Origin of the sequence: Tenuifilum sp. (assembly GCF_037481895.1) — a bacterium.
Classification (GTDB): Bacteria; Bacteroidota; Bacteroidia; order Bacteroidales; family Tenuifilaceae; genus Tenuifilum; species Tenuifilum osseticum.
Map to the genome: position 1 here is coordinate 1 of NZ_JBBFKU010000002.1, position 57,671 is coordinate 57,671.

The 57,671-nt window shown below is 40.7% G+C and carries 55 protein-coding genes and 1 tRNA gene (1 of these 56 running past the window's edge); 27 read left to right on the forward strand and 29 right to left on the reverse strand.

Annotated elements, in window-relative coordinates; translation table 11 throughout:
- The 9 genes from WHS63_RS00650 to WHS63_RS00690 form a co-directional block, all read right to left on the reverse strand.
- Positions 1-188, reverse strand: a 188-nt coding sequence (locus tag WHS63_RS00650; protein ID WP_445203437.1) for a DUF4372 domain-containing protein, incomplete at its 3' end; no start/stop codon positions are given.
- Between the two features lie 73 nt (positions 189-261).
- Positions 262-1,722, reverse strand: coding sequence for a tetratricopeptide repeat protein (locus tag WHS63_RS00655; protein WP_445203438.1), 1,461 nt, complete (start codon positions 1,720-1,722; stop codon positions 262-264).
- 294 nt (positions 1,723-2,016) lie between these two features.
- Positions 2,017-2,205, reverse strand: a complete 189-nt coding sequence (locus tag WHS63_RS00660; protein ID WP_445203439.1) for a hypothetical protein — start codon at positions 2,203-2,205, stop codon at positions 2,017-2,019.
- Between the two features lie 127 nt (positions 2,206-2,332).
- Positions 2,333-2,587, reverse strand: a complete 255-nt coding sequence (locus tag WHS63_RS00665; RefSeq protein WP_445203440.1) for a hypothetical protein — start codon at positions 2,585-2,587, stop codon at positions 2,333-2,335.
- Between the two features lie 398 nt (positions 2,588-2,985).
- The gene (locus tag WHS63_RS00670; RefSeq protein WP_445203441.1) at positions 2,986-5,232 is read right to left on the reverse strand and encodes an endonuclease; all 2,247 of its coding nucleotides are present in this window, start codon (positions 5,230-5,232) and stop codon (positions 2,986-2,988) included.
- Positions 5,233-5,244: 12 nt separating this feature from the next.
- On the reverse strand, positions 5,245-5,790 hold the full coding sequence (locus tag WHS63_RS00675; RefSeq protein ID WP_445203442.1) for a 5-formyltetrahydrofolate cyclo-ligase: 546 nt from the start codon (positions 5,788-5,790) through the stop codon (positions 5,245-5,247).
- Positions 5,791-6,014: 224 nt separating this feature from the next.
- Positions 6,015-8,855: a hypothetical protein gene (locus WHS63_RS00680; protein WP_445203443.1), complete on the reverse strand. Its 2,841-nt coding sequence runs from the start codon at positions 8,853-8,855 to the stop codon at positions 6,015-6,017.
- A gap of 15 nt (positions 8,856-8,870) precedes the next feature.
- Entirely contained in the window at positions 8,871-10,055 is a 1,185-nt protein-coding gene (locus tag WHS63_RS00685; protein WP_445203444.1) for a T9SS type A sorting domain-containing protein, read from the reverse strand.
- A gap of 79 nt (positions 10,056-10,134) precedes the next feature.
- Positions 10,135-10,473 (reverse strand): translation initiation factor, encoded by a 339-nt coding sequence (locus tag WHS63_RS00690; RefSeq protein ID WP_369490627.1) that lies wholly within the window; start codon positions 10,471-10,473, stop codon positions 10,135-10,137.
- Between the two features lie 256 nt (positions 10,474-10,729).
- On the opposite strand from WHS63_RS00690, the gene WHS63_RS00695 reads away from it, so the two are divergent.
- From WHS63_RS00695 to WHS63_RS00710, 4 genes are all read left to right on the forward strand, one after another.
- Positions 10,730-13,777 (forward strand): glycosyltransferase family 117 protein, encoded by a 3,048-nt coding sequence (locus WHS63_RS00695; protein ID WP_445203445.1) that lies wholly within the window; start codon positions 10,730-10,732, stop codon positions 13,775-13,777.
- Between the two features lie 70 nt (positions 13,778-13,847).
- On the forward strand, positions 13,848-15,359 hold the full coding sequence (gene atpD, locus WHS63_RS00700) for a F0F1 ATP synthase subunit beta (RefSeq protein WP_445203446.1): 1,512 nt from the start codon (positions 13,848-13,850) through the stop codon (positions 15,357-15,359).
- Positions 15,360-15,362: 3 nt separating this feature from the next.
- Entirely contained in the window at positions 15,363-15,620 is a 258-nt protein-coding gene (locus WHS63_RS00705) for a F0F1 ATP synthase subunit epsilon (protein WP_445199338.1), read from the forward strand.
- A gap of 3 nt (positions 15,621-15,623) precedes the next feature.
- Positions 15,624-16,358 carry an alpha/beta hydrolase gene (locus WHS63_RS00710; RefSeq protein WP_445203447.1) on the forward strand — a complete coding sequence of 245 codons (735 nt, stop codon included), beginning with the start codon at positions 15,624-15,626 and terminating at the stop codon, positions 16,356-16,358.
- Here the strand turns inward: WHS63_RS00710 and WHS63_RS00715 are convergent, their stop codons facing one another.
- Positions 16,359-17,456 (reverse strand): TetR/AcrR family transcriptional regulator, encoded by a 1,098-nt coding sequence (locus tag WHS63_RS00715; RefSeq protein WP_445203448.1) that lies wholly within the window; start codon positions 17,454-17,456, stop codon positions 16,359-16,361.
- Between the two features lie 1,444 nt (positions 17,457-18,900).
- On the opposite strand from WHS63_RS00715, the gene WHS63_RS00720 reads away from it, so the two are divergent.
- The 3 genes from WHS63_RS00720 to WHS63_RS00730 are packed head-to-tail and all read left to right on the forward strand — an operon-like array spanning position 18,901 to position 23,408.
- Positions 18,901-19,698, forward strand: coding sequence for a glycyl-radical enzyme activating protein (locus WHS63_RS00720; protein ID WP_445203449.1), 798 nt, complete (start codon positions 18,901-18,903; stop codon positions 19,696-19,698).
- 19 nt (positions 19,699-19,717) lie between these two features.
- Entirely contained in the window at positions 19,718-22,075 is a 2,358-nt protein-coding gene (hypD, locus tag WHS63_RS00725; protein WP_445203450.1) for a trans-4-hydroxy-L-proline dehydratase, read from the forward strand.
- 34 nt (positions 22,076-22,109) lie between these two features.
- Positions 22,110-23,408, forward strand: coding sequence for a S28 family serine protease (locus WHS63_RS00730; protein WP_445203451.1), 1,299 nt, complete (start codon positions 22,110-22,112; stop codon positions 23,406-23,408).
- 43 nt (positions 23,409-23,451) lie between these two features.
- Here WHS63_RS00730 and WHS63_RS00735 read toward each other — a convergent pair whose 3' ends face one another.
- The 3 genes from WHS63_RS00735 to WHS63_RS00745 all read right to left on the reverse strand — a co-directional run bounded on the left by WHS63_RS00735 (position 23,452) and on the right by WHS63_RS00745 (position 26,769).
- Positions 23,452-24,153 carry a superoxide dismutase gene (locus WHS63_RS00735; RefSeq protein WP_445203452.1) on the reverse strand — a complete coding sequence of 234 codons (702 nt, stop codon included), beginning with the start codon at positions 24,151-24,153 and terminating at the stop codon, positions 23,452-23,454.
- A 185-nt stretch (positions 24,154-24,338) separates the two neighbouring features.
- Entirely contained in the window at positions 24,339-25,919 is a 1,581-nt protein-coding gene (gene nadB, locus WHS63_RS00740; RefSeq protein ID WP_445203453.1) for an L-aspartate oxidase, read from the reverse strand.
- Between the two features lie 76 nt (positions 25,920-25,995).
- Positions 25,996-26,769, reverse strand: coding sequence for a histidinol-phosphatase HisJ family protein (locus tag WHS63_RS00745; RefSeq protein WP_445203454.1), 774 nt, complete (start codon positions 26,767-26,769; stop codon positions 25,996-25,998).
- 95 nt (positions 26,770-26,864) lie between these two features.
- Between WHS63_RS00745 and WHS63_RS00750 the strand changes: the two genes are divergently transcribed.
- The 6 genes from WHS63_RS00750 to WHS63_RS00775 all read left to right on the forward strand — a co-directional run bounded on the left by WHS63_RS00750 (position 26,865) and on the right by WHS63_RS00775 (position 30,584).
- The gene (locus WHS63_RS00750; RefSeq protein ID WP_445203455.1) at positions 26,865-27,137 is read left to right on the forward strand and encodes a LysO family transporter; all 273 of its coding nucleotides are present in this window, start codon (positions 26,865-26,867) and stop codon (positions 27,135-27,137) included.
- Between the two features lie 2 nt (positions 27,138-27,139).
- Positions 27,140-27,742 (forward strand): lysine exporter LysO family protein, encoded by a 603-nt coding sequence (locus tag WHS63_RS00755; RefSeq protein ID WP_445203456.1) that lies wholly within the window; start codon positions 27,140-27,142, stop codon positions 27,740-27,742.
- An 11-nt stretch (positions 27,743-27,753) separates the two neighbouring features.
- Entirely contained in the window at positions 27,754-28,545 is a 792-nt protein-coding gene (locus tag WHS63_RS00760) for a 5'-nucleotidase, lipoprotein e(P4) family (protein WP_445203457.1), read from the forward strand.
- A 169-nt stretch (positions 28,546-28,714) separates the two neighbouring features.
- A complete protein-coding gene (locus tag WHS63_RS00765; RefSeq protein WP_445203458.1) occupies positions 28,715-29,815 on the forward strand; it encodes a DUF362 domain-containing protein in 1,101 nt (366 codons plus the stop codon).
- Positions 29,816-29,885: 70 nt separating this feature from the next.
- Positions 29,886-29,957 (forward strand) — tRNA-Arg (locus tag WHS63_RS00770).
- Positions 29,958-30,098: 141 nt separating this feature from the next.
- Positions 30,099-30,584, forward strand: a complete 486-nt coding sequence (locus tag WHS63_RS00775) for an Lrp/AsnC ligand binding domain-containing protein (protein WP_445203459.1) — start codon at positions 30,099-30,101, stop codon at positions 30,582-30,584.
- A gap of 64 nt (positions 30,585-30,648) precedes the next feature.
- On the opposite strand, the gene WHS63_RS00780 is transcribed toward WHS63_RS00775, so the two are convergent.
- The gene (locus tag WHS63_RS00780; RefSeq protein ID WP_445203460.1) at positions 30,649-30,873 is read right to left on the reverse strand and encodes a hypothetical protein; all 225 of its coding nucleotides are present in this window, start codon (positions 30,871-30,873) and stop codon (positions 30,649-30,651) included.
- Positions 30,874-31,129: 256 nt separating this feature from the next.
- Here WHS63_RS00780 and WHS63_RS00785 point away from each other — a divergent pair, with 256 nt between their 5' ends.
- Positions 31,130-32,080, forward strand: coding sequence for an AEC family transporter (locus tag WHS63_RS00785; RefSeq protein WP_445203461.1), 951 nt, complete (start codon positions 31,130-31,132; stop codon positions 32,078-32,080).
- A 3-nt stretch (positions 32,081-32,083) separates the two neighbouring features.
- Here the strand turns inward: WHS63_RS00785 and WHS63_RS00790 are convergent, their stop codons facing one another.
- Positions 32,084-32,644 (reverse strand): YceI family protein, encoded by a 561-nt coding sequence (locus WHS63_RS00790; RefSeq protein ID WP_445203462.1) that lies wholly within the window; start codon positions 32,642-32,644, stop codon positions 32,084-32,086.
- A gap of 90 nt (positions 32,645-32,734) precedes the next feature.
- Here WHS63_RS00790 and dtd point away from each other — a divergent pair, with 90 nt between their 5' ends.
- The 3 genes from dtd to deoC are packed head-to-tail and all read left to right on the forward strand — an operon-like array spanning position 32,735 to position 34,459.
- Entirely contained in the window at positions 32,735-33,190 is a 456-nt protein-coding gene (gene dtd, locus WHS63_RS00795; protein ID WP_445203463.1) for a D-aminoacyl-tRNA deacylase, read from the forward strand.
- A complete protein-coding gene (locus WHS63_RS00800; RefSeq protein WP_445203464.1) occupies positions 33,187-33,522 on the forward strand; it encodes a nucleotide pyrophosphohydrolase in 336 nt (111 codons plus the stop codon). Before dtd ends, WHS63_RS00800 begins: the two co-directional genes overlap by 4 nt.
- 37 nt (positions 33,523-33,559) lie before the next feature.
- The gene (gene deoC / locus WHS63_RS00805; protein ID WP_445203465.1) at positions 33,560-34,459 is read left to right on the forward strand and encodes a deoxyribose-phosphate aldolase; all 900 of its coding nucleotides are present in this window, start codon (positions 33,560-33,562) and stop codon (positions 34,457-34,459) included.
- A gap of 72 nt (positions 34,460-34,531) precedes the next feature.
- Here deoC and WHS63_RS00810 read toward each other — a convergent pair whose 3' ends face one another.
- Together WHS63_RS00810 and WHS63_RS00815 are read right to left on the reverse strand one after the other, a co-directional pair.
- Complete coding sequence (locus WHS63_RS00810; protein ID WP_445203466.1) at positions 34,532-36,130, reverse strand: sodium/sugar symporter; 1,599 nt, start codon at positions 36,128-36,130, stop codon at positions 34,532-34,534.
- A gap of 99 nt (positions 36,131-36,229) precedes the next feature.
- Positions 36,230-37,138, reverse strand: a complete 909-nt coding sequence (locus tag WHS63_RS00815; RefSeq protein WP_445203467.1) for a nucleotidyltransferase family protein — start codon at positions 37,136-37,138, stop codon at positions 36,230-36,232.
- A gap of 173 nt (positions 37,139-37,311) precedes the next feature.
- On the opposite strand from WHS63_RS00815, the gene WHS63_RS00820 reads away from it, so the two are divergent.
- The 8 genes from WHS63_RS00820 to mnmH all read left to right on the forward strand — a co-directional run bounded on the left by WHS63_RS00820 (position 37,312) and on the right by mnmH (position 44,971).
- Entirely contained in the window at positions 37,312-38,184 is an 873-nt protein-coding gene (locus tag WHS63_RS00820; protein ID WP_445203468.1) for a peptidoglycan DD-metalloendopeptidase family protein, read from the forward strand.
- 98 nt (positions 38,185-38,282) lie between these two features.
- Complete coding sequence (locus WHS63_RS00825; RefSeq protein WP_445203469.1) at positions 38,283-39,533, forward strand: peptidase U32 family protein; 1,251 nt, start codon at positions 38,283-38,285, stop codon at positions 39,531-39,533.
- 44 nt (positions 39,534-39,577) lie between these two features.
- Positions 39,578-40,195 (forward strand): DUF4254 domain-containing protein, encoded by a 618-nt coding sequence (locus WHS63_RS00830; RefSeq protein ID WP_445203470.1) that lies wholly within the window; start codon positions 39,578-39,580, stop codon positions 40,193-40,195.
- On the forward strand, positions 40,170-41,246 hold the full coding sequence (locus tag WHS63_RS00835) for a glycosyltransferase family 9 protein (RefSeq protein WP_445203471.1): 1,077 nt from the start codon (positions 40,170-40,172) through the stop codon (positions 41,244-41,246). The genes WHS63_RS00830 and WHS63_RS00835 overlap by 26 nt, the downstream gene beginning before the upstream one ends.
- 13 nt (positions 41,247-41,259) lie before the next feature.
- Entirely contained in the window at positions 41,260-42,171 is a 912-nt protein-coding gene (locus WHS63_RS00840; protein ID WP_445203472.1) for a YitT family protein, read from the forward strand.
- A 10-nt stretch (positions 42,172-42,181) separates the two neighbouring features.
- The gene (gene rsgA, locus WHS63_RS00845; RefSeq protein ID WP_445203473.1) at positions 42,182-43,117 is read left to right on the forward strand and encodes a ribosome small subunit-dependent GTPase A; all 936 of its coding nucleotides are present in this window, start codon (positions 42,182-42,184) and stop codon (positions 43,115-43,117) included.
- Positions 43,118-43,160: 43 nt separating this feature from the next.
- On the forward strand, positions 43,161-43,928 hold the full coding sequence (locus WHS63_RS00850; RefSeq protein WP_445203474.1) for a TIGR00266 family protein: 768 nt from the start codon (positions 43,161-43,163) through the stop codon (positions 43,926-43,928).
- Between the two features lie 2 nt (positions 43,929-43,930).
- Positions 43,931-44,971: a tRNA 2-selenouridine(34) synthase MnmH gene (gene mnmH / locus WHS63_RS00855; protein WP_445203475.1), complete on the forward strand. Its 1,041-nt coding sequence runs from the start codon at positions 43,931-43,933 to the stop codon at positions 44,969-44,971.
- On the opposite strand, the gene WHS63_RS00860 is transcribed toward mnmH, so the two are convergent.
- The 3 genes from WHS63_RS00860 to WHS63_RS00870 form a co-directional block, all read right to left on the reverse strand.
- Positions 44,946-45,785 (reverse strand): universal stress protein, encoded by an 840-nt coding sequence (locus WHS63_RS00860; RefSeq protein WP_445203476.1) that lies wholly within the window; start codon positions 45,783-45,785, stop codon positions 44,946-44,948. The genes mnmH and WHS63_RS00860 overlap by 26 nt on opposite strands.
- Before the next feature lie 79 nt (positions 45,786-45,864).
- On the reverse strand, positions 45,865-46,839 hold the full coding sequence (locus WHS63_RS00865) for a polyprenyl synthetase family protein (RefSeq protein WP_445203477.1): 975 nt from the start codon (positions 46,837-46,839) through the stop codon (positions 45,865-45,867).
- Between the two features lie 12 nt (positions 46,840-46,851).
- Positions 46,852-49,203 (reverse strand): efflux RND transporter permease subunit, encoded by a 2,352-nt coding sequence (locus WHS63_RS00870; protein WP_445203478.1) that lies wholly within the window; start codon positions 49,201-49,203, stop codon positions 46,852-46,854.
- 178 nt (positions 49,204-49,381) lie between these two features.
- On the opposite strand from WHS63_RS00870, the gene WHS63_RS00875 reads away from it, so the two are divergent.
- On the forward strand, positions 49,382-51,112 hold the full coding sequence (locus tag WHS63_RS00875) for a Na/Pi cotransporter family protein (protein WP_445203479.1): 1,731 nt from the start codon (positions 49,382-49,384) through the stop codon (positions 51,110-51,112).
- Positions 51,113-51,154: 42 nt separating this feature from the next.
- Here WHS63_RS00875 and atpG read toward each other — a convergent pair whose 3' ends face one another.
- The 6 genes from atpG to atpB are packed head-to-tail and all read right to left on the reverse strand — an operon-like array spanning position 51,155 to position 56,057.
- Entirely contained in the window at positions 51,155-52,033 is an 879-nt protein-coding gene (gene atpG, locus WHS63_RS00880) for an ATP synthase F1 subunit gamma (RefSeq protein WP_445203480.1), read from the reverse strand.
- Positions 52,034-52,042: 9 nt separating this feature from the next.
- On the reverse strand, positions 52,043-53,629 hold the full coding sequence (gene atpA / locus WHS63_RS00885) for a F0F1 ATP synthase subunit alpha (protein WP_445203481.1): 1,587 nt from the start codon (positions 53,627-53,629) through the stop codon (positions 52,043-52,045).
- 3 nt (positions 53,630-53,632) lie between these two features.
- On the reverse strand, positions 53,633-54,187 hold the full coding sequence (gene atpH, locus WHS63_RS00890) for an ATP synthase F1 subunit delta (RefSeq protein WP_445203482.1): 555 nt from the start codon (positions 54,185-54,187) through the stop codon (positions 53,633-53,635).
- Positions 54,188-54,189: 2 nt separating this feature from the next.
- Entirely contained in the window at positions 54,190-54,684 is a 495-nt protein-coding gene (gene atpF, locus WHS63_RS00895; protein ID WP_369490669.1) for a F0F1 ATP synthase subunit B, read from the reverse strand.
- 11 nt (positions 54,685-54,695) lie between these two features.
- Positions 54,696-54,953 (reverse strand): ATP synthase F0 subunit C, encoded by a 258-nt coding sequence (gene atpE / locus WHS63_RS00900; RefSeq protein WP_445203483.1) that lies wholly within the window; start codon positions 54,951-54,953, stop codon positions 54,696-54,698.
- Positions 54,954-54,971: 18 nt separating this feature from the next.
- Complete coding sequence (gene atpB / locus WHS63_RS00905; RefSeq protein ID WP_445203484.1) at positions 54,972-56,057, reverse strand: F0F1 ATP synthase subunit A; 1,086 nt, start codon at positions 56,055-56,057, stop codon at positions 54,972-54,974.
- Between the two features lie 155 nt (positions 56,058-56,212).
- Between atpB and WHS63_RS00910 the strand changes: the two genes are divergently transcribed.
- On the forward strand, positions 56,213-56,341 hold the full coding sequence (locus WHS63_RS00910) for a hypothetical protein (RefSeq protein ID WP_445203485.1): 129 nt from the start codon (positions 56,213-56,215) through the stop codon (positions 56,339-56,341).
- A gap of 76 nt (positions 56,342-56,417) precedes the next feature.
- On the opposite strand, the gene WHS63_RS00915 is transcribed toward WHS63_RS00910, so the two are convergent.
- The 3 genes in view from WHS63_RS00915 to WHS63_RS00925 are tightly spaced (at most 45 nt apart) and all read right to left on the reverse strand, a layout consistent with a single transcriptional unit that may run on beyond the window.
- The gene (locus WHS63_RS00915; RefSeq protein ID WP_445203486.1) at positions 56,418-56,798 is read right to left on the reverse strand and encodes a bactofilin family protein; all 381 of its coding nucleotides are present in this window, start codon (positions 56,796-56,798) and stop codon (positions 56,418-56,420) included.
- A gap of 45 nt (positions 56,799-56,843) precedes the next feature.
- Positions 56,844-57,524: a rhomboid family intramembrane serine protease gene (locus WHS63_RS00920; RefSeq protein WP_445203487.1), complete on the reverse strand. Its 681-nt coding sequence runs from the start codon at positions 57,522-57,524 to the stop codon at positions 56,844-56,846.
- Positions 57,517-57,671: the end of a hypothetical protein gene (locus WHS63_RS00925; protein ID WP_445203488.1), read on the reverse strand. It continues 829 nt past the right edge of the window; the window shows 155 of its 984 coding nt (coding positions 830-984); its start codon lies off the right edge, out of view — the gene reads right to left on this strand; the stop codon is at positions 57,517-57,519. Before WHS63_RS00925 ends, WHS63_RS00920 begins: the two co-directional genes overlap by 8 nt.

Below are 57,671 nucleotides of genomic sequence, written 5' to 3' on the forward strand. Positions count from 1 at the left end.
ATCGAATCGCATCGGCTGATGATACCGAAGAGCATGGTAACTAATTGCGTTTTTGCTTTAAATGCTTTATAATAATAATCGGCATTGTGCTTGTTTATTATACTTTTGATGCTTATTGCATCAATAAGTCCTATTACTTGTTTAAATATCGGCTGTCCGACAAATTTTATTTCTGTACTTTTGTCCATGTTGTTACGTTTGCTTCGCAAAAACAAACTTACAACTTGGGGTGAATCCTTCGGGAAATAGCCCCTATTTTTTTTAGTCGTTCAGTAGTGAATTTTTATATGAAAAATAAAAAAAGTTTGGTTTTTCATCTACTTTTTTGATTTTAGCCTCCCACCAAGCAGAAAAATATCCTTCAACCTCGTAGCTGTTTTTCACCATCTGCAGGTTACAAAGGTTTTGGGAGATATTTTGGAATAAATGGTTTCGGAGCAACTCCAGATTTACTAAAGCCCTTTTCTTTTTTCTATTTTCAATTACCACCAACAGGAATAGGCTTATAAACACAACACTAAACCCAAATGCTATAAAAAGGTTTAAACGTTGAGCTTTCAGCTTGGAGTTCATAGCGTTAATTTCCTGCTCCTTTTTATCCCTTTCGTATTGGGCTTGCAGCTCTTCAATTTTTTGAAGGGTTTCAGAGTTTAAAATGGAATCCTTAATGGTGATATGGTCAAGCAGGTAGCTATATGCTTTTTGAAAGTTATTTGTTTTAACATAACACTCGGAGAGGAACTTATTGCAATCACTTTCAACATCCTTTAAACCAATCTGCTTAGCCTTATTCAACGATTCCTGAAACATATTTATTGCTCGTTCAACTTTTCCTTGTGCAAGCAAAACCTGCCCCATATTTTTTTGGGTATAGCATACCCTGGTTACGCTTTTAAGCGATTGAAATATTTCAAGTGCATTCTGGTGGTAAAGCAAAGCGTTATCCAAAAGGTTTTGCTTAAAGTAAAGTGAACCGATATTATCCTGAATTATTGCTACACCTATTGATATCCCTAATGAATCATAAATATGAAGCGATTTAAGAAAGTACTCCAAGGCATCATCGTACTTTCCAAGTTCCATGTACGCACTAGCAATATTATTCGATGCCCCAGCTACTGCTCTGGAATTGCCCTTTGCCTCGTTAATTTCCAAGTATTCATTGAAAAATTCTATGGCCTTAGGATAGTTTTCCCTGTAAAAATGAATTTGCCCTATACTATTCGAAGCAATTCCAATTCCCTCAATATCTCCTATTTTCCTATATAAATCCAATGCATTCAAGTAGTGCTCAAGGGCTTTATCATATTTACCCCAATTACGGTAAATAAGGCCCATGTCGTTTTGTATCCCGGCATATGACTTAGTGCTGTCAAGGTACTTATATATAGTTCCTGCGTTTTCCAAATTTTCAAGCGACAACCGAAACTCACCCATTTTCATGTAGCTAAAGCCAATTTGATGGTACGCATTGGCTACAAGCTCCCTTTTTCCCAACTTGTTCGCTAGGCTTAAAGCACTTTTCCAGTAATTTAAACTTTTCTCGTAGTTGCTATCGGAATAGGCTATGGCTAACTCGGTTAGCGTTTTGTACCTATTCAAATCCGATTCTTGCTTTTGTAATGCTTTGTTAAGACTATCAATAGAATTATTCTGTGCCAAACCACTATTGAATAGCATGGCAAAGGTCAGTATTGCCGATATGATGCTAATCCTTAACACTAAAGTCAATTTATAGCAATATACGGAAAAAATGAAAACAAGTAAACAGTTGTATTAAAAATGATTTAATAAACGTTGATGTTCTAGGGAACTAAAGAATAGCAAAAAGCAGTAAGTGTTACCTAATAGCTTAACTAGGCAGAAAAAAGTTACCAATGTTGTTTAGTTAAGGTTATTTGTCATGTTGCGCACTAGCGAAACATTATGCTGTCGTTCTGAGTCCCGATTTATCGGGATATACTTAGCTGAAGCATCTCATTATACTTTCATTCACTATTTAATCAGATTCCTCGACTAGCTCTGAATAACAACACCATTGGCTCCTTCGCTCACTTTGTCATGCTGAGCTAGTCGAAGCATCTCTATCTCCCTTAATCCCTTTTGATTGGTTTTATGACAATCGCTCTTTGCCATGCTTTTCTGTTGCGATGCAATGCTTTCCCCTTGCTCTTTGGAAAATGTATTGCGTGCATCGCTATACATGTGGAAATAGTCATGGTGTTACAAATATTACGCCCCTTCGGGGCTGGAAACGTTGTTCGTTGGTAGGGGAAATCACCTCACCCCCTCCCCTCTCCTGATAGGAGAGGGGCGAAGCATTTAGGAGACCTTATTGCAGGGCTAAAGTCTCCCCTCTCAGGGGAGATTTGGAGGGGGCATCTAGGTTGAATATGGAAAACGACCTACCCCAGCCTTTTCCCTTAGAGGGAATAGAGCGGAAAATGCAGGCAGAGGCATAAAAGCCTGACCCGGAAATGGGTCGAGGGTGGAACGTTGCGGTGGGTCTAGTAAGCGATACCATATGAGCCACGCTGCAGACGTGGCGAATAGTATCGCGTGGCAGTTCCACCCGCGGGGTACCCATCGGGTCGGGCTTTTCAGCCTTGATTTTCTTTGGTTCTTTCTTGTATCAAGACAAGAAAGAACATGTAAAAGGCTCTTTGCAGTGCATTACTTTTGCGATGCAATGTTACACCCTTGCTCTTTGGAATGTCATTGCTTGCATCGCAATACATGTGGTTGTAGGCTGGCGTTACAAATGTTTCGCCCCTACGGGGCTGGAAGCGCTGTTAGTTGTTCGTGAAGCTATTGTCATGTTGAACTAAGCGAAACATCTCATGGGGTTAATTATAGATCCTTCGCTGCGCTCAGGATGACAGGCATGTATATTTTTGTTAACTTAACGACATTGAAATAGTTACTCAAATTTTAATGGGTTACTAAAAACTGCAGTTCGGTTGCTAGTATAAAGCCATTAAATGCTTATCGTTTAATCATTTTTTGAGTTACTATGCCATAATCACTTTTGATGGTTAGAACATAGATTCCGCTTTGTAAATCACTACAATCTATTCGTAGGTTACCGGTTACTCTCGTTTTACTATAAACTACCTGTCCTATAAGATTTGTAAAAGTAACCGAGTAGCTATCAGTTGAAGGGTATTCAACTAGTATAAAAGCATTAAACGGATTGGGAAAAACCAAAAATTGCTTGCTGGTTTCAGTTCGTATTTCGGTAGCTGGATTAACAATGTAACTACTAATACTACTTAAAGTTTGTTGCCCCTCGGCATCGTATGCCTTAACCCTATAGTAAACGCTTGTTTGCGATGGATTTGCTGGAATAACCGAGGTATACACTCCGTTAGTGCCACTCATCTGTAGCTGATTGATCAAACTGCTTTCTGTTATACCCCAAAGTAGGAAAGTATTTCCTAATCGGCCCTCAGGGTCGCTTACGTTTGCGGTTACTGTAACCGCATCGGCTGAAGTTGGGTTTGTTGGGGTATGTGAAACGCTAGAAATGGTTGGTACTTGATTGAGACTTACTGTAAACGATCCGTTGTAGTAGGCGGTATCCTGTAAATTATCTATTGCCTCAAGCTGAAAATAGATTGTTCCCGGACTCGTTTGCGAAGCAATGGGTGCACTGTATACACCATTCTCAAACTGCATTTCGTAGGTATTACTCAAGTTGCCAGCAGTAACGCCCCAACCTAAGATAACCTTTGCAACACTGCCGTCGCTATCGGTTATGTTTGCGGAAATAGTTATGGCCTGTCGGGTTACAGGCGATGCTGGGGTAATGTTAACATTGGTTATTAAAGGCTTTGAGTTTCCGGAGGCACTTACATTTATTGTAAAACTTTGTGTAACCTGGTTGGTTCCATCGGTTGCAGCCAGAACTACCAGGCTGTTTCCAATATTACTATGATCGGGGGTGCCGCTTAGGGTTGCTGTACCATTTCCGGTTGAGGTTAATGTAAGCCATGCTGGCTTTTGTGTTGCCGTAATGGTTAATGATGCCCCATTTCCGCCAGTTGCTGTAGCATTATATGTGTAAAGCTGATTTTCAACTGCCGTGGTTATGGGCGTTGAGGTAAACTGAATAGGGGCAACAGGCAAACTTACTGTTATGGTAAATGTTTGTTGTGTCTCACTAACTCCATCGGTAGCTTTTAAGGTTATCTGATTGCCACCTACATTTTCCTGGCCTGGTGTACCGCTTAGGGTTGCTGTTCCATTACCTGTGGCTGTCAAAGTAAGCCATGTTGGCTTTTGCGTTGCCGAAATGGTTAGTGGTGTTCCATTTCCACCGTTTGCTGTAATACTGTATGTATAAGTCACCCCAACGGTGGCAGAAGTAATAGGCGTGCTTGTGAATGTAATTGGTGTTGAACTTCCCCAAATTAACTGAGCATACTCTGGATGATCGATGAATGGGTTACGATTATGCTGGTAGCTGGAATACACTACGTTATTCCGGTCAATCTCCTTTTGGCTTACCGGGTCTTGCTGATTCCATTTGAGCAGTAAAGTAATATACCACTGCTTGTATGCAGGGTAGGTGGTGCCATCGAGTATGGCTTTGGCTTCAGTATTGTAGCTTGCCCAAGTTGCAATTAAGTTTTCGTACCGGGTTGCCATGTAAAAGTATGTACGGGCAAAATCGCCCTTATACTCGTCAATGGGTTCAAATACTGTTAATGTTGCTCCGGAAGCAGAAGAGGTTCCTAACTTGCTTCCATTAAGCGATGTCCAGGTAACAGATGTAACCTCACCAAAAATAAAATTGCTGCGCCTATTGTTTACATAACCATCGGTAGGATAAAGGTGAAACAAATCAGAATACATGGGAGATGCATCGTTAAACCAGCTCTTGGGAAACGAATGCTCTCGGTTATAGCAATCGCCCTCGGAATTATAATTTCCACACTGGTCAGTAACAAAAATATACTCGTAAGGTGGTGTTTGGCCGGGTTTATCGGAGTACATGTCCCATACCTTTCCATTGCTTTTCTTATCGGTGTACAGAAAGGCTGTCCATAACCCATCGTACGATATTACCGTATGGTTCTTTATGATATTGTACAAAGCAGTTTTTAACTCAGCACCTGTTTTCCCTTCGGCCGTGGCGTAGTAACCATTAGGAATTTGTGCTAAAATCTTTACCGATAGGGTTAAAATAAGTAACCCGAGTGTAAGTGCCCTCCTAAATCCTCCAATCATAAAAATCAGCTTTTAATTGCTAACCACAAGGTCAACAGGAATGTCGTGTTCCGAAACCGGAACTGAATCGATTATTTGAAACTCATAGGCTATGCCTACTTTAACTGCATTGCGGAGTAAAGGGAGGGTTCTATCGTAGTAACCTTTCCCCCTACCAAGCCTATTCCCATTTCGGTCGAATGCAACACCAGGAATTATGGCAAAATCAATCTCATCGGGGTTAACTAGACTGCCGGTTTTGGGCTCCATTATACCAAAACCACCACTCTTCTCCATGTTTTCAACTCCGTTGAATAGCCTCAACTCCAATTCTTCACCAACCACTACGGGCAAAACCATTCGCTTGATGGCTGCCCATTTTATAACAAAGTCATGTGTATTTATCTCATCCGGTAACGACCAAAATGCTAGAACAGTCGTTGCTTTCTGGAACTGCTCCATGCTTTCAATTTCTGCAAATACATAACTCGCCCTTTCCCTTGCCAAGAAAGGATCCAGTAATAGCCTATGCGACTTAATAGCCTTCCGGATTTGATTTTTTAGCTCGTTCTTGCTCATAAATTTTATTACGGAATTAAACCATAAAGGTTTAATCCAACACTACTCAAATTGGGGAAACATTCTAATTATCTACCTAACAACCAATGTGGTTTAGATATCAAGACAGACACTCCCATTACCATCCTGAGTAAATCAGAAGTAATCTATTTTTCTAGGTTTTGAGATGTTTCGCTTCGCTTAACATGACAAAAATCCTTAACCAAAAAACATTGAAAAACGAACTACATTTTTGGTCTGGCAAAGGTAGAATATAAATTGATAGTTAAAACAATATTTGAGTAAGGATTAAAATCGGAACCATTGAATGCCTGAGTAAACCTAATCCTGAAAGGATACCATGTTCTGAATAAATGAAAATCAACAATGGCATCAAAACCTATGGACTGTAAATTTTCGGTTAAAGTAACTAATTCAAATAATTGGTAGGTTTTATAGCTGTTTTTTGCAAATTCGGCGAAAAGGTTAAGCGATATACGCTTTACATAAACAAGTGAGCTTATGGGTAAATCAGGATAAGCAATGGGCATTAAGTAATTAAAATACATCCCTGTGAATCGTGTTGAAGGTCTTGAAGTGTAAAAAGCAGGAAAATTAACCTTGTTATTTAGGTATATATACTTAATGTTCTGTTTTTGTGCTAATAGTGTAATTCCAAATCCTTGATTGCTGTGCAATCCGGGCAAGAAAATCTTGGCTTGACTATACCACAAATTGGGAAGATTGCCGTAATCCCAAGGAGTTGTCAGTAGTCCTGTATTAAAAATTAAGCCCGTTTTAGGCTGTAAATCCCTATGAGCCATTCGTCGTAACGAGTAAAAAGCAAACCCAAACTCATTGGTAATTAAGCCTGAGCGATATGCATCAATACTCTCGCGGTATAGATAACTGTTGCTAAATATAGTTTTGTTATATAGTTGTAATGATGTGCTATAAACGCTTTCACCTAAAGTAAATGGTAAAATAGAAGTAAACTCTGCCTTTTTATAGTAATCCCTATTTTCAGGGTAAAACTGTGTTACTCGGTAAAGGCTTGCAGTTGCATCGGTTTTCTCAATATTTAATCTAAAAACAGGCCAAAGTCCATTGTAGGTTAACTCTGCAAATAACAGGTGAGTTTTGCCATACCCATAACCAGCATTAAAAAGGGTTGATCCTGTTAAGTTTTGTGAAAGTAGCGTTATTCCGGGATAAATGTTGGTTTCATCCTCAATATTGGCAGGGTCGTTTAGCGGCTTTGTGTAAAATGGAAACCAGCTATGTATGTTTACCAATGTTTTTAATCCATTATATTCGGTTGATTCTGTTTGAATTATACCATAATTATCGTGAATTGTTGTTGGGTTTACTTTAACTATTTCATTATATGATGATATATTATCTACTATTTTTCTGTTACTTGTAATATCATCTAAAAAAGCAATTCGGTAGCCATTTGCTGTATAGTGAGCATAATATAGCTGATGATTTTTATAGGTTGGATACGATGAGTTAAATGGTATGTTAATTATTTTATATACTATATTATTCTGTATATCATATCTATATATACTTTCAGTGTAACCGTCAGTAAAAGTAAAAAATAGGTTTGAGCCATCGCAAGCAAGTGTTCTGATATCGCGATAAGCTGCATTGTAAACAATATCGAAAATTAATGCAGAATCTACTTTAAATATTTTTTTGCCGGTTTCGTTTACCGCAATGCCATAAATATTTTTCCCCTTAGTATCTAAACAAATTTGCTGTACTTCATATCCTCCTTCAAAATTCAACAAAGTACTTTTCTCTCCTAGAAAATTTATACCAACCAACTTGTATTGTCCATTTGAGCTATATTCAATGCAGATAATCCTATCCTTGTCAATAATGGGGGAATGGTATCGGCCAGCCGGTATTGTGTTCAACCGTTTTGTTTTAATATTAAAAACCTTGATGGCGCTACTGCTCATCCATTCCCAGCGCGCGTGGGGGTGGTATTCCGTCCAAACAATAAGGCTGTCGTTGTACGATGGTTGGCCAATTAGTATGCCAGTACTCACTATCTTTTTAATTCCCCCTCTTTTATCCAAAACAGCAAAATGGGGTGTATCGCTAAGCGATGTTACATATACAATTGTGGTTGTATCAGTTAGCGGATAGGGGTATATTAAATTTTTAAAATCCTCCTTAACAGTTTTAGGCATCTCGTTACCGTAATGTTCAGCATAATCGACAAGCCAAAGCGAATCGTTGTAAGAAAACGCTTTTTGGTAGATACTCTTCCTTGACTGACCTGTAAACTTTTTCAGACTTAGATAGGTAGGAAATAACGTGAATGGATAGCGACCAACGTACCCGTACGTTTTGGGAATAGTAGTTGATCCCCACTTTTGGTTAATGAAACTTACAAGCTGATAGCCAAACTGGTAATGGTTTGGAATAAAATCTTTGTAAGAGCCCAAAAGCCATTTATCGTAAGTATAAGGTTTTTGCTTTGATACTGAATGGGCGTAGTAATGGTTAAAAAATGTTGCTGAGCGTCCCCTTCCGCTAAATGTATAATTTGTTTCAGCCCAAACGGCATCGCCTTCAAAAATCCATGGGTGTACAAACGATGAAGCAAAACCAACGGCCTGCTGGCCAAACAACCACGATAACACTTTGGTAGACCCGCTATTCAGCGCATACATTTGTTTCACATGACGCATCTCATGTATGGATAGGGCTTTGTGCCAAAGCAATGCATCTCCGTCAGCATCGGGTTGGGTTACAAGTTCCATCCTGCGCGGGGCCCAGGCAACAAATCCGTTGGATAAAACAGTGTTTGGGTGAAGCACAACATCTATTTTCCTTGTCCCTTGATTGTAATCTATATCGTTAAGGCTATCGGATTTAGCTAAAGCGGAAAGGTAATGATTGGCTAAGCTATCGGCTTCGGCAGGATATATCAACCTGATATTTTTATATACTCTCTTTTTCCAATCGGTTTTAAATGGCTCTACTCCTGTTTGATAGTACTGTGCTTTTGAATCATTTATTAAAATTAGCAGTATTAAAGTAACAAAGTAGATTTTTTTATTAAACATATTGATTATCATCATTTATTGCTTTAGCACTTTTATAGTTTTTTTCCTACCGTCATTTAACCTTACCTCAACTAGTAAAACGCCAGTAGGAGCACCTGAAAGGTCAACGTCAACTTTTTGAGGATTGCTTTCAGGAATTAAATTAAGAATGCAATTACCCAACAGGTTGTAAACATTTATTGCCTTGATTGATGTGTTTTCAAGGATTTGGACGTTAAGGGTATTGTAAACCGGATTATTATACAGAATACTTACCTGATTTTTCTCAATATTTACATGAGTGGGAGCCGATGAATAAGTGACCTTCATCACAACGGGTAGGTGGTCGGACATCCCGTATAGTGCATTTGCCACATCCGTTGGAATGCTTGTATTAGCGGGCGTTGTAATGGAACTGTTGTAGCGATTCCCATCCTGGCCAAGGGTTTTATAGCTATAAAATTTAATACCGCTGGTACCAGCAAGAATATCGCTTGAGGAAAGAATAAAGTCGAAACGGTCATCCAGCCCTCCGGTTGAAAAGCAGCCCTCGCTAGCAACTGTTCGGGTCGACTGTGTATGAACATAGCGATAGCTATAGTTCGAGTGCCAGTTGCCCACTGCATTTAGGGGGTCGTAAAAGCGGAAATTGTTTGAACCAACCGGAGTAGTAAAAGCCACAAATGCGCCCTCAGAGGCGCTGTATAGGTTCATGTCGCCCGAGAGTATTACGTTCCCCTTAATGTTTTTGGTTGATATGTAACTCATTATAGAATTGGCCGCCACGGCGCGCTGCTGTGCATCGGATTCGTAACTTCCAGCTTTGAGATGGGTAACAAAGTGGTAAAGAAAAATTGTGTCGCCATTTACCAAACCCGATGTTTTAAGGTAAAACTTATAAACGTTTGTTTCGCGTGGCGATGTGGCTATTGCATCCTGCGACTTCAGCTCCAGTTTTTCAGAATTATAGTAAATCATATTAACCAGAAAGCTGCCGCTAAAATTAGCTCGTTTGTAGCGGGTTTCACCACCATAATTAAGGGTATTTGTCTTTATTCGCTCAACGCTAGCAATGGCATCGTTTACCTCGTTTACGGAAAGGATATCGGGTTTTACATGGTTTAGAATAGTGCGTAGATAGCCATCCTTAGCATCAACATTGTTATTTGTAGCATTACAGTCGCTGTATTCCTTGTCGTAATACATTAAGTTATACTGCATAACGGTAAGTGTATCAGCCAGTGAAAGCCGATATGCAAAAAACAAAAATCCTATGATAATAATTTTAGTACGCATAAACCTACCCTGAAATGGTAACCCTATAACCCAGTTCCTGCAAAATTGAGGCCACTTTTTGTTTTATTTCGCCTTGAATAATGATTTCGCCATCCTTTACGGTTCCGCCAACTCCACACCGTGTTTTTAGTGTTTTGCCTAACTTTTCGATTTCATCGTCGGAACCAACAAACCCTTTTACAATGGTAACACACTTCCCTCCCCTATTCTTGCGTTCAATTCCTACAATTAGCCGTTGTTTCGATGGAGGGACAACTTCCCGGGTCGTATTATCATCTTCATCGTTGGGCTTATAGTCAGGGTTGGTTGAGTAGGCAAAATTTAGTTTATCCTTCCAATCCATACTTCTTAAATTTACAATATACAAACATAGTCCATTTTACGATTATTTTAAAGTAGAGGTTGCCTAACAGATTTTACAGCTCATCCAGTATTTTATTGAATTAGGATAAAAACCAACAAGAAAGGCAGATATAAAAAAGGGTAATTTTAGCGTAAGGCTTAAAAACTGCAAATTGGTAATCAGGGTAAAACAAAATATTCTACATTTGCTTTCTTGTAAGCTGCAATAAACAATTGTCAAAATAAAAAAATAAATCATGAGCAATTTCCGTAGAGCCAACAATATTGTCGGATGGATTGTGTTCGCAATATCGGCAATAGTTTACCTGTTAACCATAGAACCCACAGCAAGTTTTTGGGATTGCGGTGAGTTTATTGCCACGGCGTTCAAACTCGAAGTTGGTCACCCCCCGGGAGCACCTCTTTTTATGATGATTGCCCGCCTTTTTGCTCTCTTTGCGCCAGATGTAACAAAGGTTGCAGCGCTTATTAATTCCATGTCGGCTTTAGCAAGCGCATTTACCATACTTTTTCTTTTCTGGACTATAACCCACCTTGCCCGCAAGCTAATTGTTGGTAATAGCTACGCAACTTCCACTGGTCAGCTAATTGCCATTCTGGGTAGTGGAGCAGTTGGCGCCCTTGCCTACACTTTTTCCGATACCTTTTGGTTTTCTGCCGTTGAGGCAGAGGTTTACGCCATGTCGTCGTTATTTACAGCTTTTGTTTTCTGGGCAATCCTTAAGTGGGAGGAGCAGGCCGACGAGGCGCACTCAACCCGATGGATAATTTTTATAGCTTACGTCATGGGTTTATCAATTGGCGTTCACCTGCTAAATCTACTTACAATCCCGGCCATAGCATTTATATACTACTTCAGAAAGTTCAAAACTACCCGAAACGGGATTCTGACAACCCTTGCAGTATCAGCAATTATTTTAGGTAGTATTCTATACATAATTATTCCCGGAACCTTTAAGTTTGGCTCATGGTTCGACCTTCTTTTTGTTAACTCATTTGGTTTACCCTATAACTCAGGTTTGTTTTTTTACTTTGTTTTACTTTTTGGAGCCCTTGCCTATGGTATTTACTATAGCCATAAAAAAGGTAGGGTAATTCTTAATACCGTTCTGGTAGGTGTAACCGTAATACTAATTGGCTACTCATCGTACATGATGATACTAATAAGGGCCTATTCCAATACACCCATTAATGAGAATAATCCATCGAACGCCTTTTCGCTTATTAGCTACCTGAACCGCGAACAGTATGGCGATAGACCATTGTTCTACGGACAGTACTACAATGCCCCTGTTACTGACAGTAAGGACTTAGAAACATGGATACCTGAAGACGGTAAGTACGTAAGGGGGTACCTGAAAACAAAGTACGAGTTTGACGATAGGTTCAAGACTCTTTTCCCACGTATGTATAGCAACCAACCCGACCATGTGGCAGAATACAAGAAGTGGGCTAATATACAGGGAAAACCCGTTCAGGTGAACACCCGTGACGGTGGAACCGAAACCCGATATGTGCCAACCTTTGGCGAAAATCTTTTATTCTTCTTCCGCTATCAGATTGGCCACATGTACATTCGTTACTTCATGTGGAACTTTGTGGGCCGTCAGGATGACGTTCAGAGCCATGGAGGTGTTGAAAACGGAAACTGGATTAGCGGTATCAAACCTATCGATGCCATTTTCCTTGGTAGCCAGGACAACCTGACCGACGATATGAAAAGCCACCCATCGCGTAATACTTACTACTTCCTCCCCCTAATACTGGGTTTGCTGGGTATATACTTCCAGCTTCAGGTCAAAAAGGATAAAAAGAATTTCTGGGTTGTATTCATGTTGTTCTTCCTTACGGGAATAGCCATTGTTATGTACCTGAACCAATACCCGCTTCAGCCACGTGAGCGCGATTATGCCTATGCTGGTTCATTCTACGCATTTACCATTTGGATTGGTCTTGGTGTTCTTGCTGTTTATGAGTGGTTCCGTAAAAAACTTTCCGAAACACCATCGGCAATTGCTGCTACAACCCTTTGCCTGGTTGTGCCGGTGATCATGGGAACCGAAAACTGGGACGACCACGACCGTTCCGGTCGATACATTGCACGCGACTTTGCTTACAACTACCTAAACTCCTGCGAGCCCAATGCAATCCTGTTCACCAATGGCGATAACGATACTTTCCCGCTTTGGTATGCACAGGAGGTGGAAGGTATCCGTACCGATGTTAGAATTGTTAACCTTAGCCTGCTGGGTACCGACTGGTATATTGACCAGATGAAAATGAAGTGCTACCAATCAGCACCCGTGCCAATTTCCATGAAACACGACCAGTATGTAATGGGAACCCGCGATGTGGTTTACATTATAAACCGGCTAAACGAACCGATTGAGCTTAAACAGCTCATGGATTTCGTTTTAAGCGATGACCCTGCAAAAAAATATAGAATCCCTGGCGAAGAGCCCCTCGATTACTTACCTACTAACAAGATAAAGCTTACTGTTGATAAGTCTAAAGTGCTGTCGAGCGGAACCGTAAAAGAAAAGGACGCCAGCTTGATTGTCGATACCATGGAATGGACGCTCAAGGGGCAGTATATTACTAAAAGCGCCTTGGCCATTCTTGATATTATTGCAAACAATAATTGGGAGCGCCCCATTTACTTTGTTTCACCTTTTGGTGATGGTGATATTGGCATTGCCGATTACCTTCAGCACGAAGGCTTTGCCTACAGGTTGGTTCCAATAAAATCGAACTCATCGGACTACCTTAATATTTCAAGGATTGATAGCGATATTCTTTATGATAGGTTAATGAACCGATTCCGTTGGGGCAGAATAAATGAGCCCGATGTGTTTATTGACCATAACGTGCAACGTACTGCTATGGTTTTAAAACTTCGTAACAGCTTTTCGCGCCTGGCTAAAAAACTAATTGAGGAGGGTAAAAAGGATTCTGCTCTTAAAGTACTTGACAGGGCAGTGGAACTTCTTCCTCATCCTAAATTCCCTTACGATTTCTTTATGTTTGGCATTATTGAGGGTTACTACAAGCTGAACGAGGTTCAAAAAGCCAATAAGTTGACCCTGGATTATGCAAAGGTTAGCGAACAAAAACTTCGCTACTACGTATCACTCGATGATAGGATGAAGCAATACTACCAGGACGACATTGGCCTAACGGCTCAAACCCTACAGGAACTGGCATCAATTGCAGAAACCTATGGACAAAACGAGGTGTCTGTTGACATAAACAAAATGATACAAGCAGCCTTAACTTTAAAGTAAATTTATAGTTGATTTTGTTAGAATTTGCAAAGGGAATTTCATAAATTTGAAGTAAGCAAAAAGCAAAAGTATGTCAGACAATTTTGGTGAAGTTGTTCAGATTATCGGTCCAGTTGTTGACGTGGCCTTTCCCAGTAAGGAAAAGTTACCTTCAATTTACGAGGCTCTTGAGTTGACCCGGCCCGATAATACCATACTGGTTCTGGAGTGCCAGCAACATATTGGTGAAAGTACTATTAGGGCCATTGCTATGGACTCAACCGATGGCCTTTCGCGCGGTATGAAAGTACGAGCAACTGGCAAGTCGATAACCATGCCAGTGGGCAACAAAATAAAAGGCCGTTTACTAAATGTGATTGGCGAAACCATTGATGGTCTTCCACTGGTTGACCGCCAAAGTAACTATCAGGTTCACAGTAAACCACCAAAATTTGACCAGCTAAGCACCCAAAAGGAAATCCTATATACGGGAATTAAAGTTATTGACCTGCTTGAACCCTACTCAAAAGGAGGTAAAATTGGATTATTTGGTGGTGCAGGAGTAGGTAAAACGGTTATCATCATGGAGCTCATCAACAATATCGCCAAGGGGTATAGCGGTATGTCAGTTTTTGCAGGGGTTGGTGAGCGCACCCGTGAAGGGAACGACCTACTCAGGGAAATGATTGAATCCGATGTAATAAAATACGGAAAAGAATTTAAGGAATCAATGCTAAAAGGGGGGTGGGACTTGAGTTTAGTTGATACCGAAGAACTTGAAAAGTCCCAAGCCACTCTGATATTTGGTCAGATGAATGAGCCTCCCGGGGCACGTGCCACGGTTGCCCTTTCCGGATTAACGGTTGCAGAATCGTTCCGCGATGGTGGGGAGGATGGCCAGGGGCGCGATATACTTTTCTTTATCGATAATATTTTCCGCTTTACCCAAGCAGGCTCTGAGGTATCGGCACTGCTTGGCCGTATGCCTTCGGCTGTAGGCTACCAACCCACGCTGGCTACCGAAATGGGTTTAATGCAGGAACGTATCACCTCAACCAAAAAAGGTTCTATTACATCCGTACAGGCCATCTACGTTCCCGCCGACGACCTTACCGACCCCGCGCCTGCAACTACATTCAGCCACCTTGATGCAACCACTGTACTTGACCGTAAAATAGCGGAGTTGGGGATTTATCCCGCGGTTAACCCACTCGATTCCACATCGCGTATCTTGACCCCCGAAGTGGTGGGCGAAGAACACTACAACACGGCTCAAAGGGTTAAAAACCTGCTTCAACGCTACAAGGAGTTGCAGGATATCATTGCAATTCTGGGTATGGACGAACTATCGGAAGACGACAAGCTGGTGGTTCACCGTGCTCGCCGTGTTCAGCGATTCCTTTCGCAACCTTTCCACGTGGCCGAGGCCTATACTGGTATGAAAGGGGTGATGGTCAGCATTAAGGATACCATCAAAGGATTTAATATGATTATGGACGGCGAGGTTGACCAATACCCCGAAGCAGCGTTTAGCTTTGTTGGAACCATTGAGGAGGCAATAGAGAAAGGCGAACGAATGCTTGCCGAAGCAAAAAAACAGTAGGTTATGATTTGCGAGCTCTACTCCGTTGAAAAGTTTTTCCAAGTTGAGGATGTTTACTACGTTCAAGTACCCGGCACAAAGGGTTCGTTTGGAATACTGAAAAAGCATGCCCCAATTATTTCGTCGCTTGAACCTGGAGTAGTAAAAATAGTCAGGAACGATGGCGCTGAACTATTCTTTGCCATACCCGCTGGAGGATTTGTGGGTGTTGAAAATGATGTGATTTCAATTGTCTCGGAGGAGATTAACCAAACCTTTTAGTCCATGAAAAAAAACGCTTGGTTAACTATACTCTTTGCGTTCATTCTGAATTTGAATGAAACTATGGCACAGCAAAAAATATCGTTTCCAGCAAAGGATGGCATAGAGGTTACTGCCGATTTGTATTTTTTAGCCTCTGATAAACCATACGTTATTCTTTTACATCAGGCCCGATATAGTAGGGGTGAATATATTGAAATTGCTCCAAAAATTGTTAACCTCGGTTATAACTGCATAGCTGTTGATTTGCGATCGGGCAATGAGGTTAACGGTGTTGTGAACGAAACGGCTAAAAGGGCAAAGGAAAAGGGCTTGCCCCAGAACTACACCGATGCCATACCCGACATTGAGGCGGCTATTGCATACGTTAAAAGGCAAACCGATTTACCCTTTGTGCTCTGGGGTAGTTCATACTCAGCATCGCTAGCTCTGATTCAAACCGCCAAGGATTTGCGCACCAAAGCCGTTGTTGCATTTTCTCCAGGTGAGTATTTTGATACACCTGAGTTTGTGTCGTCAAAAATTAAGGATATCTCTGTTCCTGTAATCGTGCTTTCATCTAAAGCAGAGTGCTCATCCGCAAAGGGGTTAATTGAAGCTATCAAACGACAAAACCTGGTAACCCAATTTTGTCCCACCGATAAAGGGAAACACGGTTCAAGTGCACTCTGGAAATCGAACCCATCCAGCAACGATTACTGGTTGGCTATTACCATGTTCTTCGGTAGGCTGAAATAGCTAGAGCGAGTTCAGATTATTCAAAAAGTTTGGAGAATCATAATCCGGATTGAAACTCGGATTTTTAAGGGTTTCACCAGTTACATAGTTAACATATCCCTTGATGTACTGGGTTGGAAGAGTGTACCTATATTCCTCAGCCTCATCGTCAAATTCCGGGGCAGTGTCGCACAATATATTTTCGATATAGGTATTAATACCCTTGCTACGAATTAGCTGTGCATACTTATCAAAAATATTTCTCGAAATCCCTATAACCACTATAAAATTCCCGTAGGGTTTATAAATGTTATGCTTATAAAGAAAGTCGAGCTTGTCATCAATAATTTGTTCTGCTGAATTATGGAACGATTCAATATACTTGAAACCAGTTTTAAGAATTGAATCAACTACCTGCTTTTCGCGGGTATAATGAATAAAGAAATAATAGTTTTCGCCAAGGTAAGTGCCATCGAAAATAAATTTTAGCACTACTTCCTCAAATGTTTGTGTGGTACGGGTTGGTATTTCAAATCGAATTAACTTATCGAGCTGGTTATCAATTAGCGAGTAGAATTCCTTAGGACTGTCGGGGTTGCTCCTGTTTAGGTAGAATAAAAGCATGCCCGGAATCTGGTACCGAAGAATTGTTATTGCCTTCTCAGCACTACTCGACGATATGAACTCATTATTAATCAGGTAGTTCCATTGTGGCTTACATAACCGCTCAAGAAGTGTAACAATTAGCTGCGAGGTGTCCCTTTTCTTTTCAATCTTATTGATTTTTTCAAGGAAAAAAACATCGAAAATGCTGGGGTACTCCAAAAAGTATCCCACATAGCTTTTTATTATGGCTTTAAGCTTCTCAGGCCCATCGGGCAGGTTTCGGGTTTTATCATCAACATACTCCTGACACTCTTCTGCAAAGTCATTTATACACTCGTTGATTACATCGGTAACATCCTTAAAGTAGTTATATAGGGTTGCATAGGAGTAGCCAGCCTGGTCGGCTATGTTACGAACGCTCATACTATCGATGCCCTCCCCCTTAAGGATTTCCTTAGCCGCTTCGATGAAGTAGCCACGCATCCGCTTCTCTTTAAGGAGTTTATTCCGCATCGATTTACCGAATTTTATACAAATATAATTAACGCTGTTAATTTATTTAACAATGTTAACTAAAAAAAGATCAATCAAATACTAATTTTTTCATAAAGGTAAAGTTTCGGCAGCTTTCTTTTTAATAAAATTTCAATGTCGTTTAGTTAAGGGTATTTGTCTTGTTGCACGCAAGCGAAACATCACACTGTCGTAGTGAGTCCCGATTTATGGGGATAGACATCGCCTTAGTATCTCATTGCTCTTTTCTCTTCAATCCTTTGAAGAGATCCCTCGCCTTTGCTCGGGATGACAAAAACCCTATCTTTCTTTCTGCTTCCTAGTCATGCTGAGCTAGTCGAAGCATCTCTTTACCTTGAATCCTTGTTGCTTTTTTGTAAACCGCTCTTTGCCATGCTCTTCAGTTGCGATGCAACGTTTCACTCTTGCGGCATATGTATGGCGTGCATCGCTATGCATGTGGGAGTAGACATGGGGTTAAAAATGTTTCGCCCCTACAGGGCTGGTCGCTGTATACTTGAAGAAGATTCCTCGACTAGCTCGGAATGACAACACCATTGGCTCCCTCACTCCCTTTGTCATGCTGAGCCAAGTCGAAGCATCTCTTTGTGCTTTCATCCCTATATATTAATGAGATTCCTCAGCCAACACAGAATGACATAAGCAGAGGCATAAAAGCCTGACCCGGCAATGGGTCGGGGGTGGAACGTTGCGGTGGGCTAAGTAAGCGATACCACATGAGCCACGCTTAAGGCGTGACGAATAGTATCGCGTGGCAGTTCCACCCGCGGGGTACCCATCGGGTCGGGCTTTTCAGCCTTGATTTTCTTTGGTTCTTTCTTGTATCAAGACAAGAAAGAACATAAAAACCGCTCTTTGCCACGCTTTTCTGATACGATGCAACACTTTTCCCTTGCTCTTTGGAAAAAGCATTGCGTGCATCGCTATACATGTTGGAATAATCATAGTGTTACAAATATTACGCCCCTACGGGGCTGGAAGCGTTGTACGTGAAACTATTGTCATGTTGAGCGTTAGCAAAACATCTTATGGGGTCGAATAGAGATCATTCGCTGCGCGCAGGATGAAAGTCATGTATATTTTTGTTAACTAAACGACATTGAATAAAGTTTTGAAGAAAAATACTTTATGTTGATTCTCCAAAAAGTTTAAATACTACAACGATAAAGTGTTCAGGGTTTAAGGGTAGATTATCTTTAAACTGACTTTTCTCATTGCATTTCGGTGTAAAAAAACTTATTTTTGTTTGGAAATGACTAAGTAGCACACATGAGCAGCAAACCGCTACATACGCTTTACCACAACAACGGCAAGGGTCTTTTTGCCTGCTGGATTTGCTGATTTTCCTTTTTCCAATATCTATTTTCAAAAGGATTAGAACGCTAATCCCTTTAGTTGACATTCAATCATTTAATTTTTTCTAATGGAAAAAGGGTTAATTTTTGATATTCGACATTTTTCGGTTCACGACGGTCCTGGAATTAGAACTACTGTTTTCCTTAAGGGTTGTCCACTGCGCTGTGTTTGGTGCCACAACCCCGAAAGTCAAAAACATGAACCGGAAAAGGTTCAACGAACAACCAAACTCGATGGTAAGGAGTACAACTTATCCGAAACTATTGGTAGTTACATGACTTCCGAAGAGGTTTTTGACCAAGTAAAAACCCACATCCCAATATTCGACGAATCGGGGGGAGGGGTAACCTTCTCGGGTGGCGAACCGCTAATGCAACCAAAGTTTTTACTAAATACCCTTAAGCTTTGCCGGGCAAACGGTATTCACACAGCAATTGACACCTGCGGTTTTGCATCAAATGAGGTTTTTAGCCTTATTTTTCCCTACACTAACCTTTTCCTGTTCGACTTGAAATTGGTTTCACCCCAAAAGCATGAATATTACACTGGTCAATCAAACCAGGTGATTTTAAAAAATCTTTCCTTAGTTGAGCAAAACAATACGCCAACTATTATCAGAATCCCGCTTATTCCTGGCATAACCGATGACCTATTCAATCTTGAGGCCATTAAATCAATGGTAAAACCGTTGCGATGCGTTAAGCGTATCGATTTACTTCCCTACCACCATATGGCTAAGGATAAGTATAGCAGAATGAATTTACCTTACGAGCTTGAAGATCTTAAGCCATACACGGCCTATCAGCTTGGCGAAATCAAATCACTTTTTAATGATTTAGATATTCCTGTAACAATTGGAGGATAAACAAAAAAACTTTTACAATATGATGACCGAACGAATACAACAATTACGCAAGCAAAGCCTCGATGCCATTAACACACTCTCGGCTGAGCGAGCCTTACTGGTTACCGAATTCTACAAAAATGCCGACAATACTTTGCCCATTCCCCTTCAGAGGGCAAGAGCCTTTGAGCATGTAATGCTTAACAAGAAGATTTGTATTAACCCAGGGGAACTTATAGTTGGCGAGCGTGGACCCGCACCCAAGGCTGCACCAACCTACCCTGAGGTTTGCCTGCATAGCCTCGACGATTTGGAGATTATTAATTCCCGTCCTAAGGTTTCGTTTAGGGTTGATGAAGAAACACGTGAAGCTTATCGCAATATAATTATACCCTACTGGACAGGTAAAACCTTACGTGAAAAAATTTTTGCTTCGCTAAGCAATGAATGGCATCAGGCCTATAGCGCAGGTGTGTTTACTGAGTTTCAGGAGCAACGGGCACCTGGACATACGGTATCGGGTAAAAAGGTATTCCAAAAGGGAATGCTCGACCTGATTAGCGACATCGATTCATCGCTTAAACGCATTAAACAAGAAGCAAATACAAAGGAAAAAGTTAATGAGTTGGAGGCCATGCGAATTGTAGCAAATGCCATAATTGGCTTTGCCAATCGTTATGCTGATACCCTACATCTACTGGCTGAAAAGGAAACCGATGAAAACCGGAAGGCCGAACTGCAAAAAATGGAAGTCATTTGCCGCAGGGTGCCTGCTCATGCACCCCAAAGCTTTCACGAGGCGCTTCAGCATTACTGGTTTATTCATATTGGTGTAATAACTGAACTTAATCCCTGGGATTCATTCAACCCGGGTAGGCTGGACCAGCACTTATACCCTTTTTACCGTCGGGATATCGAAAACGGGACCATTACCCAGGAGCAGGCCATTGAGCTTCTGCAGGCTTTCTGGGTTAAGTTTAACAATCACCCATCGCCTCCCAAAATGGGTGTTACTGCACAGGAAAGTAACACATATACCGATTTTGCGCTTATAAACCTTGGCGGAGTTAAAGAGGATGGTTCCGATGCAGTAAACGAACTTACATACATTATACTCGATGTGATTGAGGAGATGCGCTTACTTCAGCCCAGTAGCATGGTTCAGGTAAGTAAGAAAAACCCTGATAGGTTTGTAAAGAGAGCCGTAAAAATAACCAAGACAGGGTTTGGTCAACCCTCGTTTTTCAATACCGATGCCATTGTTCAGCAGCTACTCAGCCAAGGCAAATCGCTTACCGATGCGCGCAATGGTGGGGCAAGTGGTTGCGTTGAAACCGGAGCCTTTGGAACCGAGGCATACTTCCTAACCGGTTACTTCAACCTTAACAAGGTTCTTGAGATCACTCTACATAATGGGGTTGACCCTTTAACTGGCAAAAAAATTGGCTTGGAAACAGGAAATCCCGAAAACTTTAATTCATTTGAAGATCTCTACGAAGCCTTTGAACGCCAACTTAACTACTTTATCGACATTAAAATTGAAGGCAACCTAGTAGTTGAAAAACTTTGGGCAATGCATATGCCTGTTCCATTTCTTTCGCTACTTATTGACGATTGCATTGCCAACGCAACCGACTATAACGCTGGAGGAGCCCGCTATAACACAAGCTATATTCAGGGGGTTGGACTAGGAAGTATCACCGATAATCTGACCGCAATTAGAAAACACGTTTACGAAGACGGCAGCGTTGGAATGAAAGAGACGTTGTTCGCATTGTCATCAAACTTTGATGGTTACGATGATTTACGCTATAAACTGATTTATGAAACCCCAAAGTGGGGAAACAACGACGAGTATGCCGACAGGCATGCAGTAATGGTTTTTAATAGTTTTTACAAGGCTGTAAACGGACGCCCAACATACCGTGGTGGGGTATTTCGCATAAATATGTTACCCACCACCAGCCACGTTTACTTTGGGAGCAAAATTGGTGCTATGCCCGATGGCCGGAAGGCCTTTGAACCGCTGAGCGAAGGGATTAGCCCGGTTCAGGGTGCTGACCGCAAAGGGCCTACCGGAGTAATCCTATCGTGCTCCAAGATTGACCATATTAAAACAGGAGGAACGCTTCTTAACCAAAAATTCTCGCCCTCGTTTTTCAGCACCGATGAAAGCCTTGATAAGCTTGTGATGCTAATACGCAGCTACTTTAAGCTCGATGGACACCACATTCAATTCAACGTGGTGAGCGCCAATACCCTACGCGATGCGCAAAAACATCCAGAAAAATACCGCGACCTGATTGTTCGCGTTGCTGGCTACTCCGACTACTTTAACGATTTGGGCGAAGCCCTGCAAAACGAAATTATACGAAGAACTGAGCATGAATCATTGTAAAGTATTATTTTAGTTGAACCTTACACAAACAGTTATGAAGCGAATTTTCTCACCCCTCTTGCTTTTGATTACTATTTGCTTGTTCCTATTGGCTTTTCAGCGGCAAAACCCCGTTGCGGAGCAAGTTCTTAAATCAATACCTATTGTCGATAGTTTTAAGGTGATTGATAACGACCCCTTGTTTCAAACAACATACGAGGTATGGTTTAGCGTTCCGCTTGACCACAATAACCATAATAGCGAAAAATTTCCATTAAGGGCATACTATTCGCACCGAAGCTTTACGCGTCCCATGGTGGTAGTAATTGACGGGTATACTATGTACACCTCCCGCCCCAATGAACTTACCCGCATTCTGGAAGCAAATCAGCTAACCATTGAACATCGGTTCTTTTCAAAAAGCAGGCCAGCGGATTCCATACCATGGAGCTACCTCAACATACGCCAGGCGGCAGCCGATGCGCATACCGTAATATCGGCATTTAAACCCCACTACCAGGGGAAATGGATTTCGACTGGCATAAGCAAGAGCGGACAGGCCACCATTTTCCACCGCAGGTTTTACCCAAACGACGTTGATGTTAGCGTTCCTTACGTGGCTCCACTTAACTTTTCATGTGAAGATAAACGTGTTTACGAATTCCTTAGCAAGGTAGGCTCTGCCGAATGCCGAAAAAAAATTAGAGAATTTCAAATTGCTCTCTTTAGGAATAAGAACACCTTACTCCCAATGTTCGAGGGCCTTGCTCAAAAAAACAAGTGGCAATTTACCATGGGAATTAGTCGTTCTTACGACTTAAGCGTACTTGAATATGAGTTTGCCTTTTGGCAATGGGGGTATAGCTGCTCCGATATCCCTGCAGGCAACTCACAGCCTTCGGTTCTATTTGAGCATTGGTCTAAGGTAAATCCCTTTACCTTTTTCGAGGAAAAAGAGATAGAAAAGGTAAGGCCATTCTTCTATCAGGCAATGACCCAAATAGGAATGTATGGCTATAACATAGAGCCATTCAGGAACTACCTCCCCGATAAAAAAAATATCACCTTTGAGTTTACCCTTCCTAAGGGTCACACGGTGAGCTACGACTCTTCAGCCATGCTCGATGTTTACAGGTGGGTAAGGGATTCGGGCAACTACATGCTTTACATTTACGGACAGAACGACGCATGGAGTTCAACCGCAGTTGACCCCGGGACAAAAACCAATGCAGTTAAAATGGTTTGCCCGTCAGGTAGCCACTCAACCCGCATTAAGGATTTCCCAAAACCGTTGCGCGATAGTATCTATTTCACCCTTGAAAGATGGCTTGAAATGCCGGTTGGTAGAAAGTAAAAAATGCAACCTTTACCGGGTTGCATTTTTTTTGGGAGAAAAATTACTTTTTCTTAACCACTTCATTGTATAGCTCCGATACAACTTCCCAGTTTATAAGGCTCCAAAAGTTATTAACGTATTCAGCTCGCTTATTCTGGTACTTAAGGTAGTAAGCGTGTTCCCAAACATCTATCCCTATAAGGGGGATGCCTTTAAAATCGGACACATCCATTAGCGGATTATCCTGATTGGGGGTAGAGCCAATTTTGAGCTTTCCATTGCCATCGACCACAAGCCAGGCCCAACCGCTACCAAAACGTTTTAGTGCAGCATCGTTCATTTGAGCAATAAGGTTTTCAACTGAACCAAACTCATCGGCTATTGCTTTGTTTAGGGTTGGGCTCAAACCCTTTCGATTCCCAGGTTTTAGTATTTCCCAGTAAAGTACATGGTTATAGTATCCCCCTCCGTTATTCCTAATTCCAGCAGGGTACTCGGACACTTTTGCAAAAATTTCATTAAGCGATTTTTCGGTCAGCTTTAAATCACTAGCCTGCTTTAAAAAATTATCGAAGTAAGCCTTGTGGTGACGGCTGTAGTGAATTTCAACGGTTAGGGCATCAATTGCTGGCTCTAGAGCTGCGTATTGGTAAGGCAATTGGTAAAAATTGAGTTCCGTTACCCTTTGTGTTAAAAGAGTATTCTGTGCCATTGAAAGTACTGATATCGCTGTGGCTAATGATGTAATAATTATCCTAATCATGATTCCTGAATTTTTTTTATAAACAATACACAGGAGTGAAAAGTTCAAAAAAATAAGTGCTACTGCTTATTTAACAAGCACTTAAAAGACTCTTAAATAGTAATGAGAGTTTATTTTGGCCGTTGTTTACAGATAGATATGCAGTAAAATAATAGGTCTGGGTAAAATTAATTAACCCAGATATCCTAAAACTCCTGCCCTTTTTGCTTTGGATAATCAATTGAGTAGTGTAGCCCTCTACTCTCGTGCATTTCCTGAGCCGATTTTATTATGAGGTAACCAACGTTAATCATATTCCGGAGTTCGCATAGTTTTTGGGTAAGAATTGATTTCTTGTAGAGCTCCTCGGTTTCACGGTAAAGTATTTCCAGGCGAGTTAATGCTCGCTGTAAGCGGAGGTTTGAACGAACAATTCCCACGTAACTACTCATAATCTGCTGCATCTCACGGTAGCTCTGAGTGATAAGTACCATCTCCTCGTTATGAATTGTTCCCTCGTAGTCCCATTCGGGTATAGAGCGGTTTATTTCATAGCTCTTATAGTGTTCCATGGAATGTTGTGCACCACGATGTGCATAAACAATTGCCTCAATAAGCGAATTTGAGGCTAACCTATTGGCACCATGTAAACCGGTTGATGAGCATTCACCTACTGCGTAAAGCCTTTTTATGGTTGATTGAGCATTAGTATCGACTTTAATACCACCACACATGTAATGTGCAGCAGGAACAACAGGTATCATATCCTTTGTAATGTCAATGCCAAGCGATAAGCATTTCTGGTAAATGTTTGGGAAATGGTCAATTATCTCCTTTGGTTCCTTGAAGGTAACATCAAGGTAAACATAGTCTTCGCCCCTAACCTTCATCTCGTTATCAATGGCTCGGGCAACAATATCGCGCGGTGCAAGCGACCCCCTAGGGTCGTACTTTTGCATGAATTCCTTACCATCGATGGTTTTAAGCACACCTCCAAACCCTCGCATGGCTTCGGTTATAAGGAACGAGGGGCGTTCGCCCGGATTGTAAAGCGATGTGGGGTGAAACTGCACAAAGGCCATATTTTCAACTTGTCCCTTTGCCCGGTAAACCATGGCAATGCCATCGCCTGTGGCAACAGGAGGGTTTGTAGTTGTGTTGTAAATATTGCCAGTTCCACCAGTTGCCAAAACAGTTACTCGGCTCAGGAAAGTGTGTACCTCCTGTGTTTTAAGGTTTAGTACGTAAGCTCCGAAACATGTAATATCAGGATTTCCCCGTTTAACCTCCTGTCCAAGGTGGTGCTGGGTGATTATTTCAACAGCAAAGTAATTCTCGTAAACGGCAATGTTGGGATGATTTCTTACCTTGTTGCTTAAAACCTTTTGTATTTCCGCGCCGGTATTATCCTTGTGGTGTAGTATACGGTGCTCCGAGTGCCCGCCCTCACGAGCCAAATCGTACTGACCGTTGGGCTTTCGGTCAAACTTAACACCCCAGCTAATAAGCTGCTTAATCTGGGAAGGGGCTTCGTTAACCACTATGCGAACAACATCCTCGTTGCAAAGGCCATCGCCACAAACGAGGGTATCGTGTATATGCTTTTCGGGAGTATCGGGGTCGTACGTTACAGCGGCTATGCCCCCCTGCGCGTATGCTGTATTGGTTTCGTCTAATCTATCCTTAGTAACAACTATGACCTTTGCATGGTCGGCTACCTTTAGGGCAAAACTCAGCCCACCTATGCCTGACCCAATTATTAGGAAATCGGTTTCAATTTTGCTCATCGGGTTAAAGGTATACAGCAATAAATTGCCGTGTTATGTTTGAGCAAAACTATGAATTAGTAGGCTGTTATCAAAGCTAAATATTGATTGGTATCCGTTTTCGTTGGTTAAAGGTAATTATTTCCTTGTATCCTAACGATTTAAGGAGGTTAACGGCCTCATCAAAGTACTGCCCAATGTTTTGCTCAACATGAGCATCGCTACCCAGGGTAATGGGCACCCGGTAGTGATGAAGGATTTCGAGAAAATCGACCGATGGGTAAAATTCGGCACAGGGCTTATTTTTTCCGCTGGTATTGAGCTCAACCACCACACCGCAATCGCTAAAAATTTGTGCACACCTTTCGTAAATTTTCTGCAGCTTAAACGTAGGGTAAACTGCAAATTTTTTTGCTAAATCGGCATGGCCAATAATATCGAACATCCCGGTTTGTGCTGCCTCGCTAACAAGTTTGAAATAGGTGCGGTAAAAATCATCAATATCAATGCCCTGGTAACCGTTAATATCGGTATCAAAATTCCAATCATCAATAAAGTGAACCGAACCAATGGTATAATCCAAGGGAATAGATTGTAAAACACCTCGGGTTTCATTAACCAAATTGGGAATATAATCCACCTCGGCTCCAAACCGAATGGTTACTGAATTGGATTTGTGCTGAATACGATTTACTGTATCAATCAGTTCAGGAACTCTTCCCAAATCCATTGCCCAGCCAATAGGTTTAAGCGATATATGATCCGTGAAACCTATTTCGTAAATCCCTGATGCCTCTGCCGCATAAACCATTTCATCGTGAGTATGATGTCCGTCGGAAAAGTTGGTATGCATGTGGTAGTCGGGGTACATTTTATATCGATTTTAGTTATAAACAAATCCTACCGTTTCCTGTTCATATCAAATTTATCACATTTATTGCTATTATTGCCAAAATTTTTGATGATTTGATTACGGTTGTAAGCATAATGGCTGGGGGTATGTTGCTTGGTTTTCTTTTAAGAGCAAAGCAGCGTTTTATTTCCGGTAATGAGAAACTTATCACTTATGCCATATACCTGCTTCTTTTCATGATGGGCGTTAGTATAGGTTCAAACGAACAAATTATGAACTCCTTGAGTACGCTTGGTATTGTGGCCCTAATAGTCTCAATAGGTGCTATAATCGGAAGTATTCTAACGGGGTTTGTAGTGTTCAAATTGTTTTTTAAAAACGATTAAAGTTGAAAGGGAGTTTAACAATACTTTCATTTTTCACGCTGGGGTTGATTGTTGGTCGATATGCGCCAGTTAATGAATGGCTTAGTTCCGTTGACTACAGCTCTCTGTCGCTTTACCTGCTTATGTTTTTGGTAGGAATTAGTATAGGTTCCGATACCCGATCGCTTCAAGCTCTCAAAAGTATGAATCTAAAAATCCTGCTGATACCCCTAGCAACAATTATTGGTACAGCTATTGGGGTTTGGTTCATATCAATTTTCGTTACACGATACTCAATTAAGGAGCTTATGGCTGTTGGAGCCGGGTATGGCTATTACAGCCTTTCAAGTATTATTATCAAGAACAACCATAGCGATGCACTTGGTGTTGTTGCTTTGCTATCGAATGTAATTCGCGAAATTATTACCCTGCTGCTGGCACCACTTATGGCAATCTATTTTGGGAAAGTTGCACCAATCTGCTCGGGGGGAGCCACAAGCATGGACACCACATTGCCAATAATTTCAAGAGCATCGGGAAAAGAGTATGCCATTCCATCGCTTATTCATGGAATTATACTTACCATACTGGTGCCTTTCATTGTAACGTTAATTCTATCAATCTAAATAACAAGGCTATGAAAATCAAAACTTTGCTGCTGGCAGCATTTGCGTTTTTGCTGTTAATCTCCTGTAAAACAAAAACCGAAAAGGAAAACTTTAATCAGGATCACCTGATTTACGCCACCATCTGGTACCAAAACTCCCCCGAAATGAAAGCCCTGTACTACCAAGGCTTCAATATTGCCGGGGAAAGGTTGAAACAGTATTCGAAGCTAAAAACTGCAAAACCTAAAGCAGTAGTGGTTGATATTGATGAGACCATGTTAAACAATGTACCATTCCAGGCACAGGAAATAATTGATAACAAAGAGTTCTCGAGCGAGTTCTGGAACGAGTGGAGCCAACTTGCCAGGGCCGAAGCCACCCCGGGTGCCATTGAGTTCAGCAAGCTTTGCGATTCGTTGGGCATTCCAATTTTCTACATCAGCAACCGAAAGGTAAACGAGTTTGACGCTACCCTTCGCAACCTCGATTCGCTGGGTTTTGCCTTTGCAAAACCAGAGTTCATAATTCTCAGGGACAATGAGAGTAGCAAAAAAGCTCGTCGCGAAAAGGTAATGGAAAACTATGAAATAGTTCTGCTTATTGGCGATAACCTTAACGATTTTTCAGAGGTTTTTGAAGACCGAAGCGATAGCTGGGGTACACCCACCGTGGAGAAATTCAAAAATGAATTCGGAAGCCGATTTATAGTTCTGCCTAACCCCATGTACGGCGACTGGGAAAAAAATATATATCCGAGCCGTGGCATGCTGCCTGCCCAGCAGGATAGTGCACGCCGCTCTGTTTTAAAGGGCTTTAAGTAAGAGCAACAATTCTCTCACCAAAAAAGGGCGATATTTTTCGCCCTTTTTTATTTAGAAAAAATATCAATTATGATTAAACATCCTTTTGTTTATTAACCACTTGCATTAAATTACTAATTTTGAATGTGATTGCTTTATTAAGTTTGTTTTTCATCAAAAATAAAATGATATGAGAAGCTTAGTCCGCCTGTTAATACCTGCCCTTTTCCTGTTATCATGTTCAAAGTCAAACCATGAACCAGCCGTTTACTTCACCAAGGATATTACACCGGAGGGGTTCATGAAGGTTTATAAACAGATTTCCAAAAACCTTGAAGGGAAAGTAGGCGTAAAGGTTCATTTTGGCGAAGAAGGCAATACCTATTACGTTAAACCGGAACTATTTAAGGATATTGTTCTCGACTGCCAGGGAACATTCATTGAAACCAATGTATTATATAAAAGTCCGCGACAAAAAACCGAAACCCATATTGCGCTAGCCAAACAACATGGATTTACCTATGCACCTATCGATATTTTAGATGATAAAGGGGAACTTGTAATTGAAAATGTACCCGGATGTAAACACTTCAATAAGTTTTACTACGGGAAAAATATTGATGAGTACAATTCATTCCTAATAATTTCACATTTTAAAGGTCATGGTTCAGCTGGCTTTGGTGGAGCCATTAAAAATATATCGATGGGGTTTGCAACCCCTCGAGGGAAACTGGCCATGCACAGGAACAATTACCCTGTATGCGATAGGGATCGCTGTACCAACTGCGATAGCTGCGCACAGCAATGCCCGGCAAATGCTATTTCAACTAATCCTATTTGGATTGATGTAGATAAGTGCACCGGATGTGGAAAATGCATTGATGTTTGCCCAAATAAAGCATTACGTTACCCTAAAGGCGACGTAGATGTTCAAACTGTATTCTGTGAGCGACTTGCTGAATACGCTAAGGCAATTTACGACCGTCATAAAAAAATGGTTTTCATAAATGTCTTGGTCGATATATCAACATCGTGCGATTGCTCCCGAAACCCCGGAAAGCCTTTTGTCCCAAACATTGGTATTTTGGCATCAACTGACATTGTAGCCATTGAAAAAGCAAGCCACGACCTCGTGGCTAAAGCCCACGGATGCGCAGATCCATTCCTGGAAGTTAACCGTGTAAGCGGTTACAGGCAAATTCAGTATGCTAAAACGTTAGGCATGGGCGAAATGAGCTATCGCCTGGTTAACCTGGACAACAACCAAGAAACTGTAGTAATTTCAGAGTAGAGTTTCTAAACCAACAATCGCAAACCTGTTGCAAAAAAATAAATTAAGTAATATCTTTGCCGAGCAATTTGGCCTTATAGTTCAAGGGATAGAACGGAAGTTTCCTAAACTTTAGATCCAGGTTCGAGTCCTGGTAAGGCCACTACAAGGGGAGTTCTTCCCCTTTTTTTATTTTCACTCCACCAAACATGAGGAAAAACATGTAAAAGTTTGTAACATTTCTTGTATTTTTTTTATCATTGCATTATTTTTATACCAATTTTAATTACATATTGTAACTTCTATGGCTGAAAATTACAAGGTTGATGCAATTGACCAAAAAATACTGTCGTACTTGGTTAAGAATGCACGAATGCCTTTTTTGGAAATTGCTCGTGAATGTGGAATATCGGGAGCCGCTATTCACCAACGGGTTAAGAAAATGGAAGATGCCGGTATTATTGCCGGTTCGCGAATGGTTGTTAAACCCAAAGCGCTAGGCTTTGATGTTTGCGCTTTTGTTGGGGTACAACTTGTATCCACTAATCTTTACGCAGGAGTAATTGAGGCTCTTAAAATGATGCCCGAGGTGGTGGAGTGCCATTTTATCACAGGGGAATATGCCCTTTTACTAAAAATTTTCTGCCGCGATAACGAGCACCTGATGGACGTGTTGGTTAACACCATTCAGAATATCCCTGGTATTTCAAGAACAGAAACTTTTATTTCCCTTGACCAAGCCATTGAGCGCCCGGTTTACGTTAAGGATAAAAGTGTGATTAAAGGTTAAAACAATAATCCATACAACAAAAAAAGGCTGAACCCTAGGTTCAGCCTTAATTTTATTTTATTTTTTAGTAATCTTCTTCTTCGTCATAGGCATCGTCATCATAGTATTCATCCAAAGAGTCTTTCAAATCGTAATCGTCCAGATCTTCAAACTCATCAATCTTTTCATAAAAAGAGCGCTTCAAATTCTTCTCCTTTTTAACGGGTTTCAACTTTTTGGCTCTCTTTAACTCGTCGGAATCGAAAGAATCGTTCTTTACGGGTTTCCGAAAATCTTTCTTTGACTTCATCACAAGACAAATTAAGATGTTTCCTTTGTTTTTTAACTATTTAGGGTTAAACATTAAATATATCAACCGCAATTTTAAGTATTTTTTTTTTCGTTGCAAGGTATTGGCCTACTGTATGGTGAAAATTTTTACGTTTAAAGCATATTATTTTACCAAGTTACACATCAGCTATATAAAAGTCAATACTTTTTCATCAAATAACTATTTTTTTTACATAAACACATTTACGTACATTTGTGAAGTTTTAAACCGCTATATGGGCTCCGAGGTAATTATCCACCAGTTACTAATTTTTGGCGTTTTAATGGTAGTGGGCGCTTTGGGCTCCTACTTCGGAATCATTAAGGACGAAGCCAAAGACTTCCTGTCGCGCTTCATTATCGACATTACCCTTCCCTGCCTGATTTTTTCAACTTTTGCTAAAATTGACAGTAACCCCACCCTGCTTATCAACGGTTTACTGGTGTTTGGTTTTACCTTTGTTAACCTGGCAATCGCTCTTTTTGCTGGAACCGTTTCGGCACGCCTCCAGGGCTTGAACCCAGCAGACACTACGGTTCATAGCCTTCACACCATGTTTGGGAATATTGTGTTTTTGGGCTACCCGCTCTTTGATGCTCTTTTCCCAGGAGGAATTGGAATATTCTATGCAGCTGCATACCAGCTTGCTTCAAACTCGGTTACTTTCACCTACGGGATATACAGGCTAAGTGCTGGTCAAGCAAAATCGGGGTTAAAAAGTTTGCTTAACATCAACACCTTTGCCTTGCTAATTGGCTTTACAATTACTGCCTTTGGCATAAAAATTCCAGCGTTTTTAATAGATGCCCTGAGTGGATTGGGTAAGGCTACCAGCCCCCTATCAATGGTTTACATTGGGGCTTTGCTTATGGGGTTGGGTATTCGTAAATCCGTAAGCCATAAAAGTATTTACCTGCTTAGCCTCAATAAGTTGATTTTATTACCAGTTTTTTTGGGCTTTATTTACCTATGGATATTCCGATTTTTCAACCTGCAAATTTCGAGCGAAGCCTTTATTGTTCTTGTAATGCAAATGGCTATGCCCTGCCAAACAATAATAGTGGTAATGAGCAGAAGGTATGGTGGAAACTACCAGCTTGCTGCGGGTAATCTGTTTGTCTCCACCATACTGAGTATAGCAACTTTGCCTGCCATTTATATTTATCTGAACTTTCTTCTGAAATGATTTTTATTTCACAACCAGCTTTACTTCAATCGTAAACTCGTCGTAAATCATTTTATCACCTAATCCCTCAAAGAATTTTCCGGATCCATAACGAATATTGTACTGGGTGCGATCAACGGTAATGGTTGATGTGTACACATTTCCCTTTTTAATTACCTCAAAGGTGATTGGCTTTGTAATACCCTTGATAGTTAAATCGGCTGTTACTTTGGCCTTATCGCCATTAAACTTATCTGACTTAACATTTCCAAGGAGAGCAACCCGGTATGTTCCAACGCTAAAAAAATCGTCGGACTTTAGGTGGTCAATCAACTTTTTGTTCCATTCTGGGCTCTCTAAATCGTCACAAGTTATCGATTCCATATCGATAACAAAATTTCCGCCAGCAATCTGGTTATCTCTGATAACCAATTTGCCCTCTTTAAGCTTCACTTTGCCGTAATGTTCACCAGTTACTTTTTTGGCATTCCATTTCAGGGTGGAACTACTCGCATCGGCAATAAACTCCTGTGACCAAACTGTTGTGCTAACTAGGAGTGCTGTTAGTAATGTTAAAAACTTCATGTTCTTTTTGTTTAAAGTTACACAGTAATAACAAATCAATCTTCAATTTGTTTTTTAGTAACTTAGCGGGGCATATTTGTTTAGTGTCCAATGAGAGTTGTAATACAGCGTGTAAGTCAGGCTAGCGTTTCGGTTAACGGAAACTTAACCGGTTTAATTGGTAACGGTCTTCTGGTTCTAGCTGGTTTTGAACATTCCGATACTGAAGAGGATTTGGAATGGATGGTTGGTAAAATTGTCCGCCTGCGAATATTTAACGATGCCGAGGGCATCATGAACCTCAGCGTTATGGATGTGAACGGTCAAATACTGGTTGTAAGCCAGTTTACCCTTCATGCAAAAACCAAAAAAGGCAATCGGCCATCGTACGTACAGGCTGCCCCCCCGGATATTGCTATTCCGCTATATGAAAAGTTTATAATGATGCTGGAGCACGCAACCAGTAAAAGAGTTGAACGTGGTGTGTTCGGAGCAATGATGGATGTTAGCCTAGTAAATTCCGGCCCGGTAACCATTATTATCGACTCAAAAAATAAAGATTTATGACACAGCTCACACTCGACGATGCTCAGAAACTGGTTGACAACTGGATTAAAACCAAAGGGGTACGCTACTTTAATGAGCTTACCAACATGACTCTGCTGATGGAAGAGGTGGGCGAGTTAGCCCGAATTATGGCCAGGAGATATGGCGAGCAGTCGTTCAAGGAAGGGGAAACCGATCATGATCCTGCTCCCGAAATGGCCGATATACTGTTTGTGCTGATTTGCCTTGCTAACCAAACCGGTATTAACCTTACCCAAGCCCTTCTTCAAAGTATTGAAAAGAAAACCAAACGCGATAGCGAACGGCACCAGGGTAATACCAAATTGTTGTAACTTTGCCAACAAAATCACAATCTAATAATAGAAAGCTATGGACTTATCGTTCGAAGACAAGTTTAACATTGAGGTCGAAGCTGCCGAGGTTGAAAAAGCAATCAATAAGTTCAAGGATATTGCTCAGTCACGTAAAGGCGACGTAGAGATTCTAAAGCGCTGCTTTAGCATGATTGACCTTACCACACTAAATACAACCGATGGCTATGAGCGAGGCAAACTTTTTGCCGAAAAGGTAAGCCAATTCCCCAACCAGTTTCCGGGAATGCCAAACGTTGCAGCCATTTGTGTTTACCCTTCGCTTGTGGCAGCAGTAAAAGAAAATCTATCTGCGCCCAGCGTAAAAATTGCCTCGGTTGCAGCAGGTTTTCCAGCATCACAAACATTCCTTGAAATTAAACTATCCGAATGCGAAATGGCCCTTGAGCAAGGCGCCGATGAGCTCGATGTGGTGATATCGGTAGGTTCTTTCCTTGAGGGCGATTACTTTACCGTTTTCAGCGAACTTCAACAAATTAAAGAGGTGGCTGAGAACGCCAAGGTTAAAGTCATACTTGAAACTGGCGCATTACCAAGCCTTGAAGACATAAAACTCGCTTCGTTCTTAGCCATGGAGGCTGGCGCCGATTTCATTAAAACCTCAACCGGCAAGTTAGAACCCGCAGCAACCCCTGAAGCGGTTTACGTAATGTGTTTAGCCATTAAGGAGTTCCATGAAAAAACCGGACGCAAGGTAGGTATGAAGCCTGCTGGAGGAGTTTCAAACTCCTACGATGCTGCGCTTTTCTATACTATTGTTGAGCAGGTTCTAGGACAGGAGTGGCTTTATCCTGGACTATTCCGGTTTGGAACTAGTCGCCTTGCCGATGTACTGTTAAGCGATATTCTAGGTAAAGATGTCAAGTATTTCAGCACATCGTCATCAGCTAAATACTAGATAAATTCTAGTTATATGTAATGAAAAAGGGTACCCAAAATTGGTACCCTTTTTAAATTTGTATTATTAAAATTACCACCAGATAGCGTAAAGAATAATCAAAAGGGCTATAATTATTGCTGAGCCTATCTTAAATCCCTTACCCGTTGAGAAGAGCTCCTTTGAAATTGTTATAGCTTTTACATGCTGCTTATTCCCCTCAATCATTGCAAATATCCAAATAATAGCTAAACAAATTAGAAAAACAATTCCCATCCTATCCATAAAGGGCAGGTTTGGTAGAAGTAACTTAAATAGTAGCGAGAACACGAATGTTCCAACTGCTGCACCTAAAGCACCATTGGCTGTTGCTTTTTTGTAGAAAAATCCGGCTAGGAAAATTGCCAATGCGCCAGGGCTTACAAATCCCGTAAACTCTTGTATATACTGAAAAGCCTGATCGAGGTTTGAAAGCATAGGCGCTATGAATACTGCTATTAGTAACGCTACGAAGGCTGCTATACGACCAACTGTAACAAGTTTGTGTTCCGAGGCATCCTTGTTTATATATTCTTTATAAAAATCCATAGTGAATATTGTTGAAACACTATTCATCATCGATGCCAATGAGCTTACAATTGCCGCTACCAATGCAGCAAAAGCCAAGCCCTTTACTCCAGTAGGAACAAAACTGTGAAGCAGCCAAGGATACGCCTCGTCTGACTTTGCAATGTCGGCATGTAATGCAAAGGCAACAATCCCAGGGATAACTACAATAAGTGGAAGTAAAACCTTTAGGAATGCAGCAAATACCAATCCACTCTGTGCCTCCTTAATGCTTTTGGCAGCTAGGGCACGCTGAATAATATACTGGTTACAACCCCAGTAATAGAGGTTTGCAACCCACATACCGCCAATTAGTACGCTAATACCAGGTAAATCAATATAGGCATCCTTTTGTCCACCCTTCCCATCGGGTATCATTAGTTTGCCTTTTTCCAGAATCATATCAAATTTTTCGGGGGCCTTTTGGAGTAAGGCTTTAAATCCAGCAATAAAGCCATGGCCATCGCTTAGGTAATCTAAAGCAAAGTATGTTGTTACTAAACCACCTCCAACAAGAAAAACAACCTGCACAACATCGGTCCATGCTACAGCCTTTAAGCCACCATAAATGGAGTAAAGAGCAGCAAAAAAGGCTAAACCAATAATAGCGTAGGTCATATTTATACCCATTATTCGCTGCATGGCCAGTGCACCAAGGTAGATTATAGAGGTAAGATTAACGAAAACAAAAACCAGCAGCCAAAAGCCAGCCATTACGGTTTTAACACGTTTATCGTAGCGGACCTCAAGAAACTGCGGCATGGTAAAAATCCTCTTCTCCAAAAATATGGGCAGAAAGAAAACAGCTACCAGTATTAGCGTTAAGGCAGCCATCCACTCATACGATGCAATTCCCAATCCAATTGCATAGCCTGAACCTGACATCCCAATGAATTGTTCAGCGGAGATATTTGATGCAATTAGCGATGCACCAATAGCCCACCAGGGCAACGCCCTACCGGCTAAAAAGTAATCGCCTGAGTTGGTTTCCGAATCGCGCTTACGAAACGAAACCCACAAGCCTAAACTAACTATAAGTAAAGCATAGGCTATAAACACAATGTAATCGACTGTTGCAAACGACATATCAGTAAGGTTTTGGTTTAAGGTTAAAAGCAAAAGTAAAACTAAGAGCAAAATATCTAGCCCAAATGAGCTACATCAATAGTATCACACACCAAATTTTTACTTACTCCATAAAGGTGATGGATACACTCCTTTTTCCGTTAACTCTTTAAGTCGGTTAACAACCATGGGTCTATCACCGGGATATGTAACGCCAAACCACTCCGCCTTGGTTTCCAAAACCTTACAGCGGGCAATGCCCTCTTTAATGGCTCGGTTTACAACCGTGGGAATGTAAAATTCTGCCTTAACATTTCCAATCTGGTTGCTGAAAAAGTCGGTCATAAGTTTCTCGGTGTAGCCGAAAAAGTCAGTGGTGAAACCCCAGAAGTTCATCGATACGGGAACGCCTTCATCAACCTTTACTAAATTTCCATTTTCATCTTTGTACTTTACCTCGCCTTCAACGCGCTCAATGTGAGTGCGTTCAACTACATCTAATAGGTATCCATTTTCATCGGTTGAGCATACTCCGCGTGAAACAGCGCCTTGTTCCGAAAGGGTGTTTCCAAGCTTGTAACCAACCATAAAGTAACTTCCCTTGTCCAGGTTAGGTTTGGATAGTTCCTGAGCTAACACCCTAAAGGTGTCGAAACCATAGAAATCGTCGGCATTAATCACAGCAAAAGGTTCATTAATTAAATGGCGGGTTACCCATACTGCATGTGCCGTTCCCCATGGCTTTTCGCGGCCATCGGGTACTTTAAAACCCTGCGGAAGCATATCGAGTTCCTGAAAGGCAATTTCAACCTTTACATCGGAGCTGAAACGGTTACCAAAAACTTCCAAAAAATCCTTTTCAATGCTCTTGCGAATAACAAAAACAACTTTCCCAAAACCGGCACGAATAGCATCGTACACGGAGTAATCAATGATTGTTTCGCCATTGGGTCCTAATGCATCAACCTGCTTCAAACCACCATAACGGCTACCCATGCCAGCAGCCAAAATAACAAGTGTAGGTTTCATATCTTAAGATACTTAGTTAAAATTATTCTTAAATCAATTTTTTGCCGTATTATTAACAACTGATTGGACCAATTTCAAAACGTACTTATCTGCTTTCAGTAAATTTTTATGGTTTTGTTTTGCCATTTCGGCAAAGTTATTGAATGGTTATAAAAACAAAAACTTTATCGGCCATGAAAAGGTTTATCTTTTTAGTTGCACTTCTTAATGTTTTGATAATAAGCACAAATGCACAGAACAAAACTAAAAGTCAGCTGGAAGCCGATTTTGAAAAATTTAAGAAGGAGCGTGAACAGGATTTTCAGGATTTCAAGCAAAAGCGCGAAGCTGAACTAAAAAAAATGGAACAGGAGTACCTGGACTACTACAATGAAATGACTGGGCTAAAGAAGCATTATGTTGAGAAAAAGGAACCCGAAAAGGCTCAAACCGTTCAGGATATCATTGATTACGAAAACACAATTGCCAAAACATTGGGATACAAAATTCCCGAAAGGGTAAAGGAAAAAGTGGAAGCCAATACCAAGTCCGAAGTTTCAAAAAAGGAAGAAGTTAAAACAGATGCTGAGAATGTAAATGTTGAAGATAAAAAGCCCGAAGTGTCGTCATCAACATTTAAACCTGAGGCTGGCACTCGCGATGGGATACCGGTACTTACGCCTTTACCCAAAAGACTGGCCAAAATTACATCGCCTTTCGGTGTAAGAATTCACCCAACCCTAGGTCGGCCTGTTAAACATAATGGTGTGGATTTTGGCTCGGGGCGTGGGGCTGAAGTTTATGCAGCATCGAGCGGTAAAGTAGTGCTTGCCCAGTTCAACGGCACCTACGGAAATTATATCATAATTGAACATAATGATGGAACAAGCTCGGTTTATGCCCATTTGGATAAAATAACGGTTTCCAAGGGGAGCCCTATAAGAAAAGGCGATGTTATAGGTTATACTGGCAGTACCGGTCGAAGCACTGGACCACACCTTCATTACGAGGTTCGTATAAAGGGTATCCCAGTTGACCCCAAGGGATATTTGGTTGAAACCAAATAGGATTCTACTTTAGGTAAAAGGATGCACAATGCCCTAAACAATTTTAAATTAGGGTAAACACTAACTAATTTTCCTATTTTTGCAAAAAAATATTGCAAATGCTAAAACGCGAGGACATTGAGGTTATGGCTCCAGCGGGCAATTTTGAATCGCTCATGGCAGCCATACAGGGAGGAGCAAATTCGGTTTACTTTGGTGTTGGAAACCTCAACATGCGCGCTAAATCGTCAATAAATTTTAGTGTGGACGATTTACCGGAGGTGGTTCGCATTTGCAAAAAGAACAAGGTAAAAACATACCTTACCGTTAACACGGTAATTTACGATAGCGACATTCCTTACATGCATCAAATTATCGACACCGCCGCCGAAGCAGGTGTCAGCGCACTTATTATCTCCGACCAGGCTGCCATGCTTTACGCCCGTAAAAGGGGAATGGAAGTGCATATTTCAACACAGCTGAATATTAGTAATACAGAGGCACTAAAGTTCTACTCACAATGGGCCGATGTGGTTGTTTTAGCCCGAGAGTTAAATCTTGAACAGGTAAAAACTATTTACCAAAACATTCACTCGCAGAATATTACTGGGCCAAATGGCAATCCCATAAAAATAGAACTTTTTGCTCATGGGGCGCTTTGCATGGCTATATCGGGAAAGTGTTACCTAAGCTTACATGAGGCTAACTCGTCGGCAAACAGGGGAGCTTGCCTTCAAATTTGTCGCCGTTCATACACCGTAACCGATAATGAAACTGGCGCACAGCTGGAGATTGACAATGAGTATATAATGTCGCCCAAGGATTTGTGCACCATTAACTTCCTGGATAAAATTCTTGATGCGGGCGTTAGAGTTCTAAAAATTGAAGGCCGTGCCCGAGGCCCTGAATATGTTAAAACGGTAACACAATGCTATAACGAGGCGGTTACATCGGTTTGCAATGGAACCTATACGCCCGAAAAGGTTGATAATTGGATGCAGCGCCTTTCTACGGTATTTAACCGCGGTTTCTGGGATGGCTACTATCTTGGCCGCAGGCTAGGCGAGTGGAGCAAGGCTTATGGCAACATTGCCACTGAACGCAAACAGTATGTAGGAAAAATAACCAACTACTTCTCCAGGCTGGGTGTAGCCGAAATAACCGTTGAGGCCTCGGAGCTTTACCTTAACGACAAAATTCTAATTATTGGCCCAACAACCGGTGTTATTGAATATGAGGTAAAGGAACTTCGGGTCGATGAAAAACCTGCAGATTTTTCACCAAAAGGGGTAAAATGTTCTATTCCGGTTCCAGAAAAAGTGCGCAGAGCCGATAAGCTTTACCGAATAGTAAAAATGAATTCCGATTAGTAAAATATTTGTAAATTAGATGTTTAATTAAAACTCCGATTGATATGAGCTTCAGCCAACTTTGCAACAAAATTTTTTGGGACTGCACCCTGCACTATCACACCCTGGATAATGTTGATGCCCAACCTAACATTCCTTACCAGCCAGGAACCATTGAATTCTCGCTTTTTACCAAGAACTGGATTGATGCCGTTCAGTGGCATCTCGAGGATATAATCCGCGATCCCCAAATAGATCCCGTTGAAGCACTTAAAATAAAGCGCCGTATCGATAAGTCGAACCAGGATCGAACCGATTTGGTTGAAATGATTGATAGCTACTTTCTGGAAAAGTATAAGGACATCAAACCTCAATCCAACGCTACAATAAACACTGAAAGTCCGGCATGGGCAATTGATCGCCTCTCCATTCTTGCCCTAAAAATTTACCACATGGAGCAAGAGGTTAAACGAACCGATGTTTCAAAGGAGCATATCGACAGCTGCCAAAAGAAACTAAACACCCTGCTTGAGCAACGGGTCGATTTATCAACCGCAATCGATCAGCTACTCAACGATATTGAGCACGGGCGCAAGTACATGAAGGTTTACAAGCAGATGAAAATGTACAACGACCCATCGCTTAATCCTGTACTATATGGAGCAAAACAGCAAAAAGGTTAACGGATATCCTAAAAAGCTACTTGTGGTTAGGCTCAGCGCCATTGGCGATGTGGCCATGACCGTGCCTGCAATTTGGTCGTTGGTTAAAAACCACCCCAATGTGCAGGTTACCTTTGTATCGCAAGGATTTGCCCGCGATATAGTTAACCAAATTCCTGGCGTTTTGTTTGTGGAGGCAAATACCAATGGCCGACACAAGGGGTTGTTGGGAATTTGGCGATTGTTCACCGATCTCCGTAAAATAGATAGGTACGACGCTTTAGCCGACCTTCACAATGTTATTCGTAGCCAAATTCTCCGAAACTTATTTTTACTCTCGGGGCTGAAAAAAATATCTGTTATCAATAAAGGGCGCAGCGAAAAGCGCAAACTTGTAAGGCTAAAGAATAAGCGGCTCGTTCCACTTAAAACTACCCCTGAACGCTATATGGATGCGCTCCTTAGGCTCGGGTACACAATCAACGATGAGTTTGATTATCTTTTCCGCGAGGCTCGATTACCCGAAAACATTACAATCCACCTTGGATACAAGGACAAGCGGTGGATTGGTATTGCGCCTTTTGCCAAACATAAGGGAAAAATTTATCCGCTCGATAAAATGGAGCGAGTTGTTGAAATCCTTTCCGCATCAAAAACCAATAAAATCATTCTAATAGGCGGAGGTGGAAAAGAGCAAGAAATACTTGAGGGCTGGGAGAAAAAATATCCAAATACCATTTCCATTGCCCGCAAGTACAGCATTCTAAATGAACTCAAGATAATTTCGAACCTCGACGTAATGGTTTGCATGGATTCAGCAAACATGCATTTTGCATCGTTAGTAAACACCCCCGTTGTAAGCATTTGGGGTGCTACACATCCCTATGCAGGCTTTTACGGATGGAAGCAAAACCCCACAAGTGCCGTTCAGGTTGACCTTTACTGCAGGCCATGCTCCATTTATGGGAATAAACCCTGTTTCCGAAAGGATTACGCTTGCTTAAACCGTATTGAGCCGGAGGTGGTGGTGAATAAAATCAACACGGTAATTGACCGTTTCAACAGAATTTAAAATAAAAATAATTATGACTTACGTAACCAAAGAAAAGCTATTCAGCAAGGAATGGTTTAAAGCATATGCTTTAATACTGGTTGGATCGTTCATTCTTGCAGCAGGTTTTGTTCTATTCATCGACCCACACCGAATTGCCCCTGGTGGTGTATATGGTATTGGTATTATTGTCCATTACCTCACAAAAGGGATGTTCTCTTGGGCGCCCGATGGTTTTCCTATTGGTACTGTTGGTTTGCTGCTTAATATTCCGCTTACCATTATTGGTATAAGGGTTTTAGGCCCAATGTTTGGAATTAAAACGGTAGTTGGTTTTGTACTTTCATCGGTTTTTATTGATACTTTACACCTTTGGCTTGGATACGACCCCCTTGTTGACGATATGCTGCTTTCCTCAATTTTTGGCGGTGTTCTCATTGGCTTTGGGTTGGGCTTAATCTTTAAATCTAAAGCAACCTCGGGCGGTTCCGATATCATTGCAATGGTCATTGCCAAGTATACTCGTCTCCCCTTGGGCCAGCTGATGATTTACGTTGATTCAACCATCGTACTTTTAGCTTTGGTAGCTTTTCAGGACTGGAAAATTCCTTTATACTCCTGGGTGGTAATATACGTTACCGGTAAGGTGATTGATATGACCATTCAAGGGGTTAGCTACGATAAAGCCCTTTTCATTATTACCGATAGGCACGAAGAAGTTAAAAACAAGATTATTCACGATATTGAACGCGGCGGAACCATTATTAACGTGCAAGGTATGTACACCGGACACGATAAGAAAATGATTTTCACAAACGTATCGCGTCGCGAGGTTCATATGCTAAAGGATTACATCCAGCAAATTGACCCGAATGCTTTTATTACTGTAATTGATGCCAATGAAATTCTTGGAAATGGTTTTAAACCGTTAAACGAGAGTATGTAGCTTTTTACACATGGAAAAGGGATTGGTGTTAAAGAGTACCGGAAGCCATTACAGGGTTCGATTGAATGATGGCCGCGTGGTTGAGTGTGTACCACGGGGTAAACTTAGGCTTAACGAGATAAAAACAACCAATCCTATTACTGTTGGCGATTGGGTAAGCGTTGAGCTTAACCCCAACGGGGTAGGTTTAATAACCGCCATCCAAGAGCGAAAAAATTATATTATTCGTAAGGCCACAAACCTATCACGCGAGGCTCACATCATTGCTGCTAATATCGATCAGGCTTTACTGGTGGTTACAATTACACAGCCCGAAACCCAACTGGCATTTATTGATCGTTACCTGGTTACCGCTGAAGCTTACCGCATTCCTACTGTTATTGTCTTTAATAAGATCGACTTAGTTGATTCAGCCATTCAACCCGTGCTCGACAGCTACATCTCAATATACGAACCCATTGGATATAAGTGCCTAAAAGTTTCTGCCAAAACAGGTCAAAATCTCGATTTACTTAAACAAATACTTCAAGGAAGGGTTAACTTACTATCCGGAAATTCAGGGGTAGGTAAATCTACATTAATTAACCTCATTGAGCCTGGTTTGAATCTTAAAACCGCTGAAATTTCAAATGCTCATCTTAAAGGTAGGCATACTACAACCTTTAGCGAAATTTTTGAGCTAAGCTTTGGTGGATTTATTATTGATACACCGGGAATTAAGAGTTTTGGTTTGGTTGACATTGAAAAGGATGAGCTATACCATTTCTTCCCTGAGATATTTAAGCTATCCGACAAATGCAAGTACTACAATTGCACTCATATCCATGAGCCCGGTTGTGCTGTTATTGAGGCTGTTGACAAGGGCGAAATTGCACCATCGCGCTACTTGAGCTACTTGAGTATATACGACGACGAAAACGAAAAATATCGACCCAAATTAAAGTAATAGATCATTAGTATGTTTTTTAATAACTTTAATCCAATTGCTTATGAAATCGCACGAAATTGACTATAAAATTATTGGTGAATCCATTCAGCTGGTTGAAATTGAGCTTGACCCACATGAGACTGTAATTGCGGAAGCAGGTGCAATGGTTTACATGGAAAGTGGAATTGAGTTTGAAACAAAGCTTGGCGACGGCTCAAATCCCAGTTCAGGGTTTTTAGGTAAACTGCTTTCGGCTGGAGCTCGTGCTATAACCGGTGAATCGATTTTTATGACTCACTTCACTAACCATGGTATTGGCAAAAGGAAAGTTGCTTTTTCCGCACCCTACCCCGGCACTGTTGTGCCAATCGATTTGTCAAAGGTGGGGGGTAATCTTATAGTCCAAAAGGACGGGTTCCTGTGTGCGGCGCTTGGTACAAGTATTTCGCTCCATTTCAACCGAAAACTGGGAGCGGGCTTGGTTGGTGGCGAAGGCTTCATCCTTCAGCGCCTCAGCGGCGATGGTTTAGCCTTTGTGCATGCCGGCGGAACCGTGATTGAAAAGCAGCTCAACAATGAGACCTTACGAATCGATACCGGTTGCATTGTTGCCTTTGAGCCAACAATTGATTTCGACGTTCAAACAAGCGGAAATCTAAAAAGCATGCTCTTTGGCGGCGAAGGTTTATTCCTTGCCACCCTTTCCGGTTCCGGTAAGGTTTGGTTACAGTCCATGCCTATCAAGAAGCTGGTTCAGGCTCTTGCTCCTTACGGTAGAAATAGAGGAAAAGAAAATAGTTCAATACTTGGCAATCTTTTAGAAGATTAAAAATGGCTTCAACCATTAGTATCGATAAATTTATTGAACTATCAGATATTTACCCTGTTGTTGATGTGCGCTCACCTTCGGAATATGCTCGTGGGCATATTCCAGGCGCATTTAATATTCCCCTTTTTACCGACGAGGAACGTGCGGCTGTAGGAACTAAATATGTAAGGGAAGGACGACAACAAGCCGTTAGACTGGGACTTGAGCTGGTTGCTCCTAAGCTAAACTGGTTTGTTGATTCATTAAGTTCAATGGTTAACCAAAAAAACATTCTGGTTTACTGCTGGCGTGGTGGAATGCGAAGTGCCAGCATGAGCTGGCTTTTTGGCTTAGCTGGTTTTAAGCCCTTTACGTTGGAAGGTGGTTATAAGTCATTCAGGCGATACGCTCAGGCTGCTTTCGACAGGAAATATAAATTTATTGTTCTTGGCGGTATGACAGGTTGCGGTAAAACCGAACTTCTTAAAAAATTCAAGGAAAGCGGCGAGCAGGTTGTTGATCTGGAAGGGCTTGCCAACCATAAGGGTTCTGCTTTCGGCTGGATAAACCAGCCGCAGCAACCCACCACTGAGCACTTTGAAAATCTACTGTTTAATGAACTACGAAAGTTAAACCCCACACTACCTATCTGGATTGAGGATGAAAGCAAAAGTATTGGTTCTATTTTTATACCCCTATCTATTTATAACCAAATTATTAGTAGTCCTACCATTATTGTTGAAGCTGACCTAAATAGTAGAATCGACAGGTTGATTAGCGACTATACTGCATGCGATAAACAGGACTTAATATACTCGGTTGTGCGAATACAAAAGCGACTAGGGTTAGAAAAAGCAAAGCGTTGTATTGAACATATTGAATCCGGTAATCTTCGCGAAGCTATTGCCATTGCACTGGAATACTACGATAAAACATACCTTTACGGAATTGAGCAAAAGAAAATACCACCAAAGTTTTTAACCTTTGATGGTACAAGCAACGATATGATTGTTAAACTGACGTCGGTTGGTAAAAACATTACACACCCAGCGTTCCCGGATTAATGCAAAGTACTGGAATTTTGGCTTTATTAGCTATTACGTATTGCTCCTGAGCTCCAAAAACAAAATCGGTTAGATCGATATTAGGGGTTGTCATCACAATAATCAATTCAGCCTCAATATCGGTTGCCAGGTTAACAATCTCCTCCTGAAAACTTTTGCCCTTTGCGGCATTATGAATTTCCCAGTCCAGACCATTGGATTCAATATGCATTTTGGCAAAAGATAGGTTATTGTTAATTTTTTTCTGAACGCCTGAATCGAAAGCGTTTGGAACAATCACATGGATCTTGGAGCCAAACAACTTGGCAAAACGTATCCCCCATTGAATTTTCTCTTTATCCTCATCCCTGAACTCAACGGGCATAACAATATGTGAAAATCCCTTTGCCATATCGGGCTCATCCTGAACAACCAAGAATGGCACCTCGGAGCCGGCAATAACCTTTAGAGCCCAACTTCCAGTTAGCTTTTGTACCCCTTTAATTCCATGGGTACCCATAATTACCATTTCGGCATTTATTTCACTGGCAAACTCGCTGATAGTATCAAAAATATTGCCCTCTAATATGTGAGTTTTAACCTCAACGCCATACTCGTTTACTATTCTTTGCTGATCGTCCTTCAGCTTTTGGCTTGCATCATCCTCGTTAAACTTACTCTTACTGAATAAGCCGCCGGTTTGAATAACATGAACAAGGTTGATTTCAATGGGTTCCTTTGCAAGCTTCATCAGCTTTATGGCATGCTTTAGTGCATTTTCTGCAACAGGGGTAAAGTCCCAAGGAATTAGATATTTGTTAATATTTTCTGCCATAGGTTTTACATTTTAGTTCTAAAATTGGGTAGTTAAATTTACTAAATTTTAATTTAAAATCAATCCTTTAAACCAATTTTCAATTTTTTCGGCCAATTAACTTTGTTAATATTTGATTAAGCACATTTTTTCTGGATTCGCTCACTTTAAGCTGATTGATGGCCTGCGTGGCATTATTAAAGTATGTATCGATAATGCTTACCATTTCCTGCTGCACTTCCGCTTTACTGTAGTAATCCATTACCTTGCTAATCTTTAACTCGTCGGGCAATGATTTGTTGTTGTATAGCTCAATAAAGTCGTCTCTATGAGTCCCATTTAGCTTTTCGGCTGCAATAATGGTTAACATAGTTTTTTTTGCCGCAACAATGTCGCCACCAATGCGTTTACCAAAAGTACTTGAATCGCCATAACAGTCAAGCAGGTCGTCCTGAAGCTGAAAAGCCAACCCCATCGACCTGCCAAACTCACCAATAAGTTCTACATCATTCCTGCCTGCACCACCAATTACTGCACCAATCTGCAGAGCCCCTTTAAGTAATATTGATGTTTTTTGCTCTATCATTTTAAGATACTCATCGCGAGAAACCATGATGTCCGACTCAAAATCCATATCCATTTGTTGGCCCTCGCATATACCCATTGCAAAAGAGTTGAAAATATTAATGACCTCGGGTAAGATCGACTTATCAACCTGAACAAGCAACTTGTAGGCTAGCACTGTCATGGCATCCCCTGAAAGAATTGCAATATTGGGGTTCCACTTTTTATGAATAGTTACCAACCCTCTACGCATATCAGCGTTATCCATAATATCGTCGTGTACCAAAGTAAAATTATGGAAAATCTCAACAGCTAGAGCTGCCGATAAAGCTCGGTCAATATCTTCAGAGTAAAGATTACACGCTGCAAGTACAAGAGCCGGGCGAATTCGCTTACCACCCATACTCATTATGTATGCTATTGGCTCGTAAAGGTTTCTTGGTTCTCCTGTTAAATCAAGCTGTTTAATTGCTGAGTCAACTTTCTGGTTTATCGATTCAAGTGTATACATTTTGGTTAATTTTTACTCTTCGTCGTCGAAACCGCTACTCATTTCCATTACAAGTTCTTCCTCCTCGGGTTTTAATGGCTTTGGTTTATCAAATTGACGTAAAACCGAGGGAAGTACAAATAGGTTTGTAATAACGGCATACAGCAGGGTTATGGCAACCAAAAGCCCAAGTGCTTTTGTACCACCAAACCGGGAAGCAATAAATACACTAAATCCGAAAAGTAATACTATTGACGTATATATCATGCTAATGCCCGTTTCGCGAATTGCATGAAATATTGACTCTTTGATATTGAACTTGGTTAAATACAATTCCTGACGATACTTGGTAAGAAAGTGGATTGAGTTGTCAACAGCAATACCCAAAGCAATGCTAAATACAATTACGGTGCTTGGTTTTAGATTTATACCAAGAAAACCCATGGTGGCAGCAGTTAGTATTAGCGGAATAAGATTTATTCCAATGGCAAAAAGTACCATTCTAAACTTACGGAATAACCAAGCTATGGCAAGGGCAATAAGTATTACAGCAAGAATTAGGCTCGATGATAAACTATGTACTAAATATTTAATTCCATAGGTAGTAATTACACTTGCCCCAGCAATATGAACATTTGTATGCTCATCTTCAAAAATCTGCTTAATGTCATTGTTAATGCTGTCGAACAAAATGCTCATTTTTTCGGACCCAATGTCGGCCACATTGTACATTATTCTTACATACTGGCCGGTTGAGTCGGTCATTCGGGCATAAACATCACTAACACCAATGCTTCGAGGAATATATGACATTATAAAAGCTCGTTCAAAGGGGCCGGGTAGCCGGTATTGGCTCTCATTACCGTTATAGTAAGCTTGCCGGGCAAATTTTGCCATCTCGGCTATTGAAAAAGGTTTGGAAAGCTCCGGGTAGTCGATTAGTTTTTCCTGTAATCTTTCAACTTTTTGGTATACGGAATAGTTTTGGTAACCATTAGGTTTTCCTGTGTTGTATACTATTTCAAGAGGCATCACTCCGGTAAAATGGTTTTCAAAAAATTTCAAGTCGCGCTGTACCGGGTGATTATGGGGAACATCATCAACCATGTAACCGTTTGCCTTCAAGAGCGAAGCACCAAATATTCCAATAATCAAAACAAAAACCGTAATGGCAAAAACCCATTTGCGCTTGTAATAGGTGGTTAATACTATACGTGAAACCGCTTGTTTAAAAGTATTTCGATTAAGATGACTTAAGTGTCGAGCTTTGGGGGTAGGGCTTATGCTAAAGAAGAAAGGTATAACAATTAATGAAATAAGAAAAATACCTAGAACGTTTAAAAAGGCAATCAAACCAAACTCGCGTAAAATTTGTGTTTTAGTGAAAACAAATGTCACAAAACCTAATGCGGTAGTTAAATTGGTTAAAAACGTTGCACTACCAATTCGGTATATAACCCGGTAAAGAGCTTTGATTTTATGGCGGTGATGGGCTATTTCATGATGGTACTTGTTAATTAGGTAGATACAATTGGGAACCCCTATCACTATTAACAATGGCGGCACAACTGCAGTTAGCAATGTTAAATCGTAACCGAAAAGGGTAAGTGATCCTAACGACCATATTACGGCAGTACCCACTACCACCAAGGAAATAAATAGCACGCGGAATGAGCGGAAAAGCACTAAAAGAATAATTGCAGTAACCAGAGCAGCAAGGCCAACAAATAGGAACATTTCGTATTTAATCATTTCGGCCACCACTGCTCTTATGTAAGGTAAGCCAGAATAGTGGAGTGTGTTTCCGGTTCTAGCTTCGTATTCTTGTGATGCTTCCTTTACCTGGTTTATGATTTTAATGCGGTCTACCCTGGTCATCTTTTCTTTGTTCAGGGTTATAAGCATCAGGTAGGTGTTGGTTTCAGAATTATAAAGCAGCCCCTTATAGAATGGTAGGTTTTTAACCTGCTTACTAAGGGAATCCGGACTAATCGTATTAAGGTTATCCAGCAACTTTTTAGCTACGAACTTCCTGGTAACAGTATCTTTTTCCAGCGTAATAATATCGATAACAGAGAAAACGTTTTCTACACCATCTACTTGCTTGATTCTATTGGACAAATTTTCCCAAAGCAAAACTCTATCGCTACTAAAAAAGGTGGAATCCGTTACCCCAATAACCATAATATTCTCACCCTTCCCAAAAAGTTTTGCCAGCCTCTCGTTTTGGATATATATGCTATCGGTTTTTGGAACTAGGGGGATGGGTTTGTATGACAGCCGTACCTTGGTTGCCTTCCATCCCATGAACAAAGTAAATATCAGTAAAATTGATACAAGGATAAACCGTCTCTTTAGAATAAATCGGGCAAGCTTATGAAACATTACTTTACTGTTAGGATTCAATCAGCAATATTAGAAATAATATGGATATGTTGTTGCAGCTATAGCTAATCAATACATAAAATATTGATTTTTGATTTATACTGGTAAAAGTTACCTTTGCAAAAAATTGGTTGCAATTTTTTAATAATTTCTAGTTTTTTTAAACCAAAACATACCAATGAATTACGGACTTCTTGATCTTTTGAACTTAATTGGTTCGCTGGGACTATTCCTTTACGGAATGAAAATGATGAGCGAATCGCTCCAAAAGGTAGCAGGCGATAAGATGCGTGCCATCTTGAGTTCCATGACATCCAACAGGTTTATGGGAATCCTAACGGGCTTTCTTGTAACTGCAGTAATTCAGTCATCATCGGCTACAACTGTAATGGTTGTTAGCTTTGTAAACGCCGGTTTGCTATCGTTGGTTCAGTCTATTGGCGTGATAATGGGTGCAAATATTGGTACTACCATCACGGCATGGCTAATATCGCTTTTGGGTTTCAAGTTTAGCATTATACTTGTTGCAATCCCTCTAATTGGAGTGGGTTTTCCTCTCCTTTTTTCACGTAAGCAAAACCTCAAGTTTTGGGGAGAGTTTCTTATTGGCTTCTCTTTGCTTTTTATTGGTTTGGAATTTCTTAAAAATTCAGTTCCGCGAGTAGACCAAAACCCGGAGATGTTTGCATTCCTTTCCAATTACACCGATATGGGCCTCTTGTCGGTACTTCTCTTTTTGGGCATTGGTACGCTTTTAACCATAGTAATTCAATCATCCAGTGCAACCATGGCATTAACGCTAGTTATGTGCAACCAAGGGTGGATTTCATTTGAAATTGCAGCAGCCATGGTGCTTGGTGAGAATATTGGAACAACTATCACAGCAAATATTGCCGCAATTATCGGTAACGTTTCAGCCAAACGTGCAGCAAGAGCTCACTTCTTTTTTAATGTAATTGGAGTAATTTGGATGCTGTTAATTTTCTACCCATTTACCCGAACCATTGCTAATGTTTTAGTTGATATTACAGGTAAATCGCCTTATACCGATACAGTTGAAATACCCTTTGCTCTTAGCATATTCCACTCATCGTTTAATCTGATAAACACCTTCGTACTCGTTTGGTTTACACCTTTGCTCGTTAAACTGGTTACCTGGCTAACCCCTTCGAAAAAGGAAGAGGACGAAGAGTTTAGGTTGGTTCACATCAATGCCGGGTTAATGACTACAGCTGAGCTCTCATTGGTGCAAGCGCATAAAGAGGTTATTACTTTTGCCAAGCGCACTCACCGAATGTTTGGTTTTGTTCGTCAACTTTTTAATGAAACCAACGACAAGGAGTTCGACAGTATCTATCAGCGAATCGAAAAATACGAAGGAATAAGCGATAGGGTTGAAGTAGAAATTGCCACATACCTTAACAAGGTTTCAACCTACGAGCTTAGCGATGAAAGTTCACGTAAACTCCAGGCTTTATTTAGAATAATTAGCGAAATTGAATCGGTTGCCGATAGCAACTTTTCTTTAGCCCGAACCCTAAAACGCAAGCGTGAACAAAAGGTTTGGTTTAACCAGGAAATGCGCGATAACCTAAACAAATTGTTTGATATGCTCGATGAGGCATATAACATCATGAAGGAGAATCTTGAAATTAGCCAGCGAAGCGTTTCCATTAACTTAGGCCCAGTTTACGAGGTTGAAAGCAAGATTAACGAGTTCCGTATTTTTCTTAAAGAGGATCATATCAGAAGCATTGAGGCCAATAAGTACAAGTATCAGGCTGGTGTTATTTATAGCGATTTATTTAACGAAGCCGAAAAAATGGGCGATTACATCATAAATGTTTCTGAGGCAATTGCTGAAATTGAAAAACCGGTAAAGCATAAATCCTACCCTACCGGCAAATAGTTTAATTAGCTGATATAAAAAAGCGGGCTACAGCCCGCTTTTTTACTTACTGCTCAATGCATTTGCACCCGATACAATTTCAAGAATCTCCTTAGTAATTGCAGCCTGGCGTGCTTTATTGTATTCAAGGAGTAACTGATTGTGTAATGCAACAGCATTTTCTGTGGCCTGATGCATGGCTGTCATACGGGCGCCGTGTTCGGCTGCAACACTTTCAAGAATTGCCGAATGGATCTTGTTCAAAAGATAGTAAGGTAAAATACGCTCAACCAAAACTTGTGGGTTAGGTTCAATTATCGGTTTAATTTTATTTGTCTTTTTAGCTGTCCTTGAAATATTTATTGGAAGTAATTGCTCTGCTACCTGTTGCTGCGATGCAGCACTTTTAAACATATTGTAAATTAGAAAGACTTTATCGGCTGAACCATGCTTAAACTCATTAACCAGGGTATTAAAAATATCTTTTGTATTTTCAATATTAGGTTTATCAAGCATTTTATGGTTTAGCTCAATTACATTAAAACCCCTTCGGCTTAGTGCTTCGTGTCCCTTTTTACCTAAAGTATAGAATGTTACCCTGGCACTTGGGTGTCTAGCCGATATATACTTATATTGCTCAATTGAGTATTTAATGATATTTGAATTAAATGCTCCACACATGCTATTGTTGGAGGTGATAACAATCAAAACGATATTCTTTACTTGTTGTCTTTCGTTTACATAATCGCCACTTAATGAACCAATAAATTCAATTGATGATTGTAATATATTGTTTACTTGGTCGTTAAAAGGCCTAAAACGTAACACATTAATTTGTGCCTTTTTGAATTTAGCTGCCGAAACCATTTTCATTGCACTGGTAATCTTCTTTGTGGAAGCTACCGATGCTATTCTGGTTCGTATTTCTTTCAAATTGGCCATCCGAGAAATTTATTTAAATTCCGTGTAATTTTTTGCAACCTCTTCGGCTAGGTTTGATAGCATATCGGCAATTTGGTCATTAAATTCGCCCTTAGCTATTTGCTCCAGCTCCGCTTTTAGTAAAAGCTGGCAACGCTCCAGGAAATCCTTCTCAAAATCTCGAACCTTTCCTAAGGGGATATTTTTAAGTAAACCTTTTGTTCCGCAGAAAATTATTGCTACCTGGTGTTCAACCGGTAATGGTTGGTATTGTCCCTGTTTAAGTATCTCAACGTTTTTTGCCCCCTTATCCAAAACAGCAAGCGTAGCAGCATCTAAATCGGCGCCAAACTTGGCAAAAGCCTCAAGCTCGCGATACTGAGCCTGATCCAATTTAAGAGTACCAGCAACCTTGCGCATCGATTTTATTTGTGCTTTCCCACCAACACGTGAAACCGAGATACCTACATTGATGGCAGGCCTAATACCGTTGTTAAACAGGTTCGATTCAAGGAATATTTGTCCATCGGTAATTGAAATTACGTTTGTAGGTATATATGCCGACACATCTCCTGCCTGGGTTTCAATGATTGGTAATGCGGTTAGCGAACCTCCTCCTTTAACCAAAGGTTTAAGTGCGGATGGCAAATCGTTCATTTGCGAAGCAATATCGTCGGACTCAATAATTTTTGCTGCACGCTCCAGTAAGCGGGAATGCAGGTAAAAAACGTCACCGGGGTAAGCTTCTCGCCCTGGAGGGCGGCGTAACAAAAGCGACACCTCGCGATAAGAAACAGCTTGCTTTGACAAATCATCATAAACAACTAGAGCATGCCGACCAGTATCCCTAAAATATTCACCAATAGTAGCACCGGCAAATGGTGCATAAAACTGCATGGCTGCAGGATCGGAAGCCGTGGCAACAACAATGGTGGTGTAATCCATTGCTCCGCTATCCTCAAGCGTTTTAGCAATACTTGCTACCGTTGATCCTTTTTGTCCAACAGCAACATAAATGCAGTATACAGGATCGCCCTTTAAGTAGTTGTTCCTTTGGTTTATTATGGTATCTATGGCAATAGCGGTTTTTCCGGTTTGGCGGTCGCCAATAATAAGCTCTCGCTGTCCCCTTCCAATGGGAATCATTGAGTCAATAGCCTTAATACCGGTTTGTAAGGGTTCGGTTACGGGTTGCCTGTATATTACTCCGGGGGCTTTGCGTTCCAGCGGTAAAATAATTGTCTTTCCCGATATTGGTCCTTTACCATCAATTGGTTCGCCAAGAGTATTTACCACTCGGCCCAAAAGTCCATCGCCAACTGGAATTGAGGCAATCTCGCCAAGCTGTTTAACCCTGTCTCCCTCCTTAACCTGTTCGGTGGGTCCCAAAAGAACTATACCAACATTATCCTCTTCAAGGTTAAGGGCAACGCCCTTTACGCCTGATTCAAACTCAACCAGTTCGTTTGACTTTACATTGTTTAGCCCAAAAACACGAGCTATACCATCGCTTACCTGTAAAACAAAGCCAGTCTCCTCAAATCTTGCTTTGGTTTCAATACCAGCAAGTTCATCCTTTATGAGTTGGGTTATTTCGGAAGGTTTTATTCCTGCCATAGCTTACCTGTTATCAAATTTTTTCTCTAGCAAGTTTTTCTTTACAGAGCTAAGTTGCCCCTTTATGCTCGAATCGAAAACCTTACCATTTACAATTAATGTATATCCTGCAATTAACTCAGGTTTAACCTTAACGTCTATTTCACAAACTGAATTTAAGGTATTTGCCACTTTTGCCTTAATCTTTTCCAGTGCTGGGGATGTTAACTCATCGGCCACAAGCAACTCCACGTCAAGAATATTTTTGCTATTAAGGTAAATACGACGAAAAATTAAAAGAACATTGAATAAAATATCAGTTCTGTTCTTTTTAATAATCAAGGCAATAAATTGTTTCAATGTTTTGGGTAAAGTATTTCCGGAAACGCGTTCAATCAGACTAATTTTTTCGTCAGGGGTAAGAGTAATGTCTTCAAGCACTTCGTGCAGTTTCGATTCTTTAGAGAGGATTTCAAGTAAATGACGTATAATGGGATAAATGCTTTCAAGTTCATTGTTTTCCTGACAGAACTCAAAAAGCCCTTTTGCGTAACGCGATGCTATTGATCCGGAACTCATTTTTAGTTTTTAGGTATTTCGTCGAGCAAGCGTTCAATATACTCCTGTTGTTTTTCTTTATCCTTAAGCTGTGCGCGCAAAACTTTTTCGGTTAGGCTTATGGTTAACTCAGCAACAGTGGCATAAAGTTCCTTTTTAGCCGCCTCTTTTTCCAAAAGAATTTGCTCACGGGCCTTGTCGAGCATCTTTTGGGTTTCAATGCGAGCCTGCTCTTTGGCTTCCGCCAGTAGTTTTTCCCTCAAAGCTTTAGTTTCGGCAATTTCGCGTTCGCGTTCTTGCCTAGCCTTTTCGGCCATAAGCTTGCTTTCCTCCTGCAATTTTTCTATCTCAGCACGAGCTTGCTCGGCAAGGCGCATTGAACGAGCTATGCTTTCCTCCCTGCTTTTTAAGGCCTGCAGTATGGGTTTCCATGCAAACTTTTTAAGAATGAAAAGCAGCACCCCAAACGATAGCAAAGCCCAAAATAGTAGGCCGTAGTCGGGTGTAACAAGACCCATAGGTTAAAGTTTTATACAAATAACGCCACAATAAGAATAATAAGGGCAAAAAATGCAACCCCTTCAATAAGCGCAGCCGAAACAATCATATTGGTTCGGATATCGCCTGAGGCTTCAGGCTGACGGGCTATAGACTTTAGAGCCGAAGAGCCTATGCGACCAATGCCCAGTCCTGCGCACAAAACAATTATTGCTGCACCCAATGCAATGCCAAATTTTGCAATTGATGCGCCATCGATTGACTGAAGTAAAATTAGTAATGTATTCATAGTTTTATATTTAAGTTGTTAGTGATGTTCTTCTGTGGCCATTCCTATATATAGGGCTGTTAGCAAAGTAAAAACGTATGCCTGGATAAGGGCAACCAGTAATTCCAGCAACGACATGAATATAAGAAAAATCAGAGAAATGGGTGCAACGGCAAATCCCAACCAAGCTATCATTGAGGAAAAAATGAAAATCAAGCTAAGCAGAACCGTAGCTACCATGTGCCCGGCAAGAATGTTTGCAAACAAACGGACCATTAAAACAAATGGCTTGATGAATACTCCAATAAACTCTACTAGGGGCATGATTGGTATGGGCAACTTCAAAAATGTTGGTATACCCGGAGGGCTAACAATATGTTTCCAGTAATCTTTGTTGGCATGCCGGTTAATTGTAAAAAAAGCAAAAAGCGCAAGAGCCATGGTTACGGATATGTTACCAGTAACATTAGCACCCCCTGGAAATAATGGAATAAGACCCAAAAGATTTGAGAACCATATAAAAAAGAAAAGAGTTAACAAAAAGGGCATGAAAAGGTTATAGCGTTTCTCTCCAATTGAAGGAATTGCAATTTCATCCCGAATAAATATTATAAATGGCTCAAAAACATTTTGTAAACCTTTTGGTGGTGAATCGGGATCTTTCTTATACCTTCGGGCTATGCCAATGAAAATTAAAGCCAACAAAATTGATGTGAATAGTATTGAAAAGGCATTTTTGGTAATGGAAAAGTTATAGGGTAATGGATTGGTTTCGTCAACTTCTCCCCTATTGTTTAGCTCCACAATTTTACCTTTAAGTTTTCCTTCTGTCTCAATCCTGAAACCTTTATAAACTCCATGATCATGATGGAAATTGTTGGAAAGAAATACATGCAAGCCTGTTTTTTTGCTGTAAAGTATTACTGGAAGCGGAATGCTAATATGATGGTGATTTACGGTAAGTATATGCCACTCATACGAATCGCTTACGTGATCAAAGATGAATTCGGCAGTATTAAACCCCTTAGAATCCTTTTTGTGTACTTCATCAGCTTGCGCGCAATTTATGCTTGCGGCAATGAGCAACCATAAAATTAATACCGATAGGTTAATTCTTTTCTTCACTTGTATTCCTATCCTTTACAATAAAATATGTGAAATGCAAAAGTAAAACCAGATACGATATCAAATATACGATAACCAACAGAATTTTGTGACTAAAACCGGCTAAAAAAATTAATAAGACCGCTACAAGGTTTACTAAAAGATTGATTGACTTAATGATAAAATACTTGCTCACATACTTTATCCGGGGCAATACAGACTTTGATGAAATTAAGGAGAAGGCAATAAAACTTAAAGAAGCCGGAATTAAAGGAGTTATCCTTACTAATGTATCGCTGGTATAAAACCATAGAACCAAAAGTAAGGATAACACTATGATTAAAAGAGTAATAGAAAATCTTACTTTAACACCCATTTGATTTATTCTTGCCCTAAAGTAACTTCTTTGCTTTCCATTCCAAGCATATTGCAGTAACCTGTAAACTTGCAACCGGGTTCAATAGCTAGTTTACCTACAGTAATATCGCCATTTATCCGAGCCGATGATTTGAGCGATAATAGCTCATCGACAGTGATTTTACCCTCAACAACACCTGAAATATCTGAGTTTTTGCAAACCAACTCACCTTTTATTTTACCGGTTTCACCAACAACAACTTTGCCTTTAACATTGAGGTTACCAACCAGAGTGCCATCAATACGCAAATCGCCACTACTTTTAATATCGCCATTGATTTCAGTGCCAAATCCAACTAGGTTGATGTTGTTAGCATTAAATTCGGGTTCATTTATTTTTGCCATAGGTAAAAAGTTTAATGTTTAGAATTACAAATATAAAAATTCCGTTTAAAGTTTTTCCTTATCGCTTTCGTCAAAAATTTCACTTTCCCAATATTCTGAAGTTTCTTCAGCATCGTCGGCAGTTTCGCTCATCCAGCTCCAGGTTTGTGGAGGAGGTCCTTGCCTTCGGTAAACAAAAGCGAGTATTGCACCTGTTATTCCTCCAAATAAATGGTATTCCCACGAAATTTGAGGGAATATTGGTAATACGCCCCAAACCAAGCCTCCATAAAGAAAAACAACCAAAAGTGATATTGCCATCAGGTTTATGTTCCTGCGAAAAACTCCACTAAAAAAGATAAACGATGCAATAGCATATATAATACCGCTGCAACCAATATGGTAACTAGCACGAGCAGCAATCCAAACCATCATTCCGCTTAACAACCAGCTTAGGGAAAGAATTTTATACCATAAATCTCTGTAAAAATAAACTAAACCTGCAATTAAAATAAATATTGTTATTGTGTTATTTATTAGATGATAAAAGTCAGAGTGAATTAAAGGAGCGGTGAATATTCCAATTAAGCCTGAAAAACTTCGGGGTTGAAGTCCTAGCCGATATAACGATGTGCCTTCAATTATCTCTACCAGCTTGACTAGCCATATCAAAAGGATAAACAGAAAAGCAATTTGGAGGCTTATCTTGAATCGAGTTCGTTCAATTTTTAGGATAGCATCACTCATTTCTACAGTTATCAATAAATTCTCTTTTGACAAGCTTAGGATCCGACAGGGTATTGTAAAACATATCGATGTACTCTAAAATTTCATTCTTATTCCGAACTGTTAAAAGCGAATCGGCAGTTATGAGATTCATTATTTCAGGTTTCT

Bases quoted from the DNA above. Each gene is read 5' to 3' on its own strand.
- WHS63_RS00660 (WP_445203439.1), bottom strand. From the start codon at position 2,205: ATGTATAGCGATGCACGCAATACATTTTCCAAAGAGCAAGGGGAAAGC.
- WHS63_RS00665 (WP_445203440.1), bottom strand. From the start codon at position 2,587: ATGGGTACCCCGCGGGTGGAACTGCCACGCGATACTATTCGCCACGTC.
- WHS63_RS00670 (WP_445203441.1), bottom strand. From the start codon at position 5,232: ATGATTGGAGGATTTAGGAGGGCACTTACACTCGGGTTACTTATTTTA.
- WHS63_RS00675 (WP_445203442.1), bottom strand. From the start codon at position 5,790: ATGAGCAAGAACGAGCTAAAAAATCAAATCCGGAAGGCTATTAAGTCG.
- WHS63_RS00680 (WP_445203443.1), bottom strand. From the start codon at position 8,855: ATGTTTAATAAAAAAATCTACTTTGTTACTTTAATACTGCTAATTTTA.
- WHS63_RS00685 (WP_445203444.1), bottom strand. From the start codon at position 10,055: ATGCAGTATAACTTAATGTATTACGACAAGGAATACAGCGACTGTAAT.
- WHS63_RS00690 (WP_369490627.1), bottom strand. From the start codon at position 10,473: ATGGATTGGAAGGATAAACTAAATTTTGCCTACTCAACCAACCCTGAC.
- WHS63_RS00695 (WP_445203445.1), top strand. From the start codon at position 10,730: ATGAGCAATTTCCGTAGAGCCAACAATATTGTCGGATGGATTGTGTTC.
- atpD (WP_445203446.1), top strand. From the start codon at position 13,848: ATGTCAGACAATTTTGGTGAAGTTGTTCAGATTATCGGTCCAGTTGTT.
- WHS63_RS00705 (WP_445199338.1), top strand. From the start codon at position 15,363: ATGATTTGCGAGCTCTACTCCGTTGAAAAGTTTTTCCAAGTTGAGGAT.
- WHS63_RS00710 (WP_445203447.1), top strand. From the start codon at position 15,624: ATGAAAAAAAACGCTTGGTTAACTATACTCTTTGCGTTCATTCTGAAT.
- WHS63_RS00715 (WP_445203448.1), bottom strand. From the start codon at position 17,456: ATGCGGAATAAACTCCTTAAAGAGAAGCGGATGCGTGGCTACTTCATC.
- WHS63_RS00720 (WP_445203449.1), top strand. From the start codon at position 18,901: ATGGAAAAAGGGTTAATTTTTGATATTCGACATTTTTCGGTTCACGAC.
- hypD (WP_445203450.1), top strand. From the start codon at position 19,718: ATGATGACCGAACGAATACAACAATTACGCAAGCAAAGCCTCGATGCC.
- WHS63_RS00730 (WP_445203451.1), top strand. From the start codon at position 22,110: ATGAAGCGAATTTTCTCACCCCTCTTGCTTTTGATTACTATTTGCTTG.
- WHS63_RS00735 (WP_445203452.1), bottom strand. From the start codon at position 24,153: ATGATTAGGATAATTATTACATCATTAGCCACAGCGATATCAGTACTT.
- nadB (WP_445203453.1), bottom strand. From the start codon at position 25,919: ATGAGCAAAATTGAAACCGATTTCCTAATAATTGGGTCAGGCATAGGT.
- WHS63_RS00745 (WP_445203454.1), bottom strand. From the start codon at position 26,769: ATGTACCCCGACTACCACATGCATACCAACTTTTCCGACGGACATCAT.
- WHS63_RS00760 (WP_445203457.1), top strand. From the start codon at position 27,754: ATGAAAATCAAAACTTTGCTGCTGGCAGCATTTGCGTTTTTGCTGTTA.
- WHS63_RS00765 (WP_445203458.1), top strand. From the start codon at position 28,715: ATGAGAAGCTTAGTCCGCCTGTTAATACCTGCCCTTTTCCTGTTATCA.
- WHS63_RS00775 (WP_445203459.1), top strand. From the start codon at position 30,099: ATGGCTGAAAATTACAAGGTTGATGCAATTGACCAAAAAATACTGTCG.
- WHS63_RS00780 (WP_445203460.1), bottom strand. From the start codon at position 30,873: ATGAAGTCAAAGAAAGATTTTCGGAAACCCGTAAAGAACGATTCTTTC.
- WHS63_RS00785 (WP_445203461.1), top strand. From the start codon at position 31,130: ATGGGCTCCGAGGTAATTATCCACCAGTTACTAATTTTTGGCGTTTTA.
- WHS63_RS00790 (WP_445203462.1), bottom strand. From the start codon at position 32,644: ATGAAGTTTTTAACATTACTAACAGCACTCCTAGTTAGCACAACAGTT.
- dtd (WP_445203463.1), top strand. From the start codon at position 32,735: ATGAGAGTTGTAATACAGCGTGTAAGTCAGGCTAGCGTTTCGGTTAAC.
- WHS63_RS00800 (WP_445203464.1), top strand. From the start codon at position 33,187: ATGACACAGCTCACACTCGACGATGCTCAGAAACTGGTTGACAACTGG.
- deoC (WP_445203465.1), top strand. From the start codon at position 33,560: ATGGACTTATCGTTCGAAGACAAGTTTAACATTGAGGTCGAAGCTGCC.
- WHS63_RS00810 (WP_445203466.1), bottom strand. From the start codon at position 36,130: ATGTCGTTTGCAACAGTCGATTACATTGTGTTTATAGCCTATGCTTTA.
- WHS63_RS00815 (WP_445203467.1), bottom strand. From the start codon at position 37,138: ATGAAACCTACACTTGTTATTTTGGCTGCTGGCATGGGTAGCCGTTAT.
- WHS63_RS00820 (WP_445203468.1), top strand. From the start codon at position 37,312: ATGAAAAGGTTTATCTTTTTAGTTGCACTTCTTAATGTTTTGATAATA.
- WHS63_RS00825 (WP_445203469.1), top strand. From the start codon at position 38,283: ATGCTAAAACGCGAGGACATTGAGGTTATGGCTCCAGCGGGCAATTTT.
- WHS63_RS00830 (WP_445203470.1), top strand. From the start codon at position 39,578: ATGAGCTTCAGCCAACTTTGCAACAAAATTTTTTGGGACTGCACCCTG.
- WHS63_RS00835 (WP_445203471.1), top strand. From the start codon at position 40,170: ATGGAGCAAAACAGCAAAAAGGTTAACGGATATCCTAAAAAGCTACTT.
- WHS63_RS00840 (WP_445203472.1), top strand. From the start codon at position 41,260: ATGACTTACGTAACCAAAGAAAAGCTATTCAGCAAGGAATGGTTTAAA.
- rsgA (WP_445203473.1), top strand. From the start codon at position 42,182: ATGGAAAAGGGATTGGTGTTAAAGAGTACCGGAAGCCATTACAGGGTT.
- WHS63_RS00850 (WP_445203474.1), top strand. From the start codon at position 43,161: ATGAAATCGCACGAAATTGACTATAAAATTATTGGTGAATCCATTCAG.
- mnmH (WP_445203475.1), top strand. From the start codon at position 43,931: ATGGCTTCAACCATTAGTATCGATAAATTTATTGAACTATCAGATATT.
- WHS63_RS00860 (WP_445203476.1), bottom strand. From the start codon at position 45,785: ATGGCAGAAAATATTAACAAATATCTAATTCCTTGGGACTTTACCCCT.
- WHS63_RS00865 (WP_445203477.1), bottom strand. From the start codon at position 46,839: ATGTATACACTTGAATCGATAAACCAGAAAGTTGACTCAGCAATTAAA.
- WHS63_RS00870 (WP_445203478.1), bottom strand. From the start codon at position 49,203: ATGTTTCATAAGCTTGCCCGATTTATTCTAAAGAGACGGTTTATCCTT.
- WHS63_RS00875 (WP_445203479.1), top strand. From the start codon at position 49,382: ATGAATTACGGACTTCTTGATCTTTTGAACTTAATTGGTTCGCTGGGA.
- atpG (WP_445203480.1), bottom strand. From the start codon at position 52,033: ATGGCCAATTTGAAAGAAATACGAACCAGAATAGCATCGGTAGCTTCC.
- atpA (WP_445203481.1), bottom strand. From the start codon at position 53,629: ATGGCAGGAATAAAACCTTCCGAAATAACCCAACTCATAAAGGATGAA.
- atpH (WP_445203482.1), bottom strand. From the start codon at position 54,187: ATGAGTTCCGGATCAATAGCATCGCGTTACGCAAAAGGGCTTTTTGAG.
- atpF (WP_369490669.1), bottom strand. From the start codon at position 54,684: ATGGGTCTTGTTACACCCGACTACGGCCTACTATTTTGGGCTTTGCTA.
- atpE (WP_445203483.1), bottom strand. From the start codon at position 54,953: ATGAATACATTACTAATTTTACTTCAGTCAATCGATGGCGCATCAATT.
- WHS63_RS00910 (WP_445203485.1), top strand. From the start codon at position 56,213: ATGATAAAATACTTGCTCACATACTTTATCCGGGGCAATACAGACTTT.
- WHS63_RS00915 (WP_445203486.1), bottom strand. From the start codon at position 56,798: ATGGCAAAAATAAATGAACCCGAATTTAATGCTAACAACATCAACCTA.
- WHS63_RS00920 (WP_445203487.1), bottom strand. From the start codon at position 57,524: ATGAGTGATGCTATCCTAAAAATTGAACGAACTCGATTCAAGATAAGC.